At 61.4% G+C, this 57,671-nt stretch carries 46 protein-coding genes and 2 pseudogenes (2 of these 48 cut by a window edge); 23 read left to right on the top strand and 25 right to left on the bottom strand.

The genetic code is table 11. The features are described from left to right. The 11 genes from IPI01_08695 to IPI01_08645 form a co-directional block, all read left to right on the top strand. Positions 1-515: the 3' portion of a SpoIIE family protein phosphatase gene (locus IPI01_08695; GenBank protein ID MBK7257862.1), read on the top strand. Its footprint begins 1,921 nt before the window's first position; the window shows 515 of its 2,436 coding nt (coding positions 1,922-2,436); the start codon falls outside the window, past its left edge; it ends in the stop codon at positions 513-515. A gap of 25 nt (positions 516-540) precedes the next feature. Further along, positions 541-2,691 (top strand): S46 family peptidase, encoded by a 2,151-nt coding sequence (locus IPI01_08690; GenBank protein ID MBK7257861.1) that lies wholly within the window; start codon positions 541-543, stop codon positions 2,689-2,691. Between the two features lie 7 nt (positions 2,692-2,698). After that, positions 2,699-3,151: a thioesterase family protein gene (locus tag IPI01_08685; protein MBK7257860.1), complete on the top strand. Its 453-nt coding sequence runs from the start codon at positions 2,699-2,701 to the stop codon at positions 3,149-3,151. 97 nt (positions 3,152-3,248) lie between these two features. Then, positions 3,249-3,542 carry a EutN/CcmL family microcompartment protein gene (locus IPI01_08680; protein MBK7257859.1) on the top strand — a complete coding sequence of 98 codons (294 nt, stop codon included), beginning with the start codon at positions 3,249-3,251 and terminating at the stop codon, positions 3,540-3,542. A 123-nt stretch (positions 3,543-3,665) separates the two neighbouring features. Beyond that, complete coding sequence (locus tag IPI01_08675) at positions 3,666-3,824, top strand: hypothetical protein (GenBank protein ID MBK7257858.1); 159 nt, start codon at positions 3,666-3,668, stop codon at positions 3,822-3,824. Continuing rightward, positions 3,821-4,105, top strand: coding sequence for a EutN/CcmL family microcompartment protein (locus IPI01_08670; protein MBK7257857.1), 285 nt, complete (start codon positions 3,821-3,823; stop codon positions 4,103-4,105). The genes IPI01_08675 and IPI01_08670 overlap by 4 nt, the downstream gene beginning before the upstream one ends. Further along, positions 4,102-4,752: a phosphate propanoyltransferase gene (gene pduL, locus IPI01_08665; GenBank protein MBK7257856.1), complete on the top strand. Its 651-nt coding sequence runs from the start codon at positions 4,102-4,104 to the stop codon at positions 4,750-4,752. Before IPI01_08670 ends, pduL begins: the two co-directional genes overlap by 4 nt. A gap of 67 nt (positions 4,753-4,819) precedes the next feature. After that, entirely contained in the window at positions 4,820-6,241 is a 1,422-nt protein-coding gene (locus tag IPI01_08660; GenBank protein ID MBK7257855.1) for an aldehyde dehydrogenase, read from the top strand. 61 nt (positions 6,242-6,302) lie between these two features. Beyond that, on the top strand, positions 6,303-6,587 hold the full coding sequence (gene eutM, locus IPI01_08655) for an ethanolamine utilization microcompartment protein EutM (GenBank protein ID MBK7257854.1): 285 nt from the start codon (positions 6,303-6,305) through the stop codon (positions 6,585-6,587). 14 nt (positions 6,588-6,601) lie between these two features. Then, entirely contained in the window at positions 6,602-7,384 is a 783-nt protein-coding gene (locus tag IPI01_08650) for a class II aldolase/adducin family protein (GenBank protein ID MBK7257853.1), read from the top strand. 1 nt (position 7,385) lies between these two features. After that, positions 7,386-8,573, top strand: a complete 1,188-nt coding sequence (locus IPI01_08645; GenBank protein ID MBK7257852.1) for an acetate/propionate family kinase — start codon at positions 7,386-7,388, stop codon at positions 8,571-8,573. 37 nt (positions 8,574-8,610) lie between these two features. On the opposite strand, the gene IPI01_08640 is transcribed toward IPI01_08645, so the two are convergent. The 6 genes from IPI01_08640 to IPI01_08615 all read right to left on the bottom strand — a co-directional run bounded on the left by IPI01_08640 (position 8,611) and on the right by IPI01_08615 (position 14,628). Further along, positions 8,611-9,717 carry a bifunctional 3-deoxy-7-phosphoheptulonate synthase/chorismate mutase type II gene (locus IPI01_08640; protein MBK7257851.1) on the bottom strand — a complete coding sequence of 369 codons (1,107 nt, stop codon included), beginning with the start codon at positions 9,715-9,717 and terminating at the stop codon, positions 8,611-8,613. A gap of 33 nt (positions 9,718-9,750) precedes the next feature. Beyond that, positions 9,751-10,623 carry a prephenate dehydrogenase gene (locus tag IPI01_08635; protein ID MBK7257850.1) on the bottom strand — a complete coding sequence of 291 codons (873 nt, stop codon included), beginning with the start codon at positions 10,621-10,623 and terminating at the stop codon, positions 9,751-9,753. Next, positions 10,620-11,807 (bottom strand): aminotransferase class I/II-fold pyridoxal phosphate-dependent enzyme, encoded by a 1,188-nt coding sequence (locus IPI01_08630; GenBank protein MBK7257849.1) that lies wholly within the window; start codon positions 11,805-11,807, stop codon positions 10,620-10,622. Before IPI01_08630 ends, IPI01_08635 begins: the two co-directional genes overlap by 4 nt. Then, on the bottom strand, positions 11,804-12,649 hold the full coding sequence (locus IPI01_08625) for a prephenate dehydratase (protein ID MBK7257848.1): 846 nt from the start codon (positions 12,647-12,649) through the stop codon (positions 11,804-11,806). The genes IPI01_08630 and IPI01_08625 overlap by 4 nt, the downstream gene beginning before the upstream one ends. Positions 12,650-12,832: 183 nt before the next feature. Then, positions 12,833-13,726, bottom strand: a complete 894-nt coding sequence (locus tag IPI01_08620; protein MBK7257847.1) for a WYL domain-containing protein — start codon at positions 13,724-13,726, stop codon at positions 12,833-12,835. Further along, entirely contained in the window at positions 13,726-14,628 is a 903-nt protein-coding gene (locus IPI01_08615; protein ID MBK7257846.1) for an alpha/beta hydrolase, read from the bottom strand. Before IPI01_08615 ends, IPI01_08620 begins: the two co-directional genes overlap by 1 nt. Positions 14,629-14,773: 145 nt before the next feature. Between IPI01_08615 and IPI01_08610 the strand changes: the two genes are divergently transcribed. After that, entirely contained in the window at positions 14,774-15,244 is a 471-nt protein-coding gene (locus IPI01_08610) for a methylglyoxal synthase (GenBank protein ID MBK7257845.1), read from the top strand. An 8-nt stretch (positions 15,245-15,252) separates the two neighbouring features. Here the strand turns inward: IPI01_08610 and IPI01_08605 are convergent, their stop codons facing one another. From IPI01_08605 to IPI01_08565, 9 genes and pseudogenes are all read right to left on the bottom strand, one after another. Then, on the bottom strand, positions 15,253-16,074 hold the full coding sequence (locus tag IPI01_08605) for a pyrroline-5-carboxylate reductase (GenBank protein ID MBK7257844.1): 822 nt from the start codon (positions 16,072-16,074) through the stop codon (positions 15,253-15,255). 10 nt (positions 16,075-16,084) lie between these two features. Then, entirely contained in the window at positions 16,085-17,395 is a 1,311-nt protein-coding gene (gene thrC, locus IPI01_08600) for a threonine synthase (GenBank protein ID MBK7257843.1), read from the bottom strand. Beyond that, the gene (locus tag IPI01_08595) at positions 17,392-18,333 is read right to left on the bottom strand and encodes a homoserine kinase (protein MBK7257842.1); all 942 of its coding nucleotides are present in this window, start codon (positions 18,331-18,333) and stop codon (positions 17,392-17,394) included. The genes thrC and IPI01_08595 overlap by 4 nt, the downstream gene beginning before the upstream one ends. Before the next feature lie 346 nt (positions 18,334-18,679). Beyond that, positions 18,680-19,090 (bottom strand): dinitrogenase iron-molybdenum cofactor biosynthesis protein, encoded by a 411-nt coding sequence (locus IPI01_08590; protein ID MBK7257841.1) that lies wholly within the window; start codon positions 19,088-19,090, stop codon positions 18,680-18,682. A gap of 39 nt (positions 19,091-19,129) precedes the next feature. After that, positions 19,130-19,516, bottom strand: a complete 387-nt coding sequence (locus tag IPI01_08585) for a DUF134 domain-containing protein (GenBank protein ID MBK7257840.1) — start codon at positions 19,514-19,516, stop codon at positions 19,130-19,132. An 86-nt stretch (positions 19,517-19,602) separates the two neighbouring features. Next, positions 19,603-20,853, bottom strand: a complete 1,251-nt coding sequence (locus tag IPI01_08580; GenBank protein MBK7257839.1) for a peptidase C1 — start codon at positions 20,851-20,853, stop codon at positions 19,603-19,605. A gap of 10 nt (positions 20,854-20,863) precedes the next feature. Beyond that, entirely contained in the window at positions 20,864-22,006 is a 1,143-nt protein-coding gene (locus IPI01_08575; GenBank protein ID MBK7257838.1) for a DUF4981 domain-containing protein, read from the bottom strand. Positions 22,007-22,136: 130 nt separating this feature from the next. Continuing rightward, positions 22,137-23,111, bottom strand: a pseudogene (locus tag IPI01_08570) (beta-galactosidase). A gap of 234 nt (positions 23,112-23,345) precedes the next feature. Then, positions 23,346-23,927: pseudogene (locus IPI01_08565) on the bottom strand (beta-galactosidase). Between the two features lie 488 nt (positions 23,928-24,415). On the opposite strand from IPI01_08565, the gene IPI01_08560 reads away from it, so the two are divergent. The 4 genes from IPI01_08560 (at position 24,416) to IPI01_08545 (ending at position 28,195) form a co-directional block, all read left to right on the top strand. After that, complete coding sequence (locus IPI01_08560; GenBank protein ID MBK7257837.1) at positions 24,416-25,231, top strand: hypothetical protein; 816 nt, start codon at positions 24,416-24,418, stop codon at positions 25,229-25,231. A 105-nt stretch (positions 25,232-25,336) separates the two neighbouring features. Further along, a complete protein-coding gene (locus IPI01_08555; GenBank protein ID MBK7257836.1) occupies positions 25,337-26,383 on the top strand; it encodes a hypothetical protein in 1,047 nt (348 codons plus the stop codon). Next, a complete protein-coding gene (locus IPI01_08550) occupies positions 26,370-27,875 on the top strand; it encodes a hypothetical protein (GenBank protein ID MBK7257835.1) in 1,506 nt (501 codons plus the stop codon). The genes IPI01_08555 and IPI01_08550 overlap by 14 nt, the downstream gene beginning before the upstream one ends. Beyond that, positions 27,857-28,195: a hypothetical protein gene (locus tag IPI01_08545; protein MBK7257834.1), complete on the top strand. Its 339-nt coding sequence runs from the start codon at positions 27,857-27,859 to the stop codon at positions 28,193-28,195. The genes IPI01_08550 and IPI01_08545 overlap by 19 nt, the downstream gene beginning before the upstream one ends. Here the strand turns inward: IPI01_08545 and IPI01_08540 are convergent. From IPI01_08540 to IPI01_08530, 3 genes are all read right to left on the bottom strand, one after another. Next, entirely contained in the window at positions 28,182-30,875 is a 2,694-nt protein-coding gene (locus IPI01_08540; protein ID MBK7257833.1) for a DUF2339 domain-containing protein, read from the bottom strand. The two genes, IPI01_08545 and IPI01_08540, sit on opposite strands and share 14 nt — an antisense overlap. A gap of 104 nt (positions 30,876-30,979) precedes the next feature. Then, a complete protein-coding gene (locus IPI01_08535; GenBank protein ID MBK7257832.1) occupies positions 30,980-32,389 on the bottom strand; it encodes an NAD(P)(+) transhydrogenase (Re/Si-specific) subunit beta in 1,410 nt (469 codons plus the stop codon). Beyond that, positions 32,389-32,817 carry an NAD(P) transhydrogenase subunit alpha gene (locus IPI01_08530; GenBank protein MBK7257831.1) on the bottom strand — a complete coding sequence of 143 codons (429 nt, stop codon included), beginning with the start codon at positions 32,815-32,817 and terminating at the stop codon, positions 32,389-32,391. Before IPI01_08530 ends, IPI01_08535 begins: the two co-directional genes overlap by 1 nt. A gap of 265 nt (positions 32,818-33,082) precedes the next feature. On the opposite strand from IPI01_08530, the gene IPI01_08525 reads away from it, so the two are divergent. Then, the gene (locus IPI01_08525) at positions 33,083-34,507 is read left to right on the top strand and encodes an arabinose isomerase (GenBank protein ID MBK7257830.1); all 1,425 of its coding nucleotides are present in this window, start codon (positions 33,083-33,085) and stop codon (positions 34,505-34,507) included. A gap of 15 nt (positions 34,508-34,522) precedes the next feature. Here the strand turns inward: IPI01_08525 and IPI01_08520 are convergent, their stop codons facing one another. Beyond that, entirely contained in the window at positions 34,523-35,647 is a 1,125-nt protein-coding gene (locus IPI01_08520; protein MBK7257829.1) for a hypothetical protein, read from the bottom strand. A gap of 147 nt (positions 35,648-35,794) precedes the next feature. Between IPI01_08520 and IPI01_08515 the strand changes: the two genes are divergently transcribed. Further along, positions 35,795-37,480 carry a glutamine--tRNA ligase/YqeY domain fusion protein gene (locus tag IPI01_08515; protein MBK7257828.1) on the top strand — a complete coding sequence of 562 codons (1,686 nt, stop codon included), beginning with the start codon at positions 35,795-35,797 and terminating at the stop codon, positions 37,478-37,480. Between the two features lie 69 nt (positions 37,481-37,549). On the opposite strand, the gene gatD is transcribed toward IPI01_08515, so the two are convergent. From gatD to IPI01_08500, 3 genes are all read right to left on the bottom strand, one after another. Beyond that, positions 37,550-38,932 (bottom strand): Glu-tRNA(Gln) amidotransferase subunit GatD, encoded by a 1,383-nt coding sequence (gene gatD, locus IPI01_08510; GenBank protein ID MBK7257827.1) that lies wholly within the window; start codon positions 38,930-38,932, stop codon positions 37,550-37,552. Then, positions 38,929-40,842, bottom strand: a complete 1,914-nt coding sequence (gene gatE, locus IPI01_08505; protein ID MBK7257826.1) for a Glu-tRNA(Gln) amidotransferase subunit GatE — start codon at positions 40,840-40,842, stop codon at positions 38,929-38,931. The genes gatD and gatE overlap by 4 nt, the downstream gene beginning before the upstream one ends. 75 nt (positions 40,843-40,917) lie before the next feature. Further along, entirely contained in the window at positions 40,918-41,586 is a 669-nt protein-coding gene (locus IPI01_08500) for a DUF1211 domain-containing protein (protein ID MBK7257825.1), read from the bottom strand. Positions 41,587-41,854: 268 nt separating this feature from the next. Here IPI01_08500 and IPI01_08495 point away from each other — a divergent pair, with 268 nt between their 5' ends. From IPI01_08495 to IPI01_08485, 3 genes are all read left to right on the top strand, one after another. Further along, positions 41,855-44,509: a family 78 glycoside hydrolase catalytic domain gene (locus IPI01_08495; protein MBK7257824.1), complete on the top strand. Its 2,655-nt coding sequence runs from the start codon at positions 41,855-41,857 to the stop codon at positions 44,507-44,509. 22 nt (positions 44,510-44,531) lie between these two features. Then, positions 44,532-46,430, top strand: a complete 1,899-nt coding sequence (locus IPI01_08490) for an HAD family hydrolase (protein MBK7257823.1) — start codon at positions 44,532-44,534, stop codon at positions 46,428-46,430. A 124-nt stretch (positions 46,431-46,554) separates the two neighbouring features. Next, positions 46,555-47,970 carry a phospholipase gene (locus IPI01_08485; protein MBK7257822.1) on the top strand — a complete coding sequence of 472 codons (1,416 nt, stop codon included), beginning with the start codon at positions 46,555-46,557 and terminating at the stop codon, positions 47,968-47,970. A gap of 21 nt (positions 47,971-47,991) precedes the next feature. Here IPI01_08485 and IPI01_08480 read toward each other — a convergent pair whose 3' ends face one another. Continuing rightward, entirely contained in the window at positions 47,992-50,997 is a 3,006-nt protein-coding gene (locus tag IPI01_08480) for an immunoglobulin domain-containing protein (protein ID MBK7257821.1), read from the bottom strand. A 250-nt stretch (positions 50,998-51,247) separates the two neighbouring features. On the opposite strand from IPI01_08480, the gene IPI01_08475 reads away from it, so the two are divergent. After that, on the top strand, positions 51,248-52,888 hold the full coding sequence (locus IPI01_08475) for a C69 family dipeptidase (protein ID MBK7257820.1): 1,641 nt from the start codon (positions 51,248-51,250) through the stop codon (positions 52,886-52,888). 157 nt (positions 52,889-53,045) lie between these two features. Continuing rightward, positions 53,046-54,224 carry an MFS transporter gene (locus IPI01_08470; GenBank protein ID MBK7257819.1) on the top strand — a complete coding sequence of 393 codons (1,179 nt, stop codon included), beginning with the start codon at positions 53,046-53,048 and terminating at the stop codon, positions 54,222-54,224. Positions 54,225-54,309: 85 nt separating this feature from the next. Here the strand turns inward: IPI01_08470 and IPI01_08465 are convergent, their stop codons facing one another. Together IPI01_08465 and IPI01_08460 are read right to left on the bottom strand one after the other, a co-directional pair. Further along, a complete protein-coding gene (locus IPI01_08465) occupies positions 54,310-56,160 on the bottom strand; it encodes an iron hydrogenase small subunit (protein ID MBK7257818.1) in 1,851 nt (616 codons plus the stop codon). Between the two features lie 2 nt (positions 56,161-56,162). Next, a protein-coding gene (locus IPI01_08460) for an FAD-dependent oxidoreductase (GenBank protein ID MBK7257817.1) crosses the window boundary here: on the bottom strand, positions 56,163-57,671 show its 3' portion. 1,653 nt of this gene lie beyond the right edge of the window; the window shows 1,509 of its 3,162 coding nt (coding positions 1,654-3,162); its start codon lies beyond the right edge, outside the window; its stop codon occupies positions 56,163-56,165.

Below are 57,671 nucleotides of genomic sequence, written 5' to 3'. Positions count from 1 at the left end.
AGGGCATCCTGCAATCGCACGCCGAAGAAGGGGTGTCGCCGCGGTCGGTGCTCATCAAGGTCAACAGCCTGATGTACCGCACCATCGAACGCAATTCGTTCGTCAGCATGTTCTACGCCATCCTCGACGTGAGCAACAGGAAGATCCGGTATGCACGTGCCGGCCAGTGTCCGGTGATCCTCATTCAGGGCGCAGGCGGCCAGGGCTCCTCGGTGTCGCCGCGCGGTATGGCGCTCGGGCTTGAGAACGGAACGGTCTTTGATGCCGTGCTCGAAGAGCAGGAATTGCAGTTGGCATCCGGCCAGGTGCTGGCGTTCTATACCGACGGATTCACGGAAGCGATGACGGCGGACGGCGAGGAATTCGGTGAGGAGCGGCTCCTCGCGGCTATCTCGCGCCACCGGGCGCAGAGTGCTTCCGCGCTCATCCAATCCATCTGTGCCGATGTCGCGGCGTTCACCGGCAATGTACCGCAGCATGACGATATGACCCTGGTCGTCGTGCGTGTGTTGTGATCCACTCTCAGGAAGGAATCGTTCCATGCGTCGCTCCTGTGTCACCCTGGCAGTACTGGCTGTAGCTCTGTGCCTGCACCCCACGTCCTTTGCCGATGAGGGGATGTATCCCATCACGGACCTGCATGGACTTGATCTCCGTGCGAAGGGGCTGCATCTCGATGTGCGGGACATCTATAACCCCGGCGGCACAAGCCTGATCGACGCGATCGTGAACATCGGGGGGTGCACGGGCTCGTTCGTGTCGGCGGATGGGCTCATCCTCACCAACCACCATTGCGCCTTCGGGGCGGTACAGGCGGCAAGCACCCCGCAACACGACTATGTGACTCACGGCTTTCTGGCGAACGACCGGGCATCGGAGATCCGGGCGCGTGGCAATACGGTCCGGATCATCGATTCGTATCGCGATGTCTCCGCGGACGTGCTTGGCGCGCTGACCGATCGGATGACGCCCGGTGAGCGGACGCGCGCGATCACGGCACGCACCCGGGAGATCGTGGCCGATGCAGAGAAGGCCCTGCCCGGCAAACGTGCCGAGGTTGCGGAGATGTTCGCCGGCCGTACCTACGTGCTGTTCGTGTATACCTTCCTGCGTGATGTCCGCCTCGTGTACGTTCCGCCCCGGGGGATCGGGGAATTCGGCGGAGAAGAGGATAACTGGATGTGGCCGCGCCACACGGGCGATTTCTCTTTCCTGCGCGCGTATGTTGCGCCCGATGGCTCACCGGCGGACTACGCACCACAGAACGTGCCCTACCATCCGAAGAAATTCCTCCGGATCCAGCCGAACGGCGTCGCCGAGGAGGATCCGGTGTTCATTCTCGGGTATCCGGGCCGAACATTCCGCCATCGCACATCGCACTTCCTTGCGTACGAACGTGATGGCCGGCTGCCGGCTGTCGTGGACCTGTTGGAATGGCAGATCGCAACCATGACCCGCATGGGGTCATCCGACCGGAGCATCGCATTGAAGTACGATGCACGGGTGAAGGGGCTCGCGAATACGTCGAAGAACGCCCGCGGCAAATTTCAGGGACTCCACCGGCTTGCACTCGTCACGAAGAAGCAGGAGGAAGAGCGCAGGATGCAGGCCTTCATCGATGCCGATCCGGCGATGAAGGCAAAATTCGGCACGATGCTGCAGGGCCTGGGCGAGGTCTATGCCGGGCTGACCGCCACGGCGCGGGAGGATGCGCTCTTCGACAACCTCAGGTCAAGTTCGGCATACCTCTCGCTGGCAACGACCGCTACGGAAGGGAGCCGGGAGGTGAAGAAGGCGGACCTCCAGAGGGAATCAGCATTCATGGAGAAGAATCTCGGGCGGACGAAGGATAATGTCCGTCTCGCACTGAAGAACTTCCATGAACCCGTGGACCGCGCGCTGTTCGCGAACCTCCTGGAACGGATGCGGAAACTTCCCGCGGGCAAGGCCGGAAAGGTTCTGGATTCCCTGTTCATGGCCATCGATCAGGCAGGAGGGATGGATCTGTGGCTTGATGGGATGTACCGTGCTGCCACACTCCGGACCCCGGAAGCGGTATTCGCCCTCATGGATGGTCCTGTGGAAGCAATGGCGATGTCGCCCGACCCGTTCATCCGCCTTGCTCTTGCCCTTGCGCCCGTGTACCAGCAGCGCAGGGCCGACCGGCAGGAGACCGACGGCCAGCTCACGCGCCTGCACGCCGACCTTGTCGAGGTCAAGATGGCGTTCCAGAAGACCTCGTTCATTCCTGATGCGAACAGCACAATGCGGCTCACGCTGGGACATGTGCGGGGATATGCGCCTGCTGATGCCACGGTGTACCGTCCGTTCACAACGCTGCGCGGCGTGATCGAAAAGACGGGGATCGAACCGTATAATACCCCGGACGTCGTGATCAGGCTGTACCTTGAGAAGAGATTCGGCCGGTTCGTTCTCCCGGAGTCAAAGCAGCTCCCCGTCGCGATGCTCTACGATCTTGATACGACCGGAGGGAATTCCGGAAGCCCGGTCATGAATGCCGCGGGCGAAGTCGTCGGGGTCAATTTCGATCGCACCTTCGAAGCCACCATCAACGACTATGCCTGGAGTGCAGAGTATAGCCGGTCGATCGCCGTCGATATTCGCTACGTGCTCTGGGTGACGGAGAACGTTGGCGGGGCCACGCACATCCTCAGGGAATTGGGGGTCTAGGACTTCCATGGGGCGGATCACACTGGACATGCCGGAGCGCTTCCCATTCTCGACGGAGATACCGGTCCGGATCGGGGACATCAACTACGGCGGGCATCTCGGCAATGATGCCGTGCTCGCCATCGCGCACGAAGCCCGGCTCCGCTTTCTCGGGTCCATGGGCCATACAGAGCAGGACGTTGCAGGCGCAGGGTTGATCATGCTCGATGCGGTCGTGGTCTACCGGTCGGAGGCGTTCTATGGTGACGTCCTCGTCGTCGAGGTGGCACTGTCCGATCCCCAGGCGACTGGCTGCGACATCCTGTACCGGATGAGCAACCGGGAGAGCCAGAAAGAAGTTGCGCGGGTCAAGACCGGTATCGCGTTCTTCGACTACGGCCGCCGCAGGGTCGTTCCGATGCCTGAGGCGTTCCGCGTGCACGTGCCCCCGGCGCCCCCATCAGGTGCGAAGCAAGGGTGAAACGGGCGGCGGGAAGAAGTGGGGCGCCGTGGTGGAATCTCAGCCGCCCGTTTCGTAGATTTCATTACTAACATTGTCTTTCATAGGTGGAACATCCATGGAACTCGGACGCGTTGAAGGTACGGTGGTCTCGACGGCAAAGACCGGCAGGCTCAAGGGGTACAAACTCCTCCTTGTGAACCTGATCGGGCCGGACACCTCGGCCGGGAGCAATCATGTGGTTGCCGTGGATGCCATCGGGGCAGGGGAAGGCGAGGTCGTTATCGTGGTCCGCGGCAGCTCCGCACGACAGGTGGATGATTTTGCGAATGTCCCCACGGATACCAGCATCGTCGCCATCGTGGATTCCATCGAGTACAAAGGGAAGTCGGTCTTCAGGAAGAACGGCTGACATGAAGCTTGGCAGAGTGACAGGCAAGGTGTGGGCCACGATCAAGGACAAGAAGTTGAACGGCCTGACGCTCTACACCATGCAGCCGATCGACGAAGAGGGAAGAATGTGGGCGGAGAGCTTGTGGTCGTTGACACGATCGGTTCCCGCGAAGGCGACACCGTCTTCTGGGTCGGCGGCGCCGAGGCCACCTTCGCCTTTCCTGACCGTCAGATCCCCAGCGATGCAAGCATCGTCGGTCTTGTGGACCGGCTGGACGTCGGGTCTGGAGCGGACGCATGATCCTCTGCAAGGTGGTCGGCTCCATCGTGTCAACGATCAAACACCCGTCGTACGATCACCAGAAACTCCTGATCGTCAGGCCCGTTGCGCCCGACGGCACATTGAAGTCCGGAACGATGGTCGCAGTGGATACCGTCGGCGCCGGTGAAGGCAATACCGTTCTTGTCGCCTCTGAAGGTCGCGCAGCCATCGAGATCCTCGGATTCTCTGCCCGGCAGCCGCTCCGGAGCGTCGTCGTAGGCATCGTCGATCATCTTGAATCCCGGCAGAAAAAGGTATGACCCCTCAGGATCTCCGCGCATACATTGAACAGGCGGTGCGCGACGCACTCGAAGGCCGTGGCATCCGGGCGACAGGCCGGAGCGTCCCTGTGAATATCTCCGCCCGCCATTGCCACATCCGGCAGGACCATCTTGAGGTGCTCTTTGGCCCGGGGGCGCAACTGACGAAATTCAAGGACCTGATGCAGACGGGCGAATTCGCGGCGAATGAGACCGTGACAGTGGTCGGGAGCAACCGCCGTGTGTTCGAACAGGTACGCATCCTCGGCCCGGTACGCAAGATCACGCAGGTCGAACTTTCGTACACCGACGGCCGCTACCTGGGAATGAACCTTCCGCCGCGCAACTCGGGCGACATCGCCGGCACGCATCCGGTGGTGATCATCGGGCCGAAGGGAGTGCTGCATCTGCCGGAAGGGTGCATCCGCGCGTTGCGGCACGTCCATATCGGTGAAGATGATGCCGCGTCGCTTGGCCTGAAGAACGGACAGATGGTGAGTGTGAAGACCGCGGGTCCCATGTCGGTCACGTTCAACGAAGTGCTCATCCGCGTGGGCAAGAACGCGAAGCGGGAGATGCATATCGATACGGATGAGGCGAACGCGGCGGGATTGGGGATGGGTGCTGTGGGGGAAATACTCAATTAAGAATCAGATAACGAAATCTGATATCTGAATTGCTTAAAATGAATATCCATGAACACGGGAATCGTACGTGATAGATCAGAAAGAAATCAGCGCTATTGTTGAAACCGTCGTTGCACGGTTGAAGGCCGAAGGGAAAGTGTCAGGCCCCACACCGGTGGCCTCCCCGGAGTCGGGGATCTTTGACCGCATCGAAGATGCCCTGGCGGCGGCACGAGTTGCGCAGCCCGTCTGGGCCGCAACGCCGCGTGCCGTCAAGACGAAGGTCATCGATGCCCTGCGTGCCGTGATGCATGCGCATGCCGAGGACTTCGCCCGCCGCGAGTGGGAAGAGACGGGCCTCGGCCGCGTGGCCGACAAGATCGTGAAGATCCATAATGCCGCGAACGCGACGCCGGGCCTCGAGGATCTCGAACCCCGGACGTGGACCGGCAACAAGGGGCTTGTGGTCGAGGATTATGCTCCCTATGGGGTCGTGGGCGCGGTGACACCGTCCACCCACCCCGTCCCCGTGCTCTTCAATAGCCTGGCGATCATCATCGCCCCCGGTAACGCGGTCGTCTTCAATGTGCATCCTGCGGCGAAGAAGGTTTCGGCCTATGCACTCGGATTGTTCAACAAAGCCATCCGCGACAATGGCGGGCCGGCGAATCTGGCGACGATGGCTGCCGAGCCGACGATCGAAAGTGCCAATACGTTGTTCCGTGACAAGTCCGTGCGGCTCATCGGCGCAACGGGCGGGCCGGGACTCGTGAAAGCGGCGTTCTCCGCGGGCAAGAAGGTGATCGCGGCCGGGCCGGGGAACCCGCCCGTGCTGGTGGATGAGACCGCGGATCTTGACCGCGCAGCCCGGCACATCATCGATGGTGCGTCGTTCGACAATAATATCCTCTGCATCGCCGAGAAGGAAGCCTTCGTGGTCGATGCGGTGTACAACCGCTTCATGGATGCGATGGCCCGGGCCGGTGCCGTGCGCCTGACCCGCGACCAGGTGAAGGCCCTCGCAGCAAAGGCGTTCCCGAAGAATGACAGGGGCGAGGTGACCACCAGCCGCGATTTCGTCGGCAAGAATGCGTCGGTCCTGGCCCGTGCGGCAGGCCTGTCGGTCGGTGAGGATGTCCGCCTTCTCTTCGGAGAAGCGGACTTCGACTGCCTCTTCGTGCAGGAGGAGCAGATGATGCCCTACATGCCCGTCGTCCGCGTGAAAGATGTGGAAGAGGGCATCGCGATGGCGAAGAAAGCGGAACACCGGTATGGCCATACGGCCATGATCCACTCGAACAACCTCGACACCATCACACGGTTCGGGCAGATCATGAATACCTCCATCACGGTCGTCAATGGCTCGAGCCTTGTGGGCCTGGGCGGCATGGCGGGAGAGGGCACCTTCTCGCATACGGTGTCCAGTCCGACGGGCGAAGGCGTGTGCACGCCGCGGCACTTTGCACGGACCCGCCGGCTGGCGTTCGGCGGTACACTCAACTTTGTCTAAGCAGAAACAACGATCACTCATACTGAAACGTTCACAACGCACTATCTAAAGGAGCAGGACAATGGCAATGGAAGCACTTGGTATGATCGAGACCCGCGGTATGGTCGGCGCCATCGAAGCAGCAGATGCGATGGTGAAGGCGGCACGTGTGCAGATGGTGGGAAAGGTCCTCGTCGGCGGCGGTCTGGTGACCGTGTTCGTGCGCGGTGATGTCGCGGCATGCAAGGCGGCAACGGATGCGGGTGCAGCGGCAGCCCAGCGCGTGGGCGAGCTCGTGAGCTCCCATGTGATCCCGCGCCCGCACGACGACATCGAATCCATCCTCCCCACGCGGTCTGACAAATAAGAAGGAACACCCGGGTGAACAACCTGATCTCCATCAAACGGGACCTCGTGGAAGTGGGCCGCCGCGTCTATGCGCGCGGCTACGTGGCCTCGAACGACGGCAATATCAGCGCGCGGTTGGATGACAAGCGTGTGGTGATCACGCCGACCGGCGTCAGCAAGGGCTTCATGAGCCCCGAGGATATGTGCGTCGTGGACCTCGACGGGAAAGTGGTGCAGGGGACGAAGAAACCGTCCTCCGAGGTCTTCATGCACCTTGCCGTGTATAAGAACCGTCCGGATATCAACAGCGTGTGCCATGCACACCCGGCGTACGCCACCGGGTTCGCGGTGGCCGGCATCCCCCTCGACAAATGCATCCTGCCGGAAGTGATCATCGCTCTCGGCGGCATCCCTGTCGTCGAATACGGGACCCCCGGGACGGAAGAATTCTTCCGTCCCGTGCTGAAGGTCCTGGACAAATACGATGCGTTCCTGCTCGCCAATCATGGCGCGCTCACGATCGGGAAGGATATCTTCAACGCCTACCACAAGATGGAGACGCTGGAGCATTTCGCCCATATCGCATTCGTGGCGCAGCAGCTCGGACACATGAACGTGCTGAACCGTGAGCAGGTGCAGAAACTGACCGATCTGCGGCCGAAGTTCGGCATCAGGACCACGGTCGGCTGTGCTACGTGCGAATTGGATCCTACGACCTGCGCGGTGCCGGCTCCTGAACAGTCGGCGGGCGACATGGATACCGAGGCGCTGGTGCGCAGTATCACCGACGCGGTCATGAAGAAGCTTCAGCAGTAAGATGCAGATCATCGTCTGCAACATCGGGTCCAGCAGCTTCAAGTTCCAGCTGCTGGACATGCCCGGCGAGGCGCAACGCGCCCGGGGCTATACGGAACGCGTCGGCACGAACGACGCGATCGTCACGTATTGGGTCGGCGACCGGCAGGTCTTCAACGAGGTCATGCCGGTACCGTCTCACCGCGAAGCCGTCCAGCATGCGCTGGCCTTCCTCCAGAACCCCGCCCACGGCCTGCTTGCCTCCCTGGAACAGATCGATGGCGTGGGGTTCAAGGCGGTCCAGGCAGGCGAGAAGAACGGTTCGGTCCTGCTTGCAGACGATGTGCTCGAGGCGATGGAAGCCTACCGCGACCTCGCGCCAGCACACAACCCTCCGTACCTGATAGCCATCCGTATGTTCCGCGAACTCCTGCCGCGTACGCCGCTCGTCGGCGTGTTCGAACCGGGGTTCCATACGACCATCCCGGAGTATGCACGGGTCTATGGCGCGCCGTACGACTGGTACGCCGACCATGGTGTCCGGAAATATGGCTACCACGGAGCATCACACAAGTTCATTGCGACGGAAACGGTCCGCCAGCTCTCGCTCGATCCGGCGAATCACCGGATCATCTCCTGCCATCTCGGGGGATCGTCGTCCCTCTGCGCCATCCGGAACGGAGCTTCCCTCGATACCTCCATGGGTTTCTCGCCGCAGTCGGGCCTCCTGCAAGGGACCCGGGTCGGCGATATGGACCCCTTCGCGCTCCCGTATATCATGAAGAAGAAGGGGATCACGCTGGAGAAGGCGCTGGAAGAGTGTTCGAAGAAGGGCGGCCTGGCAGGTCTCTCGGGGATCTCGGCGGATATGCGTGAGATCAACGCCGCGATCGCCCGAGGCGATGCGCGTGCACTGCTTGCGCGTCAACGCTTCATCTACGACATCAAACGGTATGTGGGAGAGTTCCTCGTCCTGCTGGGCGGGCTGGATGCCCTGGTCTTCACCGGCGGGATCGGCCAGAAGGATGCCGCACTCCGCAGCGAGGTGATGGCCTCCCTCGCGTTCCTGGGGGTGAAGGTGGATGAGGCGAAGAACGCCGCGCACGCGACGGTGGTCACGACGCCGGATTCGGCCGTCGCCGGGCTGGTGCTCGTCACGGATGAAGAGATCGTGGTGGCGCGCGAGACCGTCCGCGTCATCGGGTCCTGACGCGGACAGCCTCCCGTCCCTGTCGCAATGCCGGCCCTCAGTTCTGTGAGGGTTGTTCCTCGTTCATCACGTGCGACTGGTGTTCGATCGATTCCTGGTGGATGATCTCGAAGAGCTTCTTCACGAAATCGTCCGTCAGATGCTTCGCCTTTCCTTCCTCAAGACGCGTCCGCACGATCTCATCCCAACGGTTCGACTGCAGGATGGTGATGTTGTTCTGTTTCTTGTACTGACCGATCTGTTCCGCGATGTTCATGCGCTCGGCCATGATGGTGAGTACCTCGTGGTCGATCTTGTCGATCTGCTCGCGCAATTCCTCCAGCTTCGTCCTCGTCAGCACGTCGTCGATCTTCTCATGCCTGAAGACCAGATGGGCGATCAGTTCCCCCATCTGTGCCGGCGTGAGCTGCTGTTTGGCATCGCTCAGTGCTTCCTTCGGATTGATATGCGCCTCGACCATCAGGCCGTCGAAGTTCAGGTCCATGGCGGTCTGCGACACGGCAAGCAGGGTCTCCGTGCGGCCGCAGATATGGCTCGGATCGCAGATGATCGGCAGTCCGGGGATGCGCCGCTTCAGTTCGATCGGGATCTCCCAGTTCGGCTTGTTCCGGTAGTTCGTCCGTTCGAAGGTCGAGAACCCCCGATGGATGGCGCCCAGTTTCGTGATCCCGGCTTTGTTGATGCGTTCCAGGGCGCCGATCCAGAGTTCGAGATCAGGGTTGATCGGGTTCTTCACGAGGATGGGGGTGTCGGTGCCGCGGAGGGCATCGGCGATCTCCTGCACGGCGAAGGGGTTGGCGCTGGAGCGCGCTCCGATCCACAGGATGTCGATCCCGGCCTTCATGGCATCCTCGGTATGCTTTGCGTTCGCGACCTCGACGGCCGTCGGAAGCCCTGTCTCCTTGCCCGCGGCCTTGATCCAGGAAAGCGCGACGCTGCCGATGCCTTCAAAGGCATTAGGGCGTGTACGCGGCTTCCAGACACCGGCGCGGAGCGCATGGACGGTGCCGAGCTTCTTCAGCTCCTTCGCCGTGGCCATGACCTGGGTCTCGCTCTCGGCGCTGCAGGGGCCCGAGATGATGATGGGACGGGGAACATCCATCCCGATCACGCGCTGCTTTTCGAACGATAACACTGTATCCATGTGTGGACTCCTTCCAGATGGTGAAACCGGGCGTCACTTCGCCGGTTGTTGTTTGCCACTGATGCCCGCAAGGACGCGGCGGATCTCGTTCGCGCCCTCCATGGTCCGTGTCAGGTCCTCGCGTTCGCCCGCGGCGACCATGTCACGGAATGCGGTGATATTCTTGATGTACGCATCGAGTGCTTCGCACACGAAGCGGGAGTTCTGGATGAAGATCGGCGTCCACATCGCCGGAGAGCTCTTCGCGAGGCGGACCGTGGATTCGAAACCGGTGCTGGCGAGATCGAAGATCGTTGCGGTGCTTTTTTCGATCTCCAGAACGGTCGTCGCCAGGACGAAGGATGTGATGTGCGAGATGTGCGACACATACGCCGCGTGGCGGTCGTGCTCGTCGGCCTCCATGAACAAGAGGCGCATGCCGAGTGCTCCGTACAGGGCACGGATACGCTCGGTGGCATCCGGGGCGCTCATGCCGAGTTCACACAGGATACCGAGTTTGTCCCGGAAGAGGCCGCGGAACGCTGCGGACGGGCCGCTGTTCTCGGTACCGGCGAGCGGATGGGAGGCCACGAAGCGCGACCGCCGGGGATGTTCCCGGATGGCGTCACAGATCATCACCTTGGTCGAACCGACGTCGGTCACGGCAGAGGAATCCGGGACAATGTCCAGGATGTGCGGAAGGAGCCCGACGGCAGTACCGACAGGCGTCGCCACGATGACCATCTCCGATCGTGTGACGGCTTCGTCGAGAGGGAGACATTCATCCACCAGGCCCAGCGCAACCGCTTGTGCGGCATGCTCCGGGTTGTTGTCGACCCCGAGGATCCGGTCCGCCATCCCTGCATGGCGCACTTCAAGAGCGATGGACCCGCCAATAAGGCCAACGCCAATGATGGTCGTCGTCATGATGCGCTCCCGGCGGGCGGCATGGTGAAGGAGCGCACGGCGCTGAGTGCGTTCTGCAGTACAGCCGGCGGGCTGCAGAGCGAGAGGCGAAGATACCGCTCGCCTGCTGTTCCGAAGATGCTTCCGGGGGCGATGAAGACATGGACCGACTGGAGGATCGCATCGCTGAACGCTTTCGCTTCCGGGGCGCCGTCGGGTGTGCGTGCCCACACGAACATCCCCGCCTGATCTCCTGCCACCGTGCAGCCGAGTTGCGTGAGGATGGCGGTCCCGAGCGCCCTGCGCTCCGCATACTCTTTCTGGAGTGCTTCATACCATGCCGGTGCGGCGTGGAGCGCCTCGATCGCCGCTTCCTGTGCCGGCAGGAACATGCCGGATTCCACATTGCTGCCCACGCGCAGGATAGTGTCGATATAGTCCTTGCGCCCGGTGATCCATCCGATACGCCAGCCGGCCATGTTGTGCGATTTACTCATCGATCCGAATTCGATCGCAACGTCCTTTGCCCCCTCGCAGGAAAGGATACTGAGGGGATGCAACGTGGTGCCGAGCATGGCATAGGGATTATCATGGACGATCAGGATGTGACGATCGCGCGCGAAATCCACCAGCCGCTGGAGCGTCGCCCGCGAAGCCGTCGCCCCGGTCGGCATGTGCGGGTAATTCGCCCAGAGGAGCTTCACGCCCGTCGTGTCCATTTTCTCCATCGCGGTCCACCGCGGTGCCCAGTGATCATCGGCATCGAGTGGATACACCGCGATAGTCCCGCCTGCGAGGCGTGACACGGATGTATAGGTGGGGTAGGAGAGTTCACTCACCAGAGCACGATCGCCGGGATTCAGAAACGCGAGGGCGACGTAGATCATGCCCTGTTTGGAGCCGGGGAGGGGAATGATCTCCGTGTCCGGATCGAGCGTGACGCCGCTGGACGACCCGATGTACCCGGCGATGGCCTTCCGGAGATCGGGAAGCCCCTTGTACGACTGATAGCCGTGCTTCTTCGGGTCGCGTGCCGATGCCGCCAGCCGTTCGATCGTTGCCGCGGACGGCGGCAGGTCGGGGTCACCGATGCCCAGGTTGATCACCGGGGTTCCGCCCGCAACCATCTGGCGGATCTGCTGGAGCTTCGATGAGAAGTAGTATTCTTCGACGGTACGGAGCCTGTCTGCGGCCGGGACGATCATACGTTCTTCTTTCCGCGTGGATACATGCCGAGCACGTGCAGTTCGTGCACATGCGGTGTGATGGTATCGAGCGCTTCGTCGAGCTGGTTCTTCTTCTCGAACTCCAGATCGATGTGCATGAAGTATTCCCATTCCTTGCCGAGGACGGGCAAGGACTGGATCTTCGTGAGGTTGCAGCCATGTCCGGCCAGGATCGTCAGCACGGTGGCCAGGCTCCCCCGGCGGTGGGTCACATGGAATGCCACGGACGCCTTATCCGGTGCCACGGTGTGATCGCCCAGATTCGAACGGTCCGTCAGGACGAGAAAGCGGGTGAAGTTGCGCTTGTCGGTCTCGATACCCGGTGCCAGGATATGGAGGCCGTACATGGTGGCCGCGCGCTTCGCGGCGATCGCCCCGAACCCCTTCTTCTTGTGCTCCGCGATCCACGCGGCACTCGCCGCGGTATCCGACGTCTCGACGAGGCGGATATCCGGATGCTTCTCGAAGTAGGCATGGCACTGCTGGATGGCCATGGGATGCGAATGCACCTCCCGGATGTCCTCGACCTTCTGTCCGGGAAGCGCCATCAGGTTCTGGCGGATCGCCAGATACGTCTCCCCGACGATCGCCAGGGTGGATGTCCGCATCATGGCGTAGTTCGGGAGTATCGTCCCGGCCACGGTGTTCTCGATGGCCATCACGGCATAGTGAGCCTTCCGTTTTTTCATGACCTGGAACAGGTCACGGAAGGTCTCGCACGGGATGGGCGTGACGGGTGCCTCAAAGTATTGCGCGGCCGCTTCGTCGTGGAACGATCCGGCGACACCCTGGATGGCAACAGTAAGTTGGTCAGTATCCATATAATGAAAAATCCCGACTGGCGTGTCGGGATCGGCTGTTTTGCGTTGGCGTTATGAGCGCATCAGTCCCGGCACGAGGGTCTCGTGAGATAAAAATAATAAAACCCGAAGCCGGTGTACTCGTTGTTCTGCATATTTTCAATGAAAGCAGATTACGCACAAATTGCAAGGGGAAAATGGTGATCACCTGCCATAATTGGCGAGCGCTCCCCGGGCCAGGGCGAGCACCTTCTCTTTCAGGGCAGGGGGCTCCAGGACCGTCACGCCAGCCCCCCGGCTCACCACCCAGCTGGCTACCTCATCCAGGGAGTTCACGGTGGTTTCCAGCACGATGGAACCGTCTTTCCCTTCCGTGATCACCTGCGATTCCATCATCTGCTGGGGCTTCACCCGCTCCGCCCACGTGGCGTTCAATGCGAGGCGAACGATATGGTTCTCGGTCCCGATCCAACTCCGGAACGAGTGCTGAAACAACGCATCGATCTGCTCCTGGGTCGGCGGCTTGAATTTCCGGTCCGTTGCCGCCACGTCCAGCATCTTGATGATATGGAATTGCTTCGTCTTCCCTTCGTTCATGGCAAGCACACGCCACGACCCTTCACTGTTGAAGAGCAGGACCGGGCAGATCTCCCGGTCCCGCTCGATCTCGTCGGCATCCTTCTCGTAGGTGATCCGTGCGATGGATCTCGATTCGATGCAGCGCTGCAGGGTGACGATCCTGCTGAGCGCCTTCTCCTTGTACTTCTTCACCAGGAGCGATGTGGCCTTGTCCACAGCGTGGGTCGAGGCGCAAATGCCAAGATACTGCAGGATCACTTCCTTCAGGAGTTTCGAAGGGATCGGCTGGTCGAGGCAGATCCCTGCCGTGCGCCGCGAATGGACAGCGATCCCGATCGACCGCAGGTCCTGCATGTCCCGTTTGATCGTTGGAACATCCCGGTCGAATTTCGCAGCGAGATCGACGTCACGCAAACGGTCCGTGTTATCCACCGCCAGGCCAAGGATCTCGATCTGACGCTTGACCTTGCCCTGGACCTCGAGCATGTTGCGCTCGCCCCCGGATCGCTTCGGTGCCATCAGAGGATTCGATTCTGTGTGAGGAATTCACGGATCGCCGTGAAGATCTGACTCATCTGCTCCCGCGTGAAGCCGCCGTGCCGACCGTCGGGGATCGTGAACAGCTTGTTCGTCACACCGGCCTTGTCCAGTGCCGCGTGCAGTCGCGTAGCATGTGCGTACGGAACCAGCTGGTCCCTGGTGCCATGGATCGTGAAGATCGGCGGCAGGCCCTTACGGACATACGAGAGAGGAGAGACCCGTTCGGCGATCTTCGTTCCGTTCTCCTGAGCACCGATCCAGGACACGGCGTACCCCTGGCGGTTCTCGCCCGAGAGGAGGTCCTTCACATCGGTGATCCCGAACCAGTTGATGATCGCTGCCACCGGTAGCGGCGGAGTCTCCTGATCCCATTCTTTCGATGCATCGAACCCGGCTTCCGGGTTCAGCATGCCGGTCATCAACGCCAGGTGTCCGCCCGCCGACCCGCCGGTGATGACGATCCGCGAGGTATCGAAGTTGTAGGTCTTTGCGTTCTTGTAGACCCAGCGCAGAGCGAGACGGCAGTCCTCGACCGCCGCGGGGGCGAGGGCGATGCGCGCCATACGGTATTCAACGTTCACCACGGAGAACCCGAGGGCGATATACGGCAGGATCTCCATCTGGTTCGCTTCCTTCGTCCCAGCGACCCATCCGCCGCCATGGATGTTCACGATCACCGGGACGGGTGCAGGGGCGTTGCGCCTCTGGTACACATCCAGCTTGCAGTCGTACCCGCTTGCGGTGGAGTAGGTGATGTTTCCGATCACACCGTAGTTCATGCGCAGATCCAGGACACGCTCGAAGAAGGTGCCGGTCTGGTCCTGTGCCGCCATGGGAGAGGTTGCTACGAGAAGCGCGATGAAGAGGGGGAGACGTTTCATGGGATACCTCGGATATGTGCGATGGGATGGTCCATCGGGAATATACCCTGCAATCTTGCCAGAATCAAATGGTTTTGGGCCAGGAGGGTGGCATGCGTCCCGTGAATTTGCTACACTGCATCAGAACACCAGACAGGGGCATCGCATGAAGATACGGAAGAACGTTGCACTCGTTGCACATGACAACAGGAAGAAGGACCTCGTGGAGTGGGTGGAGTGGAACAGCGACGTCCTTGCCGGGCACAGGCTGACGTGTACCGGGACGACGGGGACACTCGTGGAAAAGGCCCTGCGCGGCAAGGTCGCCGCGAACGACCTGCCCGAAGGGTTCGAGATCAAGAAACTCCGCTCCGGCCCGCTGGGGGGCGATCAACAGCTCGGTGCGTTGATCGCCGAGGGGCAGATCGATGTCGTGATCTTCTTCTGGGACCCGATGGAACCGCACCCCCACGATGTGGATGTGAAGGCGCTGCTCCGTATCGCCGTCCTCTATAATATCCCCATGGCGTGCAACCGCTCGTCCGCGGACTTCATCATATCATCGCCGTTGCTCGGGCAGGACTACAAGGTGGCCGACTATGACTATTCGAGCTATCTGCATCGGGAGATCCACTGACCACGCGCTCAGATGGGCTTCGGTGCGTACAGGACCGCGGCCTTCTCGGCGGATGATACGATGCCCTTGATCAGCGCGGAACTGAACCCGTTGTGTTCCATCTGGTTCAATCCGGAAATGGTGCATCCCTGCGGAGTCGTGACCTTGTCCACCTCGGCCTCCGGATGACCGCCTGCCACGAGCAGGCTGGCGGCACCGCGCGCCGTCTGCGCCGCCATGAGCAGGGCTTCGTCGGCATGGAACCCGATCTCGATCCCGCCCTGCGAAGCCGCGCGTACCGCACGCAGGAAGAAGGCAATGCCGCAGGCGCACAGGGCCGTCGCCGGCACCATCAGGTCCTCTTCGATCACCACCGCCTTTCCCAACCCCTCGAACAGCGTCCGCACCGCCGGCAGTACCCGATCCGCTCCCTTGTCAGCAGCGAGACAGGTCATCGATTCTCTGATCGCAATGGCCGTGTTCGGCATCGCGCGTATGATGGGGACCTCCACCCCAAGTTGCGAGCGGATCTGTGCGATCGTCGCGCCGGAGACAATGGACACGATCGTGTGCCGTGCAGGGTCGATCGCCGGCCGGATGCTCGCGAGCAATCCGTTGAGGTGCTGGGGTGTGACCGCGATGAAGATCAGATCGGATCCTGCCACCGCGCGTGCATTGTCGGTTTCCGTGCCGAATCCCTCTTTCGCGAACGACTGCAATGCCGCTTCATGCCGCCGCGTCAGGATGATCCGGTCGTGGGTGAGAAGCCCTGCCGAGACCACGCCGCGGGCAATGGCGGCTCCGATGTTCCCGGTACCGAGGATTGCGATGCGCATGCCGGAGATGTTCATATGCTGCCTTTCACGAGAAAGTGGTATGGAGAAGATATTCTTTGAACCCGGGGAATGCCGGGGAAAGCCGGACCGACTGCTTCTCGCCTTCCAGGGCGGCCAGCAGCCGGGGAGGGGTCTCCACCAGCCGCCGTATCGGTTCATCCAGCGCATCCAGGAACTTTGCGGGATGGGCGGTTTCGAGGACGATGCCAAGGCTTCCCGATGGTGCGTCGGCCCGGACTTGTTCCAGGCCGCAGTAGCCTACCGCTCCATGCGGATCGAGGACATACTGGTAGCGCCGATGGACCGTGCGGATCGCCTCGCGGGTCTGCTCGTCAGAGAATGAGGCGGAGCTCACGACGGAGCGGAGTCCGACCCGGTCATCCCCGAAGAGCGACCGGAGGCGCGCAAGGTTGCTCGGGTCTCCGACGTCCATCGCATTGGAGAGTGTAGCGATCGCGGCTGCCGGTGCAGGGTCGCCGGTAGCAAGGTAGCGGGGAAGCGCCGTGTTCGCATTCACGGAAGCGATGAATCGGTGCACGGGGAGCCCGGCTTTCATGGCAAGGATGCCGGCTGTGAGATTGCCGAGGTTCCCGCTGGGCCCGGAGAATTCCACAGGCCGCGCCCGGTCAGGCCGTTGGGCCCAGGCATCAATATAATAGAATGTCTGTGGAAGAAGGCGGGCGATGTTGATGGAGTTCGCCGATGTGAGATGCATGCGCGACCGCAGTTCTGCATCCGCGAATGCCTCCTTCACCAATCGCTGGCAATCGTCGAAGGTGCCTCCGATCTCGAGGGCCGTGACATTCCCGCGGAGCGTCGTGAGTTGCAGCTCCTGCACCGTACTGATCCGCCCCGACGGGTAGAGCAGAATGACGTGCATGCCTTCGACATGGTGGAAGGCGTGCGCCACCGCGCTGCCGGTATCGCCTGACGTAGCGACCAGGATGTGCCTCTTCGCTGAGGAACCCCGGTTGACCCAGGCAAGGGTATGTGCCATGAACTGCGCTCCGAAATCCTTGAATGCGAGCGTCGGGCCGTGGAACAATTCAAGGACCCCGAGATCATCTGCGAGCATACGCAGAGGTGCCGGGAAGGTCAGTGACCGGGCAATGATGGTCTCAAGGTCCCTGTCCGGGATCTCCTGTTCGAGCAGGTGCCGCGCGACCTCGAAGGCGAGTGAGGTGAGCGGACGTCCGCCCGCAGCATCGAAGAATCCCCGCCGCATGGGCGTGATGGCCGCAGGAACATATAGTCCGCCGTCCCCGGCGATACCGCGTGCGACTGCTTCGCAGAACGTTGCAGCCGCGGCCTGTCCGCGTGTGCTGACGAGTCTCATGCCTGTGCCCCGGAACAGAGGCGGGCGCCAACGGGGCTGATGAGCGAGACGGAACGGGAGTGAGCGCAGCCAATGGCATCCAGTGCTTCGCTCATGGCGAGACATGTCTCGTCCGCGGTCTTCCTCCCGCGCGAAAGGGCGAACACCGAAGGGCCCGAACCGGAGATGCTGCATCCCAGCGCTCCTGCACGCATCGCTGCCTCTTTCATTGCCTGGAAGCCCGGGATCATGGGCCCGCGTGCCGGTTCCGCGATGACGTCGTGCAGCGACCGTCCGATCAGGCCATAGTTCGACGTGAGCAGTCCGGCAATGAGCCCGGCGGCGTTCCCGGTCTGGGTGACCACGTCCTTGAGAGGTACCTGCTTCGGCAATGCCTGTCGCGACTCTTTCGTGCGGATCTCGATATGTGGCCGCACGATCGTGCACCAGAGATCTTCCGGGGGGGGGATCTTCACGAGGTCGATCGGGCCGTAACCGCGGACCAGCACAAATCCACCCAGGAGCGACGGCGAAAGATTGTCCACATGGACCGCCCCGCTGGCGATCTTCTCTCCTTCGATCGCAAAGGGGAGAAGCTCCTCTCCCGTCAGTCCGGCTCCCAATGCCGCATTGGCGGCGAATGCCGCCGCAACGGCACTTGCGGCGCTCGAGCCGATCCCACTGCCCAGGGGCAAACCCTTGTGGATCTCGATCTCCGCGCCGAAGGAAGTCCCGGTGTGCCGGAACAACGCAATGACCGGTGCTCCGGCAGTGTTCAGTTCGGGCTCGAAGGGGAGGTCAGCGGTCGTGCCGGTGATCTTCGTAATGGTGACCCCGGGCGTTCGGGTGAGGCGGACGGTGACGGTGTCACCGGGCCCATCCAGGGCAAAGCCCATGATGTCGAAGCCGGATGCAACATTCGAGACCGACGCAGGCGCAAACGCTGTCGCTGAATCCATGACCCCTCTCCTGTGACTGAATGTACCCCCTCAGAATGAAAAAACCGACTCCAGTATCCTGAAGTCGGTCTCCGTTGAACAACGGCAACAGGCCAACCTCAAGTGTCTCCGGTCGGGCACGTCGTAGTCGGGAACGTGTTCGGCGTCGTTCCGTGGAATACCGTGTATGTTGCCGTCTGTTTCATATATTCAACATAGTATTTTCAGGGGGCTTTGTCAACCGGGCCGGAGAAAAAAACGATTCCGTGATCCCACCGGGTGCCGGAAACGACAACACCCGGGAACGGTGGTTCCGACACCCGGGTGGTCTGTAGGGGCGGTGCATGCACCGCCCCTCGTACCGGGATCAGTGGGCGTGCCCCGGCCCGTGGTCATGCAACCGCCGGTCGTTGGTGGCGAGGGATCCTGCCAGGTACTTTTCGAGAGCAGCGTCGATGGTCTGCTCATCAGCGAGAATGGGCGTGATGCCCATTGCCCGGAGGGCATTGTGGGCACCCATACCCATCCCGCGGGCCACGAGGACAGCACAATCACCGATGGGGGAGATCATGCTTCCATGGTCATGCCCGTGGCCGTGGTGGTGCTCCTCGCCGTGAGCGTGCTGCCCCTGGGAATGATGCCCCGCCTTCGGGACACGTTCACGGCTGACGACCGTGGACCCGTCGATGGTGCAGATCTCATAGTACATCGCGCGCCCGAAGTGGGCGGAGATGCTGGAACCGTCGTCAGTAACGAACGCGATCTTTGTTGTTGCCATTGGAATTCTCCTTCTGTTCTCTGTATGCATGACAGCGCATCATTTCCGGCAATGCGGACAGCGGAACGAGCTGCCCACCGCCGCCGGTACATCCCATGGTTGCCGGCACCGTCCACAGTGAACCCGCGTGTGATGGGTGCGGACCACCTCTCCGCCGCCGATCTCGATGGCTCTGCCAAGGACAAGTGCCTCCGCGACCTTCTTCCGCGCACGCTCGAGTATCCTGCCGAAGGTCGGACGGGAGACGTTCATTTTTGCCGCTCCTGCTTCCTGCGAATCGCCGAGAAGATCGGCAAGCCGGAGCGCCTCGAGTTCATCGGAAGTGAGAAGGACGACGTCGAGTTCGCGGAGAGGGATCCCTGCGGGCTTGAATGTGAGTGCGCGCGGTCGGCACGCGACGTAGCGTTGTTTGACTGGTCGGGGCATGGTATTATGAGCATATGCTCATAACAATGATACGAAAAAACCCCGCCCGTGTCAAGTCGCACGGGCGGGGGTCGGCCGGACCGTTGCTAGGGGCGCTGGACCGCCGGGAATTTCGCCAGGATGTCCTGGACCGCATCCCGGTGGACAGAACACCCGAGCATCTTCAGTTTCACATAGTCCTCATGGAAGAAGTAGTAGCCGGGATGTGTGCTGTTATAGGCACTGCTCCAGGAATCCTTCACGAGGAACCAGTCCTTCCCGTCTTTCTCCACATATCCCACGATGTGCAGCCCGTGGTCGTCGGACGTGGTCCCGTTGTTGAACCGGAACATGCGGGCCTCTTCGGTGATCGCGTCCGGCGGTATATCGAATGGGGCCACCACCGCAAGGCCCGCCGCGCCGCGCGAGTATCCCGGCTCCGAGAAGTCGCCGCCGATCCCTACCGAGTATCCCTTCCGGAGCGAACGCTTGATGATCGTCATGAAGTCCGCGAGCGGCACATTGTGGTATTCCTTGCTGTGCCACCAGTTGTCCGGGACCTCGAATTCGATCTTCGTGTAATACGGATACTGCATGAACGACAGGAAGTCGATGTAGTCGTCCGGCGAAAGCTTCACGACCCGCGCGAGGTACTCCGGGGGCGTGAGGTGTTGTCCGTCCACCGTCACGGTTGCCGGTGGCGCACCAATGGCGTGATCCAGGATGCTGCGCACGGTGGCGATCACGAGTTCCTCGTTCCATGCAGCAGATTCTTTCACGGATCCAAGGTACTTCTTGATCTCCGGGAAGAAGGTGTTCTCATGGTCGTGATAGGCCTGTCCGGGTTTCAGTCCCGTGTAGGCTTCGCCGGGCACGACGCCATACTTTTTCCAGATACGGAAGACCGCATTCGCCTCCGAGCCTTCGGCGAGATGCGACGTGCCGCGCGTGCGGACGAACTCCCGCGCCTTCTCCACATGCTCCCAGTACACCGTGTGTAGTTCCGACAATTTGATGCTCCGCCCGGTCTGACGGTGGATCTCCGATTCCATCATGGATGTCGTGGAGAAACACCAGCACATCCCGGACAGCCCCTGCATCTCCGGTGGGAGATGCCAGATCCGGGTGAACTCCGTTGTCGCTTTCGGCGCACGGACCGCTGCGAAATCCACCATCATATACAGCTTTTCTTTGTCGGCCTCCTTCCTCGCCCGCTCCATGCGGGCGGAGATCGAGTCCAGCATCGCATCAGTGCGCTTGTCGAAGAGCGGGTGGCCGGACGTCTCCTGCGCTCCGGCACCGGAAAAGGCCGCCAGGACACAGAAACCGGAGATCAGATACAATGGTGTACGCTTCATGGTGTCCTCTTTACCGTGCCGCGGGTGGGAATCCGAACTGGCGCCCCCGGGCCTCCGCTTTCATCGAGGGGGTCAGTGCCTGCAACCAGAAACGATACCCATACTCCTTTGCGGGGTAGGTGTATTCGGGATGTGTCCGTGCCCCCCAGGAATCGTCGCCGCCAACACCCATCTGCCCGAGATCGAGATACCACGTGACGAAGGGGCGGGCGACCAGCTCGGTGGGGTACATGGTTCCGCGCGATCTCTGTGTGAGATCTTCCGCCGTGTAGGGAAGGGCGGAGAAACACACGTGGTCCACCGCCGTCGCGAGAAGTCCACTCCCGCTCGCATCGGTCAGGGCCACCCATCGTGTATCCGTGTGATAACCGCTTTCCTGCGGACTGACATACGGGAAGAGTTGATCGGCGACCTTGCCCTTGTACATACCAACAAAGGCTGAGGTCTTCCGGTCGGCATAGGTCTCCTGTGGCCCGCGTCCGTACCACTCGATGTTCTCCGTAGAGGCCGGAACCTGCATGCTCATGCCAACCCGTGGCATCTCAGGGAGATTCGCACTCAGCGGGACAACCCGGAAGTCCACCAGGACGTCACCGTTGCCATGCACGGTCATGGACGTCGTGGTCCGTGCAACGGTGTCTGCCACTACGTGCACGGTCGTGACCCGGATCGCCGACGCCGAGATGCGATCCACCGCGAACGATGCTACCGTGCGATGCTGGCTTGCTGTGCGCCAGATGTCACACCGTGCATTCATCTTGTTCCCGAAATCATTGTCCGTCGGTGCGCGCCAGAACCGCGGCGTGAGCCCCTCAACTATCCGCTGCTCACCGTGATCCGTCCATGAGGTCATGAGCCCGGTGGACCGGTCGAAGGTGATCTGCCATTCCGGGCCGAACAGACGTACCGTCGTGCCACGCTCCTCCTGCGAGACAGGCGGGAGGGGCGTGGTAAGCGGGGGCAGGCGGCGCACATGCCACGCGAGAGGGAACTGTTCCGCTGCGACCACATGGCCCGCGTCGGCCCACAGGGTGCGCTCCTTCAGTTCGGCCGTGACCGTCAGGTGATACTCGGCCGCCGGGTCGGGCTTCACCTTGGGAACGGGAACAACAACCTCGATACTGTCGCCAGGGCCGGTGGTGAAGGCCGGCAAGTATTCCGTTCTGGATCTTCTGCCCGTCCTGCATAAGCTCCCAGCGAAACAGGAACGGCTGCAGGGAGGTGAAGAAATACGCATCGCGGATCCGGACCTTCAGTGCCCCATTCTTTGCGTTCACGAGTTTGAACTTGATGCTCTGATAGACCTTCTTCACTTCAAGGGTCTTGGGCGTGATGGTGCGATCGGAAAGCACGAGCCCGTTGCAGCAGAAGTTCGTGTCGGTATCCGGTTCGCCATAGTTGCCACCATAGGCAAAGTACACCCGCCCATCCGCTGTCGTGCGCCGGAAACTCTGATCCACCCAGTCCCAGATGCTGCCTCCCTGCAACTGATCGTGGGCTTCGATCACATCCCAGTAGTCCTGCAGATTGCCGACGGAATTCCCCATGGCGTGTGCATACTCGCACATGATGAACGGGCGGTCACGGTGTTCACTGGCGTAGTCCAGCAGGGTGCTGATGTGTGAATACATCGGGCACACGATATCCGTGTGTGCTGCCCGGCCGGCGCGCTCATAGTGGACGGGCCGCGATGCGTCGCGCCGGTGCACCCATTCGCTCATGGCCTGGAAGTTCGTGCCGTCGCCGGCTTCATTGCCGAGCGACCACAGGATCACGGATGGGTGATTCTTGTCGCGCTCCACCATGCGCTGGACACGATCCATGTGCGCCGCCAGCCATTCAGGCTTGTTGGCGAGCGTCTGGTCCGGCGCATAGCCGACCCCGTGCGATTCAATATTCGCCTCATCGATGACGTAGAGCCCGTACCGGTCGCAGAGTTCATACCAGCGGGGAACGTCCGGATAGTGGCAGGTCCGCACGGTGTTGATGTTGTGCTGCTTCATCAACCGGATGTCCTGGATCATCGAGGCGTCCGTCATCACATGGCCGAGGTCCGGATCGTGTTCATGACGGTTCACCCCCTTGATGAGGATGGGTTTGCCGTTCACGAGGAGCTGCCCGCCGCGCACAACTACTTCCCGGAAGCCGAACCGGCATTGCTCGTATTCGATGGCATTGCCTTGACCGTCGCGGAGCGTCAGAAGGACACGATAGAGATGGGGTGTTTCCGCGGCCCAGAGTTGCGGGGCAGTGATGATACCCGTGACAGGAATGATCGCCTCGGCGCCGGGAGTGATAAGGGCAACCCCGGTCTTGCCGACCGCGATGGTGCGGGCAACGACCGTGTCCCCCTCGATCAGGGTGACCTCGACCGAAGGCGCGGCCATGTCGGTGGTGCCATAATTCCGTACCCGCGCAACCACCGAGAAGAGGGCCTTCGTGTAGTTCTCGGACAGCGACGCGTTCACTTCGAAATCCCGTATGTGCAACCCGGGTGTGGAATAGAGATACACGTCGCGGTAGATGCCGGAGAGGCGCCAGAAATCCTGGTCCTCCAGATAGGAGCCATCGCACCACCGATAGACCTGCACGGCGATCGAGTTCTCACCGGACCTGAGGAAAGGCGTGACGTTGAATTCCACCGGAGTGCGGCTGTCCTTCCCGAGTCCGATCCGCGTGCCGTTCACCCACACGTAGAACGCGGACTCGACACCGGCGAAATGGAGGAAGACCTGACGGCCGTCCCAACCCTGCGGCACGGTAAAGGTGCGCCGGTAGGAACCGACCGGGTTGAATTCTGCAGGAATGTAGGGCGGGTCTTTCTTGAATGGATACTTGATGTTGACGTAGATCGGAATGTCGTATCCCTGGAACTGCCAGTTGCCCGGGACGGTGATCTCCTTCCAGCCCGACACATCGAACGCCGGCTTGTAGAAATCCGTGGGGCGATCAGCGGGTTTGGATACCCAGGAGAATTTCCACTGGCCATTCAACGAATGATAGAAGGATGATCCCTCGCGCGATCCCTTGAGTGCGGCATCGCCGCTCTGGAACGGCATCAGGGTCGCGTGCATGGGCTCATTATTGATCCCGGTGATACGGGGGTTCTTCAGATCGGCCGGCAGTGTGGTGTCCGCGCTCCCCTGTGCCAGGGCGGTCGAGGGGAATGCCAATAGCGAATACCACAATGAGGAACCTGAGAATGGTCTTCATGCTGATGGTCCGGTGTGCTGTGAGGAGAGGTGAAGTCAGGGTACGAAATGCCGAATCGATTCAATATACCCCTCCGACGCCCTCAAAGTCAACGGATCGCCTTATCCCCCCCCCCGATTTCTGACAATTCTGTGACACATCGAGGATGCCCATCCGTATATTGGAAGGGACATCACCATGGAGGTTCTTTGGCCCGCATATTCCCGATCACGTGCGCTGTCCTCGCAGTCTGCGTCCTTGCCGGATGTACGGCGACACAAGAGGTGCAGACCTATATCCGCGATGCTCATGTCACCGGACCCGTCGCTTCACCCCCGTCCATGTCGTCACAGATCATTCAAAGAATGCCGTGACGTTCTCTTTCTATGCCGTACAGCAGGGAAGAGACAACCTTGCCGGCAACATCGAGGGTTCGGGAACCAACGGGTGGCTCTATGCGCCCGAGCTCGTGCAGCGCCCGGATGGTTCAACGTCCTACGCACGGGTGATCCCGCAGTACAACATGGACTGGAAACGTCCGGAATTCTCCGGAGGGATCGATCTTGACATTGCCTGGGAGGGCATGGCGCTCACGGTCGGCGGTGCGTTCTCCCGCGCATCCGGAGCCAGCCGGCTCGGTTGGCAGGCCGGGGTTGGTTTCTTCACGCGCGAGCAGAGGCCCGTCCGGGTGCGTCTCGACCTCGGTGTCTTTGCGCAGTATCTTGAATACCAGGCCCGCACGGCCACGATCACAACGGTGAAGACCGAATGGTTCTTCGATAATTCGACGACGTCCGTGGATACCGCCTACTACTTTGACCGCGATACCAAAGGGGGGATCGGCTACTACGGATCGCTCACGATCAACACCGTGCTCCCGTCCTGGCCACTGGATCTCTTTCTCCAATTCAATTATATCAACCAACCGGTCCTGAGTTACACTCCCGTATCGCGGACCACAACGGATTTCCTCCTGTTCCTCCCCATTCAGTCGACATCGGGTTCAGGGGAGATAGCAACCCGTGCCTCGTTCATCGGCCTGACACCGGGGGTCTACATCGAGCCCACACCGGATATCATCCTCACCGGGGGCGTCCGTGCGCTGCTCGACGTCTCGGATACCTTCAAGGAGCCGAACATCATCCTGATGCCTTTCGTCCAGCTTGGTTTCCGCGTAGGGATGTGACAGCGGGCCGGGCGTTCCTGTCTTCGCGTGCTTCACCTTGCCTTTGACCGTCCGGATTGGTACCATCTCAAAGACCACACCAGTTCTTTCTTCTCCGGATGGCTTATGGCAGGATCTGTCACACGATGTGGCTTCCTCCTCCTTGTTCTCGGGCTGAGCTCCATGCACGCCCGGGCACAAGACCCTCCTTCCGTACCTCCAGATTCGGCACTCTCGTTGCCATTGCACGCCGATCCCTTCGGTCCCGAGAACGCCCCTGACCATACAGGGCAGGGCTCCGGCGGGGTCATCGTTCCGGGCCCGTATGAAAGCTGGATCCAGGCCGCATTCACACGCCTCAATGCGGACTATTACGGCCTCCAGTACATGTTCGATTCTCCGTTCCAGATCTCCGCGGGGACCGGCTGGTCCGTGTACGAAAGCGCTGTAGCGGGCTTCCTCTTCAAGCTGCGCACCACCGGCTTCAAAGAATGGCGGTATGAACCCCTCCGTGAGGAGAATGTCCCGTACTATCTCTTCTCAACGTCAGCGACCTTCGAATACCCGTACGTCGAGCGAACCCTCAGGTCTTTCCGCGTGCGCACCCACTACTGGACCTCCACGCGTGGCCTCGGCATGCCCGGGATCGGCGTCGTCATCAATCGTTGGAATCTGCTCGTAGGAGGCGACCGCACCATGAACCGGAGGATCGAAGCCGAACTGACATGGCAGCAGATCTCCGGGGGGTATGTGATGCCCCTCTCTCCCCGCAAAGGAGGGGTGAACATCGCTCTCTGCTTCGCGGTGGACCTTCTCGGCATGAAATATCAGGCGCAGGTTGCCGATCCGGTCCGGTTCGTCGGCGCAAAAATCGGCTCGATCGGATGGACCACGGCCATCGGATGGAACATGAACACGCTCGTCAACCTGGGGGCCTACATCAGCGGTGAATACGGATTCTCGACAGGGGCGGTGATCACGGGATCGCACAAGGTCGTCTTCGCGGACATCGCGCGGACCACCGTGAACTTCGGGATCCAGGCGACCGGGCGGTGGGTGAACTTCACAGGAGGGGTTCAGAAGGAATGGGAGTATGTCGACTTCCAGTCGACGGAGTTAACGGATCGAGCACTCCGGTACTATCTGGGGATCAACGTGTATGTCCGCCGCTGACCGTTACCGCGCGTATCTCTTTCGGCTTCTCCTCCTCGCACTCCCGGGGGTGTGCGTGTCGTGCACTTCGTTGAACATCGGCGGAACATACCTGGTCGAACTGCGCGACCGCCCACAGGTCCCACTGGTGGATCTGGCGAGGTACTACCGTGAACGGACAGGCGGACTGATCCTGCCCGCGATGCCCGATACATCTGCCCGCGGCAACCGGTTGGTCTTCACCTCGGATCCGTTCAACGGGCGACGGATCATTGCGCCTTCGTATTGTTCCTGGGAAGAGATCCAGGACCTGTTCCGGCTTGATCAGGACCTGTTCGTGTCGCGGTCGGGGAGAGAGGATCTGCTCGCTGCCACGTATGATGCATTCAGCCGGATGCCGTTCGACGAGCGGCGTGGAGTGGCCGTCCGCCCGTACCGCACGCTCGCAGCCTGGGGTGGCATGTTCTACCCGCCGGTGAAGCATCTCGATCACCCTCTTGCATTTTACGACCGCCGGCTTGGCTCCGATCCCTCGGTCGAGTGGGAGGGATCAGCGTACTTCGACCCGGGATTCCAGGAGATGCTCGATCGGGAAACGCAGACCTCTTTGACCGCCGGCAATACCCTGCGGGCCCTCTTCAACGGCGTGCAGTCCTATCCCGAGAAGCTCAGGCTCGTCCGCCAGGCCCGGCACTCCCTGTATGTCGGGGTCATGGCCATCGTTGCCGATTCCAGCGGCCGGTCGCTGGTGTCAGCGATGATCGAGCGCAAGCGGGCGGGCGTCGATGTGCGCGTGATCGTTGACGACTTCTACACGTTCTCGATCTCCAGTTTCGCCATCGGTATCCTCGAACGCGAAGGCATCCCCGTTGCGCGTGTCGCGGACAAACGTCTGAACCAGATGGACCGCATGTTCCACAACAAGTTCTGGATCCGTGACGGGGAAGAGGCGATCCTCGGTGGGATGAACGTGCTGGACTATGAGAATACAGCGACGGGTTTCGACTTTCAGAACAGAGATACCGATGTGCTGTTTCGCGGGCCGGCGGTCACGGATCTCCTCGGGAGTTTCATCGGGCTCTGGAAACGGTACGACCGGCAGGGGCACCCGATCGCAGCCGCCGAATCCGTGCTCACGGCGCGGAGATCCGCGGAGCGCGCTGCCGCCCTCCGGGGGAGCGAGCACTATGCGGCCTGGCTCAGCGACCCCGTGATGCGCACCCGGGGGCTCTGCCGCGTGGCGGTGCAGGGCGATGATGCCGATACCCAGAGTATCGTCACACTGCTCACGTACTACGCCCGGAGAGCACAGCACTCGTTCGTTGTCAAGACGCCGGGTATCGAATGCTCGATCACCGGCCCATCGGGCAGCGCGATCGATGTGCTCGCGGGGGTGATGCTGAGAAGTGCCGCCAGCCCGGTTTCAACGGGACGTTCATCACGAACGGCGCCGATGGGGGCTGGGGGGAATCAACGATCTTCCTGCGGAGCCGGGTGTGGGATTCGGAGCTGATCGGGGATCCCATGTGGGTGGATGTGATGACGCCCGTGATCGATGGGGCGGGGAGGGAAGTGGCACAGGCCACCCGGGCAGTGACCCGCCCGTTCATGGACGCGGGCGCGCGCGTCTACCAGTATATGAACTACATTCACGCGAAGGAATTCTCCTTCGACCGCCTGCTCATCGGGATCGGGAGCTGGAACTACGATTCCTACTCGGCCGACAACAACCATGAATCTGCGATCTTCTGCCTGGACGACGCCCTCCGTGTGCAGATGGAACGGCAGATCGTGCTGGACCTCGTGAACTCCGTCCCCGTCATTCGCCCGTAGCGTTCTTCTCATCCCCCAGTATCACATCCCGGAACCGTTGGTACAGATACGACACCGCGAGCAGGATCAGTCCGAGCCCGATGAAGGAGAATATTCTGTACAGCGTTTCAAGGAACGACAGATCGTAGATGAAGATCTTCAGGATCGCCACGCCGAAGAGGACGATGGCGAGCATCCGCAGGATCCGCTCCCGTCCCAAGATGCCGTATGCCATCAGCGAGATCGAGAACGCGAGCCACGCACCCGAAAGCATGAGTTGCTTGATGCTCTCAAGCTCACGTCCGGCAACGGAAGGATCCTGCAGGGCGATCGCCTTCTCGAAGTAGTCCCTGATCTCTCCGGTGACAAGCGTGAGGACCAGGAGGGCGGTCATGATGCGGAGCACGGGGGCGACGGGTTTCGTCCATGTCCGTGTATTCTCGTATCGTGTCGCAAGCATGCGCATCGCAAGGAGCGCGAGGACGGTAGCCACGATCGCCCCCAGGCGCACGTTCAGGATGGGTGTGAAGTCCAGGATCGGTTCAAAGGCGATCCCCCGGAAGAGCGCGGTGGCCCACCCGGCGACGATCAGGACGAGTCCCCCCACGAGCGGCACCGAACGCGCTTGCCGCGTTCCGGTGAAGAAGACCACGACGCCATAGAGTGCCCAGGCTGCCGCAAGCACCATGAGCCGGGCGAAAGGGAGAGCCCCTTCGAGATCGGCGAACCTGATCCATTGGGCGTAGAGCTCCACGATCTCGGTGGTGAGCGTGGCAAAACCGACCACGATCCATGATGCGGCGAAGACGTGCGAGAGTGTACGAACGAACCCATTCGCTGCGGCGAACGTCCGGGAGAGCCACACGAGTGCGGTGAACGTCAGGGCCGATGCGGCGAAGTGCAGGTTGAAGATCACCGTGAACCATTCCGGCGGGGTGAATCCGGCCCCGTTCCACGATGCTGTCACGACCGCGCCCAGGATACCGAGGAACGCCGCAAAGACGTGCAGGACCACGAGTTGTTTCCCCCGCGTCAGGAACGCAAGCAGTGCTCCGTATGCTGCCCACGCCAATCCGATCGATGGCCCGATCATGTAGCGGAGATGCCGCCCCATCATCTCCCCGGCACGATCGGCGGCCGTACGCAGGGCATCCGTGATCTCGACAGGCAGCAGGACACCGAGCAGACCTGCCCATATGGCATGGAGCGTTCCCCGCGCAAGCGGGGTCCAGGGGCGTTCTCCACCCGGGGTCAGGAACAGTGCGGCAGCGGCTGACCCGACGAGCATGACGAAGGCCAGCGCGCGTTCATTCAGGATCGGGATGGTGCCCTCGACGGTGAACATCGTCCAGGCATGTTCCTGGAACAGTAACGACAGCGTCGCCCATGCCAGCAGGATCGTGGCGGCGCCCCAGACGAGATCCCCCGAGCGCCAGCGTGCGAGCAGTGCGAGCAGCGCAACTTCGATGGCAAAACAATAGGTCGTCGCGAAGCCATCGAACTGGGTTTCGGTGGCGCAGATGAGGAGCGCCAGTGCCGCCACGGAGTACCACGCGGCCGGGTCGCGGCGGGCGGAGGTGCTGCGCGCGAAGATCGCCATCGAACCGGCATAGATCGCGGACGCGACCAGCGTGAAGAGGCCCATCCAGTCGTGGAGATGATCGTCGAGGAGATAGAAGAATGCGAAATAGAAGAACAGACCGTTCAGCACGGCAATGACACGCTCCAGGACCCAGGCCGCGGATCGCTCCCGCATGCTGCGGAACAGGTCGATACCATGGAAGAGAAGCCAGAAGATCGTGACGGCGATCGCTCCGGTGATGTCATCCTCATGTCCCGATCTCGTGTCGAGCCACAGCCCGAAGATCCCGTACGTGGCGGCGAACGCGAGGGGGAGCAGTATCCACCATTTCTTCCGGGCCGCAATGACGGCAAGGAGCCCGGCATCGAGCAGCGCGAGGTAGCCGAACAGGCCTGCGGCATGTGCCTCCCCGCGGCTCAGCAGGAACGGTGTGGCGAACCCGCCGGCCCATCCGAGGAGCGAGACGGCGAGCGAGTCATAGCGGAATGCCTGGGTAAACGTTACGACCGTCACCGCCCCCATCATCAGGAACGCGACCGGTTGAGACACGAGGCTGTAATAGTTGAAGCTTGCATAGACGGAGATATAGAGGATCGCGATCCCTGCGCCGACCAGGCCCTGAGAGAAGATCTGGAACCCCTTCTTTTGCATCCGCGAGGCGCCGAAGAGGAGGGTGCCGCCGGCGGCGAGTCCGATCCCGATCTGAAGCCATTCGGAGATCCAATTTCTGTCGATGGCATACTTCAGGAAGAAGCTCACGCCGAGCACGAGGGCGACCGCGGCGATGCGGTTCAAGAGTTTGCCGCCGATGAGCCATTCCCACTCCTGCGAGGTCCGCTGCTTCTTCGGCGGCGGTGGCGGGGGGGGAGGTGGCGCTACCGCAGGCGTTGGTGCCGGTGTCGCGATGCCGATCGGCTGCGGTGCAGGGCCGGGGAGGGGTGGGGGGACGGCGGCGCTCTTCTGCTGCTCCGGTGCGGGTGCATGCTGCTCCGCGCTCTGCGGTGGTGCGGCGAGCAGAGAGACGCGCGTCTCGAGTTCCCGGAGCTTCGTCGACAGCCCGCTCACCTTCACGAGCAGGTAGACAATCGCGATCATGAGAAGAAAGACATAGGCTTCCATGCTCAGTACCCTCGTCCGTTGATGACGATAACAGTACTCCCGGATGCACCACGTGGTACGGTACACCCGGGAGTGTCAGTGAACGCGATGCCCGCGGCCGGACATCAGTGCATGCCGCTGCCGCCTGAGAACTGCTTCACCAGATCGCCGATCACGGCTTTCGCATCACCGAACAGCATGAACGTCCGGTCCGCGAAGTACAGCTCGTTGTCGATGCCGGCGAAGCCCGGGTTCTTGCTCCGCTTGATCGCGAAGACGGTCCGTGCCTTGTCCGCGTCGATGATCGGCATGCCGTAGATCGGCGTCGATTTGTCCGTGCGCGCCGCGGGATTGACGACGTCGTTGGCACCGATCACCAGGGCCACATCGCACTGCGGCATCTCGGGATTGATATCGTCCATGGTGATCTGGTCGCTGTACGGGATGTCCGCTTCGGCCAGGAGGACGTTCATGTGGCCGGGCATGCGTCCGGCCACAGGATGGATGGCGAACTTGACCGTGATCCCGCGCTTGGTGAGCTGGTCGTAGAGCTCACGCACACGGTGCTGGGCCTGGGCGACCGCCATGCCGTACCCCGGAATGATGACGACGAGAGAGGCCTGTTCCATGATCTGGGCGGCACCTTCGATCGTTTCCTGCTTGTAGCTCCGTCCGTCAACACCTCCCTTGGCCGCCTGCACCTGTCCGAATGCGCCAAAGAGGACATTCGCGAAGGACCGGTTCATCGCCTTGCACATGATGATGGAAAGGATGAGGCCGCTCGAGCCATCCAATGCACCGGCGACGATCAGCAACTTGTTGTCGAGCATGAATCCCATGGCGACCGCGGAGAGGCCGGCGTAGGCATTCAGGATCGAAATGACGGTCGGCATATCGGCCCCGCCGATCGGGATGATGAGGAGGATGCCGAACGCCAATGACAGTGCGATGATGACGGGAAACGCGATGGACGTCCACGGGCCCAACGGATCGACCACGATCATCACGCCAAGTGCCGCCGCGAACAGGAGCAACCCGATGTTCGTGAGATTCTGCATCGGATAGGTCACGGGGCGCTGGGGGATCCATTTGAGTTCCTGGAGCTTGCCTGCGGCCATGAGGCTCCCGGTGAACGTCAGAAACCCGAGAAGCACCTCGAGGATCAGCGCCGAGGTCCGGAAAGGCGTCAGCATTGCGCCGCCTTCACCCATCCAGAGGTAGAATTTTGCGGTGCCAACCAGCCCGGCTGCGAGTCCGCCAAAGGCGTGCGAGAGCGCGGTCCGTTGGGGTACCGCAGTGAGGGCGACACGGGAAAGAGGGACGCCGACCGCGACGCCGGCGAGGATGGCGAGGATGATCCAGAGGTGATGGACGATCCCGGGCTGGATCCATGTTGCGACCATGGCAAGGGCCATGGCGATGACGCCGGCGCGGACGCTCTTCCGGGCGGTCTGCGGGTTGTTCATCCAGTAGAGCGAGAAGATGAAGAGCGCGGAAGCCACCACGTAGGCGAGTTGTGCGAGCGAAGGGATCATCAGTGGCCCTCCCCGCGGGTCTCTTTGAACATCTTGAGCATGCGCTCGGTGATGAGGAACCCGCTCACGATGTTCGTCATGGAAGCGAAGAGCGCGATGGCGCCCAGGATCCTGTACTCGAGCGGATAGTCCGATCCGACCACGATGATCGAGCCCACGACAGCGATCGCCGAGATGGCATTCGTGAGGGACATCAGGGGTGTATGGAGCAGCCGGGAGACGCGGGCGATCACGCCCATACCGATGAAGCTGGCGAGGACGAAGACGAACAGCAGGGACCAGAAGTCGCCGGCAGGTGCGGCATGGGAAGCGGCCGCGTCTGTGTGCGATGGAAGGGTGGTGGCTGCGGCGGCCGGAGCCGCTGTCTCGCCGGGTGCACTACTCTGAGCGGGCACGCTTGCACATGCAAGGAAAAGAACGAGCAGCATGCCCAGCCCGACGGTCACAGAGCGCTTCATACGCGGATCTCCGTTGGACGTACATGAATGAATGGCGGACCGGGGGTGGAGCAACAATAGCGCCCCCAATCTAAAGAATATCCCGAGAAGAATCAAACACCCACTTTCCGCTTTCTTCTCTTGATTTCCGTGTGTATACTTGGGGCAAGCTGTTTGCCATCCGACCCCTGTTCCACCATCCGCCATGATCTGCCTTATGAGCACACAGGAATCGATCGTTGCCCCGCACGCCTCGATGCCGGCACCCACATGTGTCGGGGTCTTCGGCATCGGGTTGGATACCTACTGGGGGCAATTCAACGGGTTGAAACCCCGCCTTGAGGGGTACCTCGCGACGATCGAGGGAAAGCTTTCCCGCCCGGGGATCGACGTGGTCTCCGGCGGCCTTGTGGACACCATCGACAAGGCCCATGAGGTCGCGCACCTGATGAAGACGAGGAATGTGCGCCTGGTCTTCCTGTATGTGAGCACGTACGCGCTGTCCTCAACGGTCCTCCCGGTCGTACGCGATACCAACGTCCCGGTCATCATCCTCAACCTGCAGCCGGAAGCACAGCTCGACTATGCGAAGTTCAACGCGCTTGGCGATCGGGGCGCGATGACCGGCGAATGGCTGGCGTACTGCCAGGCGTGCGCCGTGCCGGAGGTGGCCAACGTGTGCCTGAAAGCCGGGATCCGCTTTCATCCCGTGACCGGCACCCTGGCCGATGAGCAGTCGTGGGCGGAGATCGGGGAGTGGCTGGATGCGGCCCGCGTCGCGGATGTGATGCGGCAGAACCGCATGGGTATCCTGGGCCACTATTATAATGGTATGCTGGATGTCTATTCCGATGCAGCCCTGCAGTCGGTGGTGTTCGGCACACACATCGAGCACGTGGAGATCGACGTCCTGAAGGTGTACCGCCGCGAAGTGAAACCCGAGGTCTGGAAAGCAAAGGTCCGGGAGATCCATGAGGCATTTCGCGTCCTTCCCGAATGCAGCACGGCGGAGGTCGAACGCGCGGCGAAGACGGCCTGTGCCCTGGACCGGTTGATCACCGAGAAGCGGCTGGGCTCACTCGCATACTATTATGAAGGGACCCCGGGAAGCGAAGAAGAGGATATCGTCACATCGGTGATCACGGGCAACTCCCTCCTCACTGCCAACCACGTCCCGGTAGCGGGGGAATGCGAAGTGAAGAACGTGCAGGCGATGAAGATCATGGACGCCTTCGGGGCAGGCGGTTCATTCAGCGAGTTCTACCTGATGGACCTTAAGGATGATGTGGTGCTGCTCGGGCACGATGGCCCGGGGCACATCGGCATCGCGGAAGGGAAGCCCGTGCTCCGCCCGCTCGGGGTGTATCACGGCAAACCCGGGAACGGACTGTCGGTGGAGATGAAGGTGAAGAATGGTCCTGTGACCATCCTCTCTGTGGTGCAAACACCCGCGGGGAAGATCAGGCTGTTGGTCGCAGAAGGGGAGTCTGTGCCCGGGCCGGTCCTGGAGATCGGCAATACGAACAGCCGGTACCGCTTTCCGTGCGGTGCACGCGCGTTCGTCGATCGTTGGAGCGTTGAAGGTCCGGCACACCATTGCGCGATCGGCACCGGTCACATCGCAGCGCGGATCAAGAAACTCGCCGCACTGGTGGGCGCGGAATTCGTCGGGATCTGTTGACGCCCGCCCGCAGCGTCAGGTCAACGAGCGCTTGAAGCACCGTCTCCGTTTGTGCTGACGGCGCTCGAAGTTCTTCCAGTGCGCCTGGACGAGCTTGTTGTCTTCGAGCTCCACATTGGACTCGGCGCTGATGATCCCCTGCTTGATGCACGATTCGGCAAGCGCGGTGATCAGGAATGCGTCCGCCCCCTTCCCCTGCAGGTCCCGCCGCACCGCCCCCAGATACAGGTCGATGGTCTTCGGATGCTTCATCGCGCGCAACAGATGGAACACGCCGAACGGGAAGAGATGGCCCTGTGCTTTCTGCAAGGCATGCGACAGCGAAGGCATGGCGATGACGAAGGCGGCGAGCCGGTCCTCCTTGTCCACAAGGAGCTTCGTGTAATGCGGTGAGATGTTCGGGAAGTACATCTTCACGTAGTAGTCGATCTCCCGCTCCGTCAGCGGAACGAACCCGTAGAGCTTGCTGTAGGTGTCGTTGATGATCTCGAAGATCTGGTGGGCGTACGGGAGGAGGTCCTTTGCCTTCCGGGCGGGAACGATGTGCAGCCCTTTCCGTTCCGTCGCCATCGCGGCGACACGGAGGGCTTTCTCAGGGATCGCTGCGGGGACCGAGATGTTGTACTCGAGCCAATCGACATCCTTGACGTACCCCCGGCGCTCCATATGCGCGGGGTAGTAGGGGTAGTTATAGAGCGTACCCATGGTGCTCAGCTCTTCGAACCCTTCCACCAGCATCCCCTCGCGGTCCATGTCCGAGAATCCCAGCGGACCCAGCAATTCCGTCATTCCCTGTGAGCGTGCCCATTGTTCCACGGTGCCGAGAAGGGCGGACGCAACCTCCTCATCGTCGATGAGGTCGAACCACCCGAACCGGGCCGCCTTCCGGTCCCAGACCTTGATGTACTCGCGATTGATGATGCCGGCGATCCGGCCGACGACCGTGCCATCCCGTTCTGCGAGCCAGTACGTTGCCGTACAGTGATCGAACGCAGGGTTCTTCTTTCTGTCGAGGGTATTCCGTTCATCGAACAGGAGGGGTGGAACCCAATAGGGGTTCTGCTTGTACAGGCTGAACGGGAAGGTGATGAAGGCGCGAAGGTCCCGGGGCGAAGCGACCTCTTTGATCACGATGGACATACGGGCTCTGGCGACGATGGGTCTGCGGGTGTAGGAACTGTTGACAATATACGAAATGCCCCCCCAGAGAGCAATCTTCCTCATTGAAAAGGGCCCCGGGGTTGTGTATATTACATATTCACCACATCAGTACTCCCCGGAAGAACCATGAGTCTGACCGAAAATGCCGATTTCGTCCGTGAGATCATCGCGGAGGACCTGCGTACCAACAAATTCAGCGGACGTGTCCATACCCGGTTCCCCCCCGAACCGAACGGTTACCTGCACATCGGCCACGCGAAGTCCATCAACCTGAACTTCGGCATTGCACGCGAACATGCCGGCGGCAAATGCAACCTGCGCTTCGACGATACCAACCCGGAAAAGGAAGAGCAGGAGTACGTTGACTCGATCATCGCCGATGTGCGGTGGATCGCAGGGGATATCGACGAGCGGATCTACTACGCGTCGGACTATTTCGAGCAGATGTACGCCTGGGCGGTGGACCTGATCACGAAGGGCAAAGCGTACGTCTGCGATCTGAATGCCGATCAGATCCGCGAGACCCGGGGCACGCTCACCGAACCCGGGAAGGACAGTCCGTACCGGGACCGGCCGGTCGCGGAGAACCTCGACCTCTTCGCGCGCATGCGCACGGGGGAGTTTCCCGACGGATCGCGCACCTTGCGTGCGAAGATCGACATGGCGTCGCCGAACATCAATCTCCGCGACCCGATCATGTACCGCATCGTGCATGAACGGCACCACCGTCAGGGTGATGCCTGGTCGATCTATCCGACCTATGACTGGGCACACGGGCTCGAGGATTCCCTCGAGCACATCACGCACTCGATCTGTACGCTGGAATTCGAGAACCACCGTCCACTGTACGACTGGTATCTGGAGTCGCTGGGCGTCTACCATCCGCAGCAGATCGAGTTCGCGCGCCTCAACCTCACGTACACCGTGCTCAGCAAGCGACGCCTGCTCCAGCTCGTGCAGGAGAAGCGGGTGCATGGCTGGGACGACCCGCGCATGCCGACCATCGCAGGGTACCGGCGGCGGGGGTATACGTCCGAAGCCATCCGCACGTTCTGCGACAAGATCGGGGTGTCCAAGAAGGACAGCATGATCGATGTCGCTTTGCTTGAGTGGAGCATCCGCGAGGACCTCAACAAGCACGCGCAGCGTGCCATGGCCGTGCTGTCGCCACTGAAGGTCGTGATCACGAACTATCCGGAAGGGCAGACCGAAGAGGTGCCCGCGCTGAACAATCCGGAGGATGAGAACGCCGGGACGCGCATGATCCCGTTCGGGCGCGAGCTGTACATCGAGCAGGACGATTTTCGCGAAGTGCCCCCGCCGAAGTACCACCGGCTGTCGCCCGGCAAAGAAGTGCGCCTTCGCGCGGCCTATATCATCACGTGCGAGTCGGTGGTGAAGGACGCGGCCGGGAACATCACCGCGATCCACTGCACGTACGATCCCGACACGAAGAGCGGTGGCCCCAACGCGAACAAGAAGGTGAAGGGAACGATCCACTGGGTGTCCGCGCCCCATGCCGTGGACGCGGAGGTGCGGCTGTACGATCGCCTGTTCAGCAAGGAAGACCCGAATGATATCCCGGAAGGGAAGTCGTTCCTGGATTTCATCAATCCGGATTCACTGAAGGTTCTCACGGCGTGCAAGCTCGAGCCCATGCTTGCGAAGGCGGAACCCGGTAGCCGCTATCAGTTCGAACGGGTGGGGTACTTCTGCGTCGATATCAAGGATGCGAAGCCGGGAGCTCCGGTGTTCAACCGGACCGTCACGCTGAAGGACACCTGGGCGAAGATCGAGCAACGCGGCGCGTGAATCCGTACATATGTGGGCCCGGTCAGTGCCCCCGCGCCACGAAACCTGTCCGATGAATGCGCTTCTCTGCTATCTCCTGTAGCGAGAGATGAACTCCTCGACCTCCGGGATGCCTCCCTGGAAGATGAGGTAGCCGTTGCTCGGTTCGCGTTCCGTGATCTCGCCTGCGATCGGCGTCATCATGATCTCCCGGACCTTCTGCAGGTCCTTCGTCTGCCCCAGTGCCCAACCGAGTTTCATGTACGCCACCTCGGGGAGCATGTTCGCCCCGGGGATGACCCCGAGCTCCATCATGTCCCTCCCCGTATCGTACACGTACATCTGCACGTATCCCCAGAGCGTCTGCACGGTCATATAGACCGCGATGCCTTTCTGCTGCGCCCGCTTGAGTGATGGGTAGAGCGGCTTGTTCACATGCCCGAGCCCCGTCCCGGCGATCACGATCCCGCGGTAGTTGTTGTCCACCAGCGATTCGATGATGTCCGGCTTCATGTTAGGATAGTAATACACGATGCTCACGCGCTCCTCGAACGCCGTGTTGATCGTGACGTTCCGGTCTGCCCGGCGTCGGTGGTAATCCTGACGGAGCGGACGGATGGTGTCGCGGCTCACCATCGCAAGCGGTATGTCGCCGATGGTACGGAATGTGGACCGATAGCTGGAGTGCATCTTGCGGACACGGGTCCCCCTGTGCAGCAGGCCGTAGACATCGGACGTCGGGCCGAACATACAGACCATGGTTTCAGCGATGTCGCTCTCCGCCGCGGTCTTGACGCTGTGCATCAGATTCAACGCGGCATCCGATGAGGGACGGTCAGAGGACCGCTGCGACCCGACCATCACGATCGGCACGGGGGTGTTCTGCACCATGAAGGACAGGATGGCCGCTGTGTGGTGCATGGTGTCGGTGCCGTGCCCGATCACGATACCCTGCACGCCTTTCTCGATCTCCCGCCCGATCGCCTGGGCCGTCCCGATCCACTGCTCGGGCCCCATATTCTCGCTGAAGACCCCGTAGAGCTTCTCGGTCTCCAGGTTGCAGATGTCGGCCAGCTCGGGAACGGAGCCGTACAGCTCGCCCGGCGAGAATGCCGGGATCACCGCGCCCGTCCGGTAATCCAGGCGGCTCGCGATGGTCCCACCTGTCCCGAGCAACTTCACGCGGGGCTTTCCCGGATCGTACGGAAATTCTTTCTCGGGGATCTTGTAGTGTGCTTCCTTGCGCCCCTGGACGGTGATCTTCTCGACGCCGGTGGCTTCGATCCCGACATTGTAGCCGCTGCGCAACTTGATCACGATGTGGTGTGGGTCGGCGGTCTCGGAACGGGGGAGAATGATGCCGGTGAACGTCCCCTCGCCCGTATGGATCTCGACATCGCTCCACACCTGTGCGCTGTACTCCTGAAGGGTGGCGAGTGCCGGGCCCCGGTAGCCACGATAGTTGTCGCTCATGGTTGCACCTCCGTCCACTCTCGTTCCACCAATGCCGCGACCGCTTTCCCGGGAACCCGGCCCCGGATGCGGGTCATGATCATCCCCATCAATGCTGCCTTGCGGCGTTCCGGCTTCCGGAGGTTCTGCTGGAGCGAGACGGAGGCCTCATGGATGACCGCCTCCAGTTCTTTCTGGGTGCAGGGCGACGGTGCGGAATCATGGGTGAACGGTGCGCCTCCGGCGATCGCCGCGAGCGTGGAGATCAAACCCTCACGCGCGAGCACGCCATCACGAAACGCCCGAAGCACCTCGCTCATCTGATCCCTCGTGAATGCGTACACCAGCCCCGACTGCCGTGCGACACGTTTGGGCAGTTGAATGAGGGTGACGGCCGCCGCTGTCGCATCGATCCCCCAATCCCTGACCGCCCGTCCGAAGAGCGGAGCGAACGGAGAGATACTGAGGGGCTCGATGCAGTCTGCCGGGATGCGGAGCTCATGGTACCAGCGCTCGCGCTCCCAGACGGGTTCGGGAACGTCAGCCCGGATCCGGTCCAGGCGGTCCCGCGTGATCCGGAGCGGCGGAAGGTCCGTATCGGGATACATGCGTTCCGGCCCCGGCAGGATCCGTTCGAACCCGTTCGTTCCATCGGCAAGTGCCTGGCGGGTTTCCGAAGGGACGCCGATGGTCGCCTCTTTCGCGCGGAGAACGACCTCGGACGCACCGGTCGTGACATCCTGTTTGCTTCCCCACACGAGAACGATCGTGTCGTCTTCGCTCGCGCCCAGTGTCCGCCGGAGCATCTGCCACTCCGATGAGGCCAGCGTCTCTCCCGGACTGTCGGAATGGATGATGTTGGGAAGCGTGGTGAGGCAGGCGACCACGCGTACTCGATCGGAGATCTCGCGCGAGAAATAGGTGTCTATCTGGGTCGGCCAACGCAGCAGGTCCTTGAAGCCGTACAGTGCCACTCCGTGCACAAACATCCCTCCCGCAATGGCATCGCGGATGGGTTGATACCGCGTTTTCCGGAGAAGCTTCGTGCAGTCTTCGGTCCGCGAACGGAAGGACTCCCGGGTGATGCCGCGCGTGTGCAGCTCGTCGCGGAGCCTCAGGAGGTTCCACTGCCGCATGGCTTCATTGTACGTGAGCAGGGGGATGTCCGGGATGCGGGGCACGCCCTTGATCTCGATCCGCGTACCGCCCGCGACGCTCACATTCACATCTTCGCGGGCAGCACCGGCCCCCGTGCGCACGAGCCCCGTGCTGCGCACGACGCGCCGGAGCAGTTGTGCTACCTCGGCAACCTCTGCCGGCGTCTTCATCTCGGGGGCGGTGACGGTCTCGATCAGGGGCATGCCCAACCGGTCGGTCCGGTATGTGCGCCGGTGTCCGATATCGCTCACCTCACGGCACGCATCTTCCTCCAGGCCGAGTTGCACGATGTTGATCCTGCGGTCTTTGTACGGGACGGACCCGTCCACGCCGACGATGGTCGTCCGCTGGAACCCTGTGGGGATGCTGCCGTCCAGATACTGCTTGCGTGCGATATGGATCTCGTCCACCATCGCGCATCCGTACAACATCGCGATGCCGAGGGCGATATCCAGCGCGTCGGTGTTGAGTTCGAACGGTGGGGTGTCGTCCATCTCATACGTGCACACGGTGTCGCGGTTGATGAGGTAGATGATCTCCTTCTTGGTCTTGAACTCCATCAGTGCGGTGCCGTCGTACTCCCCGAGTTCGGAGAGGGTCGGACGCATGTGCCGGAGGATCTCCGCGTCGTACTCTTCACTGTACCGCCCGGCAGGGCAGCGGCAGAAGAGCTTTTTGGTCGTCAGGAGTTGCTGGTGGATCTCAAGGCCGGATCTGAAACCGACTGCCGCATAGTCGGCATCGGTCATTTCGGAGAAGGGTTTGAACGCCATGGTGGACCGGGTCCGGGAAGATACGAGGAAGGCTCTTTCCGAAATGTCCTGAAACTTCACTGGAAATGCAACCGCTCAGTCGGTGGGCCCGTTCGCTGCGGGCGTATTGAATCTCTTTGCCACCTTCAGGAATGCCGGTGTCAGGATCGGAAAATACCGTGCGGCGTAGGGATTGATGAATGCGACCACGATGGTGAGCCCGAACACCAGGGAAACAACGAAAGCGCGTTGCTTGGCTTGCCGCACAACCGATTGCGGCAGCGATGGGTCGGCGACACCATTGGCAGGGTTCCCGACATAGCGCCAGAGGAAGAAGAGCATGACACCCGAGAAGCAGACATTGGCAACGTAAATGATCAGCGGGGTCTTGAGGTGGATCGTCGATGGAATGGAGTACTCTCCAAAGATGCCCGTGCTGAATGGCATCAGCACGATCGACACCAGGAACAGCATGTTCAGCCAGATAAGCTTCGGGGTGTAATCGATGACGAATCCGAAAAGAAAATGATGGCGGGTCCAGTACATCCCGATCAGCATGAAGCTGACAAAGAAGCCGGCGAACTTCGGGATCAGATGTGCGACGTACGAGAGGATCGCAGCCTCGGACGCCTCCTCCCCGTGGAATTCCGGGACCTTGATCTCAATAATAAGGAGGGTGATGGCTATCGCGAACACGGCGTCGGTGAACAGGATGAGACGTTCGAGCTGGAACTCCTTGCGGGACTCCGGGTGGACATTGGTCATGGATGAGGTCGCTCTCCGGTTGGGGTCTGACAGCCGTGGGAATCTGCAATACTACGGCTTTTGTCCTCCATGCGCAAGGGCTTGCAAGTCCTGAGTTTCGTGAGTACGTTAAAGAATGTTCCCGCGTTTCCTCCATGAAACCATCCGGAAAGGGCCTCCTGTGACCCGGCGTCATCTGCTTGGGATCGCGACTGCGGTCTGTTTCCTTCCACTATTCCCGGTACTCATGATCTCCTCCACTCCGTCTTCAACCATGATGATCACTGACATGATGTGTGAGCACCTGCGCGATCCGCAGGGCATCGATGCCGTCACCCCTCGCCTGAGCTGGGTCCTCTCCTCCGCCACTCGTGGCCAGGTCCAGAGCGCCTTCCAGGTCCTCGTGGCCACGACGCCGGCCCTTCTCGAACAAGGCAACGGCGATCTCTGGAACTCCGGCAAGGTTCCGTCCGATCGTTCCATCCTCGTTCCCTACGCCGGTTCCCCGCTCCGATCGGGGGTACAATGCTACTGGAAAGTGCGCGTATGGGACCGGGAAGGGAAGGAGAGTGCATGGAGCAGGACCGCCACGTGGTCGATGGGCCTTCTTGATCCCCAGGACTGGAAGGGCTCATGGATCGGGTTGGAGAACGGCGTTGATTCGTCGGAAAGCAGACGAGTGCCAGCGCGCTGGCTGCGGAGAGATTTCACGCTCAAAGCAAACGTCCGGCGGGCCGTGGTGTACCTGGCAGGACTCGGACTTTCCGAATTGTACTGCAATGGTGAGAAGATCGGTGATGACGTCCTTTCTCCGGCGTTGAGCGATTACACCAAACGGGTGTACTACGTCACGCACGACGTGACGCCCCTTCTTCGGAACGGCAGCAATGCCCTTGGCGTCGTCCTGGGCAACGGCCGGTTCTTTGCGCCGCGGTCGAAAGTGCCCGTGGATATGATCTCGTACGGCTCTCCGAAGATGCGCCTGCACATGCAGGTGGAGTACGCCGATGGATCGGTGGAGAGCATAGTGTCTGACGGTATCTGGCAATTGACGACCGACGGTCCGATCCGGGCGAACAATGAATATGACGGTGAGGAATACGACGCGCGGATGGAATTGGACGGCTGGGCCTCTCCCGGGTATGCCGCTGCAACGTGGCGTCCGGCCGAGATCGTGGCCGCACCTGCCGGTCTCCTGCGCGCCCAGATGATCAACCCGATCAGGGTCACGCAGACCCTCACACCCGTTTCCATGCGGGAGATCGCGCCCGGCACGTTCATCTATGATATGGGGCAGAATCTGGTGGGGTGGTGCAGGTTGTTCGTGCATGGACCGCGTGGCACGACGGTGACGCTGCGGCACGCCGAGACGCTTATGCCGGACGGAAAGCTTTCCATGGCCAACCTGCGTACGGCGAAGGTGACGGATACCTATACGCTGTGCGGCATAGGCAAGGAGGTGTACGAGCCCCGGTTCACGTATCATGGTTTCCGCTACGTGGAGCTTACCGGATACCCCGGGATGCCCGACCTCTCGACGATCCAGGGCCGGGTGGTGCATGACGATCTCGCGTCCGCGGGGACCTTCGCGACCTCCGATCCGGTCATCAACCGTATCTACAGCAATATCGTCTGGGGCGTGCGTGGCAACTACCGCAGCATCCCGACCGACTGTCCGCAACGTGATGAACGGCACGGTTGGATGGGCGACCGCTCATCGGAATCCCAGGGCGCGACGTACATCTATGATATTGCCGCGTTCTATGCGAAGTGGGTGCAGGACATGGAGGATGCCCAGCGCGAGAGCGGGAGTGTCAGTGATCTCTGTCCGGCGTACTGGCCGCTGTACAACGACAATGCCACCTGGGCGGGGTGCACGGTCATGGTTCCGCATGCGTTGCTCCTGCAATACGCGGACTCCGGCCTCATCCGGCGCCACTACGGCAGCATGGTCCGGTGGGTCGATCATATGAGTACGTTTGTGACGGACGACATCATGCCGAAGGATACCTACGGCGATTGGTGCGTACCGCCGGAGGACGCGAAGTTGATCCACTCCGAGGACCCGATGCGCAAGACCCCCGGAGAGCTCCTCGGTACCGCGTTCTTCTATCATGAGCTCTGCCTCATGGCAGGATTCGCCGAGACGGCAGGGAATGCGCAGGATGCAACCCGGTTCAACGCGCTTGCCGCGCGTCTGAAGAAAGGATTTCATGCGAAGTTCTTTGACGCCGGCCATGGGTACTATGCCAACGGGTCGCAGACATCCTGCGTGATCCCCCTCGCCTTCGGGCTTGTGCCCGACGAGCACATAAGCACCGTGTTCGCACGGCTCGTTCACAAGATCACGGATGAGACCGAAGGGCATGTGGGTACCGGACTCGTTGGCGCCCAGTGGCTGAACCGGGTGCTGACGCAGAATGGCAGGGTTGACCTCGTGCACAGGTTTGTAACGAATACGACCTATCCGAGTTGGGGGTACATGGCGGGGAATGGGGCAACGACGATCTGGGAACTGTGGAACGGGGACACCGCCGATCCCGGCATGAACTCGGGCAATCACGTGATGCTTGTCGGCGACCTGGTGATATGGCTGTATGAGAACCTGGCCGGCATTGCGTCGGACCCAGCAGCGCCGGGTTTCAAACATCTCGTCATGAAGCCGACGCCGGTGGCCGGCCTCACCACCGTGCACGCGACGCACCGTACCCCGTTTGGTGAAGCCGTCAGCGGGTGGTCGCAGCAGAACAAGGTGTTCACCTGGGATGTGACGGTGCCCGTGAACACGACGGCGACGCTGTATATCCCCCGCGCACAGGGGACACGGGTCTTTGAAGGCCACCTGCCTCTTGCCGCGGTGAAGGATGTTCGCGTCCTCCGGGAAGAGCAGGACCGGCTCGTGTGCACGGTTGGCTCCGGTTCCTATACATTCCTCGTTCGATGAACACCGGTGGAAGGGTGATGGTGTGAACACTACAGAACTTGCGGGACTGCTGGAGCGCGTGAGGGGCGGACGCGTTGGGATCCTCGGTGATTTCTGTCTGGATGCCTATCTTCTCATCGACCCGGCAGCGTCCGAGGCGTCAGTGGAGACGGGACTCGCGACCCGGCCCGTGCGCACGCAGCGGTATTCGCTTGGCGGTGCGGGGAACGTTGCCGCCAATCTCCTCGCGATGGGGGTCCGGCACCTCGCGGTGTTCGGGGTGGCCGGCAACGATCCGTTCGGCGTGGAAATGCGCTCATTGCTCGTTGGTCTGGGTGCAGACACCTCCGGACTCCTTGTGCAACGGGAGGGGTGGGACACGCATGTGTACATGAAGCCCTATGAGCGCCAGAAGGAACAGCACCGGCTCGACTTCGGCAATTTCAATGTGTTGCATCCGTCTACCCGGCATCAGTTGTTGCACGCCGTGGAGGAGGCGCTGCCGGCACTGGATATCCTCATCGTGAACCAGCAGGTCCTGAGTGGGATCCACACACCGGATGTTCGCGATGCGTTGCGCGCAATGATCGCCGGGCACGCCGGAGTGCGCGTGATCGTGGATGCACGGCACTATCCGGATGCGTACGGGAGCGCGATGCGCAAGATCAATCTTGCCGAGGCAACGAGGGTGCTGCGGGGAGGGACGGCTGACCCCGGCGGGGAAGATGATGGAACGATCGCCGGGATCGCGGAAGAGCTGTATACCAGGTGGCAGCAGCCTCTCTTCCTCACACGTGGGGAGCGTGGTGTGTGCGTCTGCGATGACCAGGGCTTCCGGTCTATCCCCGGACTCCTGATCCTCGGCCCGGTGGATACGGTGGGAGCAGGGGACAGTATGCTTGCGGGGATCGCCGCTGGCCTCGCAGCGGGAGCAGATCCATTCCGCGCAGCGGAACTCGGGACCCTGGTGGCAGGTGTGACCGTTCAGAAGCTTCTGCAGACCGGGACGGCGACACCGGAGGAGATCCTCGCGCTAGGTGCCGATCCGGACTTCCGGTATTATCCGGACCGTGCCCGCCGTCCGCGTACCCCGGCCGCAGCAGATGGGATGGACGTGGAGATCATCTCCGGCCTTCCTGTCGGGCGCGCGTTCACGCATGTGATCTTCGATCACGATGGGACCATCTCCACCCTCCGGCAGGGCTGGGAGAGCATCATGGAACCGATGATGATCGGGGCGATCATCGGCGGGCAGGCAGATGCGGCCGATTCTGCCCTGCAGGATGAGATCAGGGATGCAGTAAGAGGATACATCGACCAGACGACAGGGATACAGACGCTCGTTCAGATGAAAGGCCTCGTTGCGCTCGTGCGCAGGTTCAAATGCGTACCTGAAGCATCCATTCTCGATGAATACGGGTACAAGCAACTGTACAACCGCCAGCTCCTCGCCCTCGTCGAAGGCCGCGTGGAGAAACTCAAACGCGGCGAGCTTCACCTCTCCGACCTGACCGTCAAGAAAGCCGTGGACCTTCTTCGTGCCCTGGCAGGGAAAGGCATTCATCTGTACCTTGCGAGCGGCACAGACCAGACCGACGTGGACCGTGAGGCGGACATGCTTGGCTACCGGGCCCTGTTCGGCGGCAGGATCTACGGGGCCGTCGGGGATGTGACGAAGGAGGCCAAGCGCATGGTGCTGGAACGCATCATGAACAGCATCGGGGAGGACGCGCAGGCGCATATCCTCATGTTCGGCGATGGTCCTGTGGAGATGCGGGAGACGCACAAGCGCGGGGGGTATGCCGTGGGAGTGGCGAGCGATGAAGTCCGGCGCTATGGATGGAATGAAGCGAAGCGCCGCCGGTTGATCGAGGCGGGGGCAGACATCATCATTCCGGATTTCTCTCAACTTGAACGGGTCTTCCCTCTGTTATTTCCCTGAGACCTTCGGCCCACGGCTACCAGATGACGTTCTGCCGGCTGACGATCCTGCCCATCCTTGATTCTGGTGCGGGAGAATCCTACCTTCGCTGACGACCGCATCCTCCACCAATCATGGAAATCCTATGGCATTCTTCCGCCATGCCGGACTGTTCTTCATCCTCCTCGCCGCAGGAGTGATCTCCGCATCTGCCGCCCCTGTCCCCCAGCTCACGCGTGAACAGGAACAATGGGTCGCGCAGGGGAACCGGCACGACCGCGACGGCTGGATCTATCTCCGTATCGCAGGGGAACCACGGGTGCGCGGGTTCCAGTACGGCTATCTTCTTGCCCGCGAGATCGATTCCTCGCTGCATGAGGTCCGCAGACAGTGGGAATACGAAAGTGGCATGTCGTGGGAATGGCTGCTGGCCGAAGGAGGCCGGATACTGGATGGGAAGGTCGACCAGGAACTGCTCGCGGAGATCGCGGGCATTGCAGAAGGCCTTCGTGCTGCGGGTGTCCGGACGGACAAGGCCGAGATGCTCGTCTACAATGCCAATATCGAACTCACCGGGTACTGGTGGCCTGAGGTGAAGGACTCGATCGGGGCGCGGTCGCCTGACAAACCGAAGATGGGCTGCAGTAGTTTCATCGCGACCGGGAGTTGGACGAAGGATGGGGGGATCGTGCTCGGACACAACACGATGTCGGGGTACGTCGAGGCCGACTGCAATATCATCCTCGACATCGTTCCTGCGAAAGGACACCGCATCCTGATGCAGGGTGTGCCGGGCTGGATCCACAGCGGCACCGATTTCTTCATCACGGATGCCGGGCTTGTCGGGTCAGAAACGACGATCGGCGGGTTTTCGGGGTTCGAGCCTTCCGGTGTCCCGGAGTTCGCCCGGATGCGCCTCGCGACGCAGTATGCATCTTCGATCGACGAATGGTGTGCGATCATGACGAAGGGCAACAATGGTGGCTACGCGAACGGCTGGCTGATCGGGGATGTGAAGACGAATGAGATCGCACGGCTCGAACTTGGACTCAAGAATGTCGGCTTCGAGCGAACGAAAGACGGATTCTACGTCGGGTCGAACCTCGTCGAGAACCGGCAGATCCTCCGCCTCGAAACGGACATCCGGGAGACCGATATCCGTGTCTCCGATGTGGCGCGCCGCGTGCGCTGGAAGCAGTTGATGCGGGAGAACCGGGGAAAGATCGACGTCGCACTCGGGAAGGCGTTCGAGTCGGACCATTACGATACCTATCTTCAACAGGAGCGGCTCGGGAGCCGATCGCTGTGCGCGCATTGGGAGTATGATACCACCGATCCGACATCGGCACCTTTCGATCCGTCCGGGACCGTGGATGCGAAAGTGGTCGATACGCGGATGGCCAGGGAGATGAAGTTCGCCGCACGCTGGGGTTCGGCATGCGGGACGCCCTTCGATGCCCGCCAGTTCCTGGCACTGCATCCTCAGTTCGACTGGATGGACGGATTGCTGAGGAGCCGCGGTGAACATCCCTGGACCGTCTTCACGGCAGGCGAGAAATGAACAGGTGAATGCGGATCCCTCTCAGGGGATGCCGGCCACGCGGCCGATATTGCCGCGGGTCAGCGAGAGATCAGATGCCGTCACCGTCCCATCCATGTTACAGTCGGCATCCAGGTACGCCGGGCCTGACGGCATCGCCTGGCGCACGCGGGCCAGATCGGTCGCCCCGATGCCCCGATTTCGATCCACACTTCCCCCGATCATCGCGAATTTGCCGCATGTGAGCGATACGGCGCTACCGCCGTATGACTGCGATGCTGCGCTACGGAAGTCGTAGGTCACAGCCGCCGAGTCCATTGCGATGGGGACCGCCGACATGGAGGGGAGGTGGTTCCTGTGACGGACCACGATGTAGTAGTTCCCTGACGTCAGTCCTTCAAACCTCAGGGGCGATATGCCGTCGATCTCAGTGACGGCTCCATTCCTCATGACCAACCCCGCATGCCGCGCCCGGACGGTCGAATCCGCCGTCCCTCCACGAAGTTCCACCAGTACCCAGTCCACCGCGGCCGGTGGCGCCACATCAAGCGAGTCGCCCTCCGCATCCGTGTAACCCATGGCGCAGAACGGCTGTGCATGGGGCAGGAGGCCATGGTCGCAGAGATCTGTTCGCATCGAGTCTGTGGCCATCGCACCCTCCAGAAAGAGATGAACCGCCAGGAGGACGAACGGGGGTGGTGAAGGTTCCTTGATCACATGAAGGACGACCGTGGCGCTCGTGTCTCTGCCAAACCCGTTGCTCGCGATGCACCGGAACTGCGCGCCGCTGTCGGCGCGGGTCACGCCTGAGAGGGTGAACGTTGTGCTGGTCCCACCGGGAGTATCGACACCATTCCGCTGCCATCGGTACGACAACGGTGCGGCACCTGCAACCTCAACCGAAAATGAGGCCTCTCCACCCTCATAGACGGTCACCGTTGACGGGTCGGTCGTGATGCTGGGCGCTGTGAGGATGTCCGTTCCGTCCTCGCCGACGATCGGCGCATGCGTATTCATGAAATAGTCGACCTGCGAGGTGAATGCAGGCGCAGACGCTCCGGCGTTACCCGCCCATGGGCCGACGCGGCGGACATGCATCGGATGTGTGAATGATGTCGCCGTGGTCCAGGTGCTCCCATCTGCGGAGTACATCCCCGTCCAGGTGTCCCCGATCCGACCAACCCGGAGATAGGAGGGGGCCTGTAGCGTGAGTGGGACGTTTGCCTGTTCCGTCGGGACCCCTTCCGAGAATGTGGCGGCAAAGAACACCAGGTCCGGTGCGTCGTAGACCAGGTCGAACCGGATGAAGTTCGCGCTGTCCTCCTCGAAGACCACTCCCTGCGTCTGGATCGAGGAGGTCATGGCGCCGTCGAATTTCACAACGATGGAGAGATCGCCATCTGCAGTTGCCTGCATCACCCGCGGCGCATTGTTGGTGCCGGCCCAGAGATCGTGCGCCGTTCCCGCGGGGAGTGCGATCACCAGGCGGGCATCGTCGGTCCCTCCTCCCGTCACGCCAATGGTCGCATCGTCCAGGGGGTTCACCACATCCCAAAGCAATGTGTCCAGCCCGACGGCATTGAAATCATCGGACACGATACCGCTCCCCGAGCCGGTGGGGATCACGCTCAGTATCGCCGGCGCACTGGTGTCGGCGCCATACGGATTCTGGACGATGCACCGGAAGGAGGCACCGCTGTCAGCCCGGATGACGCTGCTCAGGGTCAACGTGCTTGCCGTCGCACCGGCCAGATCGACATCGTCCCGTTGCCACTGAAAGGCCAGGGGTTCGCTCCCGGTGGCGAGGCATCTGAACAGAACATCTGAGCCTTCATCGGCCCACTGTGACGTCGGGTTCGTGGTGATGACCGGCGGGGCCGATGGCCAGTGGGTGATCCCCACGGTGGAATCGCCCATCAACCGGTACACATAGAGGTGGCCGAAGGTCGTGTACCAGATATTCTTCCGATCACTGATGTGGCTGAGGTGATCGGCGAAGAATTCGCTGTAGATCTCTCCTGAGGGGACAAGCGTGTAGGGATGGAGGAGGAGATGATAGATGCCGTGCGTCGACAGGCGCTGATCGAAGGCCGCATTCAATTCGACGGGATCGGTGGAACCCCAGGGCGAACCCATTTCCATGGTGGTCCCATCATACGGGAATCGTTCCATCAGCGTGTCCCACGGAGTGAAGTCGCCGTTCTGGAAGTTGACCACACGGCAGTTGAGGTACCCGGCGCGGGTCACCGTTGTCTCGATCTCCGCACTTGTTTCCCCGAAGGGAACAAGGAAACTGTACACGTACTCTGTTTCCCCTTTGCGGAACTGCGCGGGCATGGTCAGGTTATCGAGCAGGTCGAGCCTCGACCCCGCAACCTGGTTTTCAATGTCCTCGTATGGCCAGCGGCTATGCGTGCGGGTGTGGGATGCAGCTTCGGCACCTCCGGCGTCCAATTCTGCCTGGATATGGGCCCATGTGCTCTCCGTGGTCTCTCCGGTGATGACAGCGGTCGTATAGGGGAGGTGATAGGAACGGAGGATGGATGCCACCCGCGTGAACATCGAATCCGTGTAATCCTTCCAATCGTCGGTCGAGACGACGACAGCGGCGTCGCGGTTATCATAGTAGCGCGCAACTCCGGCGAATGCCGTCGGGACCCCTTCTCCGCCCTGTTCGCTGATGCGGATATGGATGTCGTCACTCGAGGCAGAGAACGTTGTGGAAACGTACGCGGTATGCGTCGCTTCATCGAATCGGACCGCATCGATGCCATTGAAGTGGTCGTCCGGATCCTTTGCGGGAAGAAGTGTCCACCCTGAAGTGGAGTCGTGCCGGACATATGCCTGAAGGTCGTCGTGCCCGGCGCCGTAGGTGATGATGTACGTGATCGGGTAGGATATACCGAAGCGTTGATGCAGGACCGGGTCGACGCTGATGATCAGGTCATGGTTCGTCGTCGAGCGGACAGTCAGGCGGGTGCCAGCTGCGGTGATGGTGAATCCTGCGGCGAGAAGGATGACCACCCCTATGGTCTTGAATGTTCTCATGACTCCCCCCTGCGAGCCAACGGTGATGACGTGCACGTAGCGCGGTCTGTGTGTGCAGGTGGATGGATCGATCGAATCCCGAAGACCGGGATGTCCGGATACCTGCATACAGAAGGTACGCGACGGTTGCGGGATTGTCAAACGGCCTGTGATGCACATCACCTCCGGCGCGCTGCGTTGTTCCTTGCCTGCCAAATCCCTATATTCCAATCACCTACAACGATCTCCTCTTCCATCAAGGAACTCCGGTATGCTTCGACGCAGCACGATGGCCGCGATCACTGCTCTTGCGTTGTGCGTTGCCACGCCTGATGCACGTGCCTGTACCAATATTCTCGTCACGAAGGGTGCATCAAAGGACGGGAGTACGATGATCACCTATGCCGCTGATTCACACACCTTGTACGGCGAGCTGTACTTCCATCCGGCGGCGACCTACGCCGCTGGTACGATACTGGATATCGTGGATTGGGACGGCGGAACGTTTCGTGGACGGATCCCGCAGGCCGCGCACACCTACGCGGTGGTCGGCAATATGAATGAGTATCAGGTCTCCATCGGCGAGACCACTTTCGGAGGCCGGCCCGAACTTGCGGACTCCACCGGGGTCATTGATTACGGCAGCCTCATGTACATCGCTCTCCAGCGTTCACGCTCTGCGCGCGAGGCCATCCATGTGATGACCACGCTCGTTGCGCAGTACGGCTACGGGAGTTCCGGGGAGTCGTTCTCCATCAGCGATGCCCGCGAGGTCTGGATCCTGGAGATGATAGGCAAGGGGCCGGGCAAGACCGGCGCTGTGTGGGTCGCGCGCCGGATACCGGACGGCAGCATCTCCGGACACGCGAATCATGCACGTATCACGACCTTCCCGCTGAAGGACACACTGAATTGCCTGTACGCGCCAGATGTCATCTCCGTCGCCCGTGAGCGTGGCTTCTTCTCGGGGAAGGATGCGGAGTTCAGTTTCTCCGACACGTATGCGCCGCTCGACTTCGAAGCGGCGCGCTTCTGCGAAGCCCGGGTGTGGGCGGTGTTCAACAGGGTTGCGGCCGGAATGGACAGGTATCTGGAGTACGCACGCGGTACGGATCTCGCCAACCGGATGCCGCTGTGGATCACCCCCGACCGGAAGGTGGACGTGCACGATGTCATGGAATTGATGCGTGATTACTACCAGGGGACGGAATTCGACATGAGCAAAGATGCCGGCGCGGGGCCATTCGGTTGCCCCTACCGCTGGCGCCCGCTGACGTGGACGGTGGATTCGCTGCAGTACCTGAACGAACGTGCTATCGCGACTCAGCAGACCGGCTTTTCCTTCGTCGCCCAGGGCCGGTCGTGGCTGCCGGATCACATTGGCGGCATCCTCTGGTTCGGGGTGGATGATATCTATCATACGGTGTACACGCCGATGTACTGCAGCATGACCGCAGTGCCACATGCATTTGAGGTTGGTAATGGCGCCATGATGGAATACTCCGACAGCGCCGCGTTCTGGGTGTTCAATCAGGTGGCGAACCTCTCGTACACGCGGTTCAACCTTATCAGTGCGGATGTCCGCACACGGCAGGCGGAACTCGAGCAGAAGTACATGGCGCTGGTCCCGGCCATCGACAAGGCGGCGCTTGAGCTCACGAAAACGAGCAAGAGTGCTGCCGTGCAATTTCTGACCGATTTTTCTGTTGCCCGGGGCCAGGCCACGTTCACCGCGTGGAAGGAACTCTATCGGACCCTGTTCGTGAAATACATGGATGGGAACGTGAAGTCCAGGGTGACCGGACAGGTGAATCCGAAGGTCGTGCAGCCGGGGTACAGCGTGGAGTGGAAAAGGAGAGTGATCCAGGATGCCGGCGGCAAGTTGCGTGTGCCGGCGGGTACATCGCATTAAGGGTTCGACAGAGGCTCCCGGGACGTTCCGGGAGCCTCTGTCGTTGTGCCCTATGCTTCGCTCGGTACCAGCTCTGTGGTGTCCGTTCGCGCCGGCAGGAAGATCCATAAGAGGATGCACGGTGAGGATGGCGAAGTGTTGACCGCTTCGAGACTCTATGCGAACGATCTTCATACTCGGCCTTACATCGTTGCTGACCGACATCTCCTCGGAGATGGTCTATCCGCTCATACCGTTCTTCCTGACCGCCACGCTCGGGGCCGGGCCCGCCGTGCTGGGATTGATCGAGGGCATCGCCGAGAGCACTGCGAGCATCTTGAAGCTCATCTCGGGGATGGCGTCTGACCGCCTCCGAAAGAAAAGGGCCTTTGCGATCATCGGCTATGGCACCTCGGCGGTCGGAAAGGGTGTCCTGTATCTGGCAGGAAGCTGGACGGTGGTCTTTGGCGGTCGCCTCCTGGACCGGATAGGGAAGGGGATCCGGACAGCCCCTCGTGACGCGCTCATCGCCGAGAGCGCAGTGAAAGGTGAGATCGGCAAAGCGTTCGGCCTCCACCGGGCCATGGACACCATCGGGGCTGCGCTCGGCGTGATCCTCGCATGGTGGTTTCTCACGATGAAGCCGGGTGACTATGCTTCGGTCATCCTCTGGTCGGTGGTTCCCGCAGTCCTCGGGGTCGTGCTGCTCTTCTTCGTTACCGAACCCCGGCAGAGCACAACCCTCCGGAAGCCGGTCACTCTCGCGTCGTGGCATACGCTTCCCCCTGCGCTCAAGCGGTTCCTCGGTGTTGCGCTACTGTTCACGTTAGGAAATTCTTCGAATACGTTCTTGCTCTTGCGGGCGGCGGACTTCGGGTATTCCCCCGCGACGATCATCCTCCTCTATCTGGTGTACAACCTCGCATACGCAGGGCTTTCCTATCCCGTGGGGCGCTGGTCCGACCGGATCGGCCGGCGGTGGGTCGTGGCCGCAGGGTATCTCCTGTACGCGGTGGTCTATGCGGGCTTTGCTTTCGCCGGCGAAACCGGAAAGGACTGGATCCCCTGGGTGTTGTTCATCGTGTATGGTCTTTACAGCGCGGCAACCGATGGTGTCGAGAAGGCGGTCATCGCGGAACTCGCCCCACCGGAGCTCCGCGCATCGGCGATCGGCCTTCACGCGATGATCGTCGGGATCGGACTCTTTCCGGCATCCCTTCTTGCCGGCATCCTGTGGAGTGCATCGGGACCGGCAGTCGCGCTTGGTCTGGGTGCTTGTACAGGAGTCCTCGCTGCTGTTCTGCTGCTTGCATGGGCACTCCGCGGGAAGCGTGGGACGGAGATATCCCCGGCGTGATCCGGGTGCACAACAAACAACGGCCACCCCGCAGTGCCAACGGGATGGCCGTCATTCCTGTCACCGATCGATGGAGCGAGACCGGCTATTTTGTGCCGTGAAGGATCTTCTCCTTCTGGCCGGGGTCGTTGCCGTGACCATTCCCGTTCCCACCATTCTTCCACACGAACACCCCGCGCTTTTCGTAGTGTGTGTGCAGGAGGTGGTGGGAAAGCTCACCCAGTGGCGCCTTGAGCACCTCTTTATACAATGCCGCCACCGCCGGGTTCTCATGCGACTTCCGGATCTGCTTGCCGAGGTCCTCTGCGTAGATCGATTCCGCCCGCTTCCGCCTCGTCTCCCACGTGGTCGGGATCGGCTGTCCGCCGCCACCCAGGCAGCCGCCCGGACAGCTCATCACCTCTATGAAGGCGTACGGCGACTCGCCGCGCTGGATCTGCTCGAGCAACTTACGGGCATTTCCCAGCGTGTGCGCAACGGCCACCTTCAGCCGCGTCCCTTTCAGATCCACTTCTGCCTCACGGATGCCCTCCATCCCACGCACCGCGGTGAAGTTCAGGTCCTTCAGGGCATCCCCGGTCACCACCTCATACGCCGTGCGCAAGGCCGCTTCCATCACCCCGCCGGTCGCGCCGAAGATCACCGCAGCGCCCGTGGACTCTCCGAGCGGATGGTCGAACTCTTCCGAAGGCAATGTTGCGAACTGGACACCGGACTCCTGGAACATCCGGGCGAGTTCTCGCGTGGTCAGCACATAGTCGACGTCGTAGAATGCGTCGGCCCCTGACCACGCGCGCTTGTCCTTCCAATGCTCGAATGCGCTCATCATCTCGGGACGCCGCGCCTCATACTTTTTTGCCGTGCACGGCATGACCGAGACGACGACCATCTTCCGTGGATCGATCCCCATCTTGTTCGCATAGTACGTCTTGGCAATGGCGCCGAACATCTGCTGCGGCGACTTGCAGGTGGAGAGATGGGGGAGCGCCTCCGGGAAGAAATGCTCGGCGAACTTGGTCCACCCCGGCGAACAGGAGGTCACCATGGGCAACGGGCCTTTCGTCGTGATGCGGTGCAGCAGTTCATGCGCCTCTTCCATGATCGTCAGGTCCGCGGTGAACTGGGTGTCGAACACCTTGGCGAATCCCAGCCGCCGCAATCCCGCGACCATCTGTCCCGTCACCAGCGCTCCGGCACCCATGCCCATGGCTTCGCCGATGCCGACGCGGATCGCAGGTGCGGTCTGCACCACCACGATCTTCTCGGGGTCCATCAATTCTTCGAAGACCGCATCGGTATCGTCCCGCTCCACGATCGCGGCCGTGGGACAGACCAGCGCACACTGCCCGCAGTTGGTGCAGGCAACATTGCCCAGTCCCTTCTCCATATAGGTGGACACCCGCGTCCGGATCCCGCGCTGGGAGAGCCCGATGGCATGCACGGTCTGCACGGTGCTGCAGACCGCGATGCACCGCCCGCACAGGATGCACTTGTTCGGATCACGCACCAGCGACGGTGAACTGACATCCTGCGGCATCTGCTTGCGGGTCTGCACGAACCTACTGTGCACCACACCGAGTTCCGCCGAGATCCTCTGCAACTCACAGTTCTGGTTGCGGATACACGACAGGCAGTCCTTGGGATGGTTCGCCAGCAACAGCTCCACGTTGGTCTTGCGGGCATCGCGGATCCGGGCGGAGTTGGTGATGATCTCGATGCCGTCGAACACGCATGCCGTACAGGCCCGGACAAGCGATCGGGCCCCCTTCACTTCCACCAGGCACACGCCGCATGAGGCATTCTTCGCGACATCGGCCATGAAGCAGAGGGTGGGAACCCGGAACCCCGCCACCTTGCAGGCGTCGAGGATGGTCATCCCTTGAGGAACCCGGCATTCGGTGCCGTTGATACGGGCGTTGATCATTGTCGTTTCCATGGTCATTCTTCCTCCACTTCCTGGCATTTCACATCACACCGCAGGCAGCGTACCGCTTCCTGCATGGCCTGTTCGCCCGAATAGCCGGCCAGCACTTCCTGGAAGCTGGCGATGCGCTCCTTCACGGCGAGCTTCTTGGGCGCCACCTTCTTCGCAATATCCGGTTCAGTGATGATCTCGTCCCTGTATTTGAAGTCGCGGAACAACCGGTGGAATCTCCGCTCCTTCATCAGTTGGAAGTCGATCGCTTCGGCGGCACTGCGGGCGATACCCATCGCCTCGGAAACGGTGGCGGGGCCCGTCACCGCATCGCCGCCGGCATAGACCTTTGCGACGTTGGTCTGGTACGCCGGTTGATGGGCTCGGATGGTGCCGTTCTTCCGGAGTTCGAGCGCGATCTCCTTGCCCGCCTCGAATTCCACCTTCTCGCCGATCGCAAGAATGACGGTGGAGCACTCCACGATCGTGGTCTCGCCCGTTTCCACGGGACGCTTCCGGCCGGTGGCGTCAAGCCCATCGAACTTCATCTTCCGCACTTCCAGTCCTGTGACGCGGCCCTTCACATCGCCGATGATCCGGTGGGGGGCCGACATGAACAGGAACCTGATGTTCTCATCCATCGCGTCCTTGATCTCGTGCTCGTTCGCGGGCATCTCATCCCTGTCGCGGCGGTACACCACCGTGACGTCGGCGCCGAGGCGCAGGCACGACCGTGCCGCATCGATGGCGACGTTGCCGGCGCCGACGACCACGACGCGCTTGCCGATCGGGAGTTTCTTGCCGAGGGCGAACTCCTCGAGGAATTCGTACCCCTGCATGACCCCCTTCAGGGTCCTGCCCGGGATTTCCAGTTCCACGTCCTTCTGCGCACCGACCGCGATGAAGATGATGTCGTTCGCCTTCTGGAGCGATTTCATCGAGATATCCGTCCCGATACGGGTGTTGAACACGAACTTCACGCCGAGTTTCTTGAACAGCTCGAGTTCCTTGTTCAAGCCGTCCTTGGGGAGCCGGTAGGCCGGGATGCCGTACTGCAGGATGCCGCCCGCTTTCGGGTGGCTGTCGTACACCGAGACCTCGTGCCCGAGCCGGACGAGGAAATACGCCGCGGTGAGTCCGGCCGGGCCGGCACCGATGATGGCGATCTTCTTGCCGGTGGGGGAGAGTTTCTCGCGGATCAGCCGCTGGTAGATCTCTTTCTCCTTGCCCATCTTGTACATCGTATCCGCCAGATAGCGGTGGATCTCGCCTTGCGACACAGGCTCATCCAGCATGTCCCTGCGGCAGCGCATCATACAATGGAAGTAACAGATGCGGCCGACAGTGCCCGGCAGCGGATTGTCGCGCAGGGTCAACTCGAACGCCTCCTCGATGCGTTCCTCTTTCAGGAGTTGCAGATAGCCGGGGATGTTCATGTGCAGCGGACAGCTGTTCTCGCAGAGCGCCATGAACAGGTTTTCGCACACGCCGGCCTTGCACCGCTTCTGAATGATGTGCTTCTCGTACTCATC

Source organism: Ignavibacteriota bacterium (assembly GCA_016707525.1).
Taxonomy (GTDB): Bacteria; Bacteroidota; Ignavibacteria; order UBA10030; family UBA6906; genus JAGDMK01.
Note: the sequence above shows the minus strand (reverse complement) of the source record. Positions and strands in the feature narration are given on the sequence as shown.

Excerpts from the sequence above, each read along its gene's own strand:
- IPI01_08690 (MBK7257861.1), top strand. The coding sequence starts at position 541 with ATGCGTCGCTCCTGTGTCACCCTGGCAGTACTGGCTGTAGCTCTGTGC.
- IPI01_08685 (MBK7257860.1), top strand. The coding sequence starts at position 2,699 with ATGGGGCGGATCACACTGGACATGCCGGAGCGCTTCCCATTCTCGACG.
- IPI01_08680 (MBK7257859.1), top strand. The coding sequence starts at position 3,249 with ATGGAACTCGGACGCGTTGAAGGTACGGTGGTCTCGACGGCAAAGACC.
- IPI01_08670 (MBK7257857.1), top strand. The coding sequence starts at position 3,821 with ATGATCCTCTGCAAGGTGGTCGGCTCCATCGTGTCAACGATCAAACAC.
- pduL (MBK7257856.1), top strand. The coding sequence starts at position 4,102 with ATGACCCCTCAGGATCTCCGCGCATACATTGAACAGGCGGTGCGCGAC.
- eutM (MBK7257854.1), top strand. The coding sequence starts at position 6,303 with ATGGCAATGGAAGCACTTGGTATGATCGAGACCCGCGGTATGGTCGGC.
- IPI01_08645 (MBK7257852.1), top strand. The coding sequence starts at position 7,386 with ATGCAGATCATCGTCTGCAACATCGGGTCCAGCAGCTTCAAGTTCCAG.
- IPI01_08640 (MBK7257851.1), bottom strand. The coding sequence starts at position 9,717 with ATGGATACAGTGTTATCGTTCGAAAAGCAGCGCGTGATCGGGATGGAT.
- IPI01_08635 (MBK7257850.1), bottom strand. The coding sequence starts at position 10,623 with ATGACGACGACCATCATTGGCGTTGGCCTTATTGGCGGGTCCATCGCT.
- IPI01_08630 (MBK7257849.1), bottom strand. The coding sequence starts at position 11,807 with ATGATCGTCCCGGCCGCAGACAGGCTCCGTACCGTCGAAGAATACTAC.
- IPI01_08625 (MBK7257848.1), bottom strand. The coding sequence starts at position 12,649 with ATGGATACTGACCAACTTACTGTTGCCATCCAGGGTGTCGCCGGATCG.
- IPI01_08620 (MBK7257847.1), bottom strand. The coding sequence starts at position 13,726 with ATGGCACCGAAGCGATCCGGGGGCGAGCGCAACATGCTCGAGGTCCAG.
- IPI01_08615 (MBK7257846.1), bottom strand. The coding sequence starts at position 14,628 with ATGAAACGTCTCCCCCTCTTCATCGCGCTTCTCGTAGCAACCTCTCCC.
- IPI01_08610 (MBK7257845.1), top strand. The coding sequence starts at position 14,774 with ATGAAGATACGGAAGAACGTTGCACTCGTTGCACATGACAACAGGAAG.
- IPI01_08605 (MBK7257844.1), bottom strand. The coding sequence starts at position 16,074 with ATGAACATCTCCGGCATGCGCATCGCAATCCTCGGTACCGGGAACATC.
- thrC (MBK7257843.1), bottom strand. The coding sequence starts at position 17,395 with ATGAGACTCGTCAGCACACGCGGACAGGCCGCGGCTGCAACGTTCTGC.
- IPI01_08595 (MBK7257842.1), bottom strand. The coding sequence starts at position 18,333 with ATGGATTCAGCGACAGCGTTTGCGCCTGCGTCGGTCTCGAATGTTGCA.
- IPI01_08590 (MBK7257841.1), bottom strand. The coding sequence starts at position 19,090 with ATGGCAACAACAAAGATCGCGTTCGTTACTGACGACGGTTCCAGCATC.
- IPI01_08585 (MBK7257840.1), bottom strand. The coding sequence starts at position 19,516 with ATGCCCCGACCAGTCAAACAACGCTACGTCGCGTGCCGACCGCGCGCA.
- IPI01_08580 (MBK7257839.1), bottom strand. The coding sequence starts at position 20,853 with ATGAAGCGTACACCATTGTATCTGATCTCCGGTTTCTGTGTCCTGGCG.
- IPI01_08555 (MBK7257836.1), top strand. The coding sequence starts at position 25,337 with ATGGCAGGATCTGTCACACGATGTGGCTTCCTCCTCCTTGTTCTCGGG.
- IPI01_08550 (MBK7257835.1), top strand. The coding sequence starts at position 26,370 with ATGTCCGCCGCTGACCGTTACCGCGCGTATCTCTTTCGGCTTCTCCTC.
- IPI01_08540 (MBK7257833.1), bottom strand. The coding sequence starts at position 30,875 with ATGGAAGCCTATGTCTTTCTTCTCATGATCGCGATTGTCTACCTGCTC.
- IPI01_08535 (MBK7257832.1), bottom strand. The coding sequence starts at position 32,389 with ATGATCCCTTCGCTCGCACAACTCGCCTACGTGGTGGCTTCCGCGCTC.
- IPI01_08530 (MBK7257831.1), bottom strand. The coding sequence starts at position 32,817 with ATGCTGCTCGTTCTTTTCCTTGCATGTGCAAGCGTGCCCGCTCAGAGT.
- IPI01_08525 (MBK7257830.1), top strand. The coding sequence starts at position 33,083 with ATGCCGGCACCCACATGTGTCGGGGTCTTCGGCATCGGGTTGGATACC.
- IPI01_08520 (MBK7257829.1), bottom strand. The coding sequence starts at position 35,647 with ATGTCCATCGTGATCAAAGAGGTCGCTTCGCCCCGGGACCTTCGCGCC.
- IPI01_08515 (MBK7257828.1), top strand. The coding sequence starts at position 35,795 with ATGAGTCTGACCGAAAATGCCGATTTCGTCCGTGAGATCATCGCGGAG.
- gatD (MBK7257827.1), bottom strand. The coding sequence starts at position 38,932 with ATGAGCGACAACTATCGTGGCTACCGGGGCCCGGCACTCGCCACCCTT.
- gatE (MBK7257826.1), bottom strand. The coding sequence starts at position 40,842 with ATGGCGTTCAAACCCTTCTCCGAAATGACCGATGCCGACTATGCGGCA.
- IPI01_08500 (MBK7257825.1), bottom strand. The coding sequence starts at position 41,586 with ATGACCAATGTCCACCCGGAGTCCCGCAAGGAGTTCCAGCTCGAACGT.
- IPI01_08495 (MBK7257824.1), top strand. The coding sequence starts at position 41,855 with ATGATGTGTGAGCACCTGCGCGATCCGCAGGGCATCGATGCCGTCACC.
- IPI01_08485 (MBK7257822.1), top strand. The coding sequence starts at position 46,555 with ATGGCATTCTTCCGCCATGCCGGACTGTTCTTCATCCTCCTCGCCGCA.
- IPI01_08480 (MBK7257821.1), bottom strand. The coding sequence starts at position 50,997 with ATGAGAACATTCAAGACCATAGGGGTGGTCATCCTTCTCGCCGCAGGA.
- IPI01_08475 (MBK7257820.1), top strand. The coding sequence starts at position 51,248 with ATGCTTCGACGCAGCACGATGGCCGCGATCACTGCTCTTGCGTTGTGC.
- IPI01_08470 (MBK7257819.1), top strand. The coding sequence starts at position 53,046 with ATGCGAACGATCTTCATACTCGGCCTTACATCGTTGCTGACCGACATC.
- IPI01_08465 (MBK7257818.1), bottom strand. The coding sequence starts at position 56,160 with ATGGAAACGACAATGATCAACGCCCGTATCAACGGCACCGAATGCCGG.